Annotated in this window: 51 protein-coding genes (1 of these 51 running past the window's edge); 27 read left to right on the forward strand and 24 right to left on the reverse strand. The window is 70.0% G+C overall.

The window, feature by feature from the left end:
* The 8 genes from HALOF300_RS01340 to HALOF300_RS01375 form a co-directional block, all read left to right on the forward strand.
* The coding region (locus tag HALOF300_RS01340) for a hypothetical protein (protein WP_231954947.1) at positions 1–271 on the forward strand (271 nt) is incomplete at its 5' end.
* A 13-nt stretch (positions 272–284) separates the two neighbouring features.
* A complete protein-coding gene (locus HALOF300_RS01345) occupies positions 285–722 on the forward strand; it encodes a phage tail protein (RefSeq protein WP_154796413.1) in 438 nt (145 codons plus the stop codon).
* Between the two features lie 7 nt (positions 723–729).
* A complete protein-coding gene (locus HALOF300_RS01350; protein WP_156738859.1) occupies positions 730–1,527 on the forward strand; it encodes a CIS tube protein in 798 nt (265 codons plus the stop codon).
* The gene (locus tag HALOF300_RS01355) at positions 1,514–3,349 is read left to right on the forward strand and encodes a VgrG-related protein (RefSeq protein ID WP_197522215.1); all 1,836 of its coding nucleotides are present in this window, start codon (positions 1,514–1,516) and stop codon (positions 3,347–3,349) included. Before HALOF300_RS01350 ends, HALOF300_RS01355 begins: the two co-directional genes overlap by 14 nt.
* Before the next feature lie 13 nt (positions 3,350–3,362).
* Positions 3,363–3,773 (forward strand): GPW/gp25 family protein, encoded by a 411-nt coding sequence (locus tag HALOF300_RS01360; protein WP_156738861.1) that lies wholly within the window; start codon positions 3,363–3,365, stop codon positions 3,771–3,773.
* A 1-nt stretch (position 3,774) separates the two neighbouring features.
* Entirely contained in the window at positions 3,775–5,724 is a 1,950-nt protein-coding gene (locus HALOF300_RS01365) for a putative baseplate assembly protein (protein WP_156738862.1), read from the forward strand.
* 10 nt (positions 5,725–5,734) lie between these two features.
* Positions 5,735–6,268, forward strand: a complete 534-nt coding sequence (locus HALOF300_RS01370) for a phage tail protein I (protein WP_231954948.1) — start codon at positions 5,735–5,737, stop codon at positions 6,266–6,268.
* Positions 6,268–7,884 carry a zinc ribbon domain-containing protein gene (locus HALOF300_RS01375; RefSeq protein WP_156738864.1) on the forward strand — a complete coding sequence of 539 codons (1,617 nt, stop codon included), beginning with the start codon at positions 6,268–6,270 and terminating at the stop codon, positions 7,882–7,884. Before HALOF300_RS01370 ends, HALOF300_RS01375 begins: the two co-directional genes overlap by 1 nt.
* Here the strand turns inward: HALOF300_RS01375 and HALOF300_RS01380 are convergent.
* The gene (locus HALOF300_RS01380) at positions 7,829–10,978 is read right to left on the reverse strand and encodes a BTAD domain-containing putative transcriptional regulator (protein WP_156738865.1); all 3,150 of its coding nucleotides are present in this window, start codon (positions 10,976–10,978) and stop codon (positions 7,829–7,831) included. The genes HALOF300_RS01375 and HALOF300_RS01380 overlap by 56 nt on opposite strands.
* A 177-nt stretch (positions 10,979–11,155) precedes the next feature.
* On the reverse strand, positions 11,156–12,502 hold the full coding sequence (locus tag HALOF300_RS01385) for an MATE family efflux transporter (RefSeq protein ID WP_156738866.1): 1,347 nt from the start codon (positions 12,500–12,502) through the stop codon (positions 11,156–11,158).
* A gap of 398 nt (positions 12,503–12,900) precedes the next feature.
* Between HALOF300_RS01385 and dnaB the strand changes: the two genes are divergently transcribed.
* Positions 12,901–15,477: a replicative DNA helicase gene (dnaB, locus tag HALOF300_RS01390; protein ID WP_156739062.1), complete on the forward strand. Its 2,577-nt coding sequence runs from the start codon at positions 12,901–12,903 to the stop codon at positions 15,475–15,477.
* 196 nt (positions 15,478–15,673) lie between these two features.
* The gene (gene mraY / locus HALOF300_RS01395) at positions 15,674–16,771 is read left to right on the forward strand and encodes a phospho-N-acetylmuramoyl-pentapeptide-transferase (protein WP_156738867.1); all 1,098 of its coding nucleotides are present in this window, start codon (positions 15,674–15,676) and stop codon (positions 16,769–16,771) included.
* Positions 16,772–16,847: 76 nt separating this feature from the next.
* Here mraY and HALOF300_RS01400 read toward each other — a convergent pair whose 3' ends face one another.
* Positions 16,848–17,432 (reverse strand): class I SAM-dependent methyltransferase, encoded by a 585-nt coding sequence (locus tag HALOF300_RS01400; RefSeq protein ID WP_197522216.1) that lies wholly within the window; start codon positions 17,430–17,432, stop codon positions 16,848–16,850.
* Between the two features lie 121 nt (positions 17,433–17,553).
* Between HALOF300_RS01400 and HALOF300_RS01405 the strand changes: the two genes are divergently transcribed.
* Entirely contained in the window at positions 17,554–18,069 is a 516-nt protein-coding gene (locus HALOF300_RS01405) for a DinB family protein (protein ID WP_156738869.1), read from the forward strand.
* Between the two features lie 147 nt (positions 18,070–18,216).
* Positions 18,217–19,059, forward strand: coding sequence for a phosphotransferase enzyme family protein (locus tag HALOF300_RS01410; RefSeq protein WP_156738870.1), 843 nt, complete (start codon positions 18,217–18,219; stop codon positions 19,057–19,059).
* A gap of 164 nt (positions 19,060–19,223) precedes the next feature.
* Here HALOF300_RS01410 and HALOF300_RS01415 read toward each other — a convergent pair whose 3' ends face one another.
* Entirely contained in the window at positions 19,224–20,090 is an 867-nt protein-coding gene (locus tag HALOF300_RS01415) for an AAA family ATPase (protein ID WP_156738871.1), read from the reverse strand.
* Between the two features lie 230 nt (positions 20,091–20,320).
* On the opposite strand from HALOF300_RS01415, the gene HALOF300_RS01420 reads away from it, so the two are divergent.
* Complete coding sequence (locus HALOF300_RS01420) at positions 20,321–20,824, forward strand: GNAT family N-acetyltransferase (protein ID WP_197522217.1); 504 nt, start codon at positions 20,321–20,323, stop codon at positions 20,822–20,824.
* A 54-nt stretch (positions 20,825–20,878) separates the two neighbouring features.
* Here the strand turns inward: HALOF300_RS01420 and HALOF300_RS01425 are convergent, their stop codons facing one another.
* Positions 20,879–21,727, reverse strand: a complete 849-nt coding sequence (locus HALOF300_RS01425; RefSeq protein ID WP_156738873.1) for an alpha/beta hydrolase — start codon at positions 21,725–21,727, stop codon at positions 20,879–20,881.
* 6 nt (positions 21,728–21,733) lie between these two features.
* Positions 21,734–22,366, reverse strand: a complete 633-nt coding sequence (locus HALOF300_RS01430; RefSeq protein ID WP_156738874.1) for a DUF402 domain-containing protein — start codon at positions 22,364–22,366, stop codon at positions 21,734–21,736.
* Positions 22,367–22,419: 53 nt separating this feature from the next.
* On the opposite strand from HALOF300_RS01430, the gene HALOF300_RS01435 reads away from it, so the two are divergent.
* On the forward strand, positions 22,420–23,148 hold the full coding sequence (locus tag HALOF300_RS01435) for a nucleotidyltransferase domain-containing protein (RefSeq protein WP_156738875.1): 729 nt from the start codon (positions 22,420–22,422) through the stop codon (positions 23,146–23,148).
* A 19-nt stretch (positions 23,149–23,167) separates the two neighbouring features.
* On the opposite strand, the gene HALOF300_RS01440 is transcribed toward HALOF300_RS01435, so the two are convergent.
* On the reverse strand, positions 23,168–24,106 hold the full coding sequence (locus HALOF300_RS01440) for an SDR family oxidoreductase (protein ID WP_156738876.1): 939 nt from the start codon (positions 24,104–24,106) through the stop codon (positions 23,168–23,170).
* A gap of 132 nt (positions 24,107–24,238) precedes the next feature.
* Here HALOF300_RS01440 and HALOF300_RS01445 point away from each other — a divergent pair, with 132 nt between their 5' ends.
* Positions 24,239–25,078, forward strand: coding sequence for a helix-turn-helix transcriptional regulator (locus HALOF300_RS01445; RefSeq protein ID WP_197522218.1), 840 nt, complete (start codon positions 24,239–24,241; stop codon positions 25,076–25,078).
* Between the two features lie 9 nt (positions 25,079–25,087).
* Here the strand turns inward: HALOF300_RS01445 and HALOF300_RS01450 are convergent, their stop codons facing one another.
* Positions 25,088–25,630 (reverse strand): P-loop NTPase family protein, encoded by a 543-nt coding sequence (locus HALOF300_RS01450; protein ID WP_156738878.1) that lies wholly within the window; start codon positions 25,628–25,630, stop codon positions 25,088–25,090.
* 126 nt (positions 25,631–25,756) lie between these two features.
* Between HALOF300_RS01450 and HALOF300_RS01455 the strand changes: the two genes are divergently transcribed.
* Entirely contained in the window at positions 25,757–26,398 is a 642-nt protein-coding gene (locus HALOF300_RS01455; RefSeq protein ID WP_156738879.1) for a dihydrofolate reductase family protein, read from the forward strand.
* Here the strand turns inward: HALOF300_RS01455 and HALOF300_RS01460 are convergent.
* The gene (locus HALOF300_RS01460; RefSeq protein ID WP_197522219.1) at positions 26,395–26,883 is read right to left on the reverse strand and encodes a phosphotransferase; all 489 of its coding nucleotides are present in this window, start codon (positions 26,881–26,883) and stop codon (positions 26,395–26,397) included. The two genes, HALOF300_RS01455 and HALOF300_RS01460, sit on opposite strands and share 4 nt — an antisense overlap.
* Before the next feature lie 413 nt (positions 26,884–27,296).
* Here HALOF300_RS01460 and HALOF300_RS01465 point away from each other — a divergent pair, with 413 nt between their 5' ends.
* Positions 27,297–27,920: a histidine phosphatase family protein gene (locus HALOF300_RS01465; RefSeq protein WP_197522220.1), complete on the forward strand. Its 624-nt coding sequence runs from the start codon at positions 27,297–27,299 to the stop codon at positions 27,918–27,920.
* Between the two features lie 36 nt (positions 27,921–27,956).
* Here the strand turns inward: HALOF300_RS01465 and HALOF300_RS01470 are convergent, their stop codons facing one another.
* Positions 27,957–28,142 (reverse strand): hypothetical protein, encoded by a 186-nt coding sequence (locus tag HALOF300_RS01470; RefSeq protein WP_156738882.1) that lies wholly within the window; start codon positions 28,140–28,142, stop codon positions 27,957–27,959.
* Between the two features lie 160 nt (positions 28,143–28,302).
* Between HALOF300_RS01470 and HALOF300_RS01475 the strand changes: the two genes are divergently transcribed.
* On the forward strand, positions 28,303–29,532 hold the full coding sequence (locus HALOF300_RS01475; protein ID WP_156738883.1) for a nucleotide disphospho-sugar-binding domain-containing protein: 1,230 nt from the start codon (positions 28,303–28,305) through the stop codon (positions 29,530–29,532).
* Here HALOF300_RS01475 and HALOF300_RS01480 read toward each other — a convergent pair.
* The 4 genes from HALOF300_RS01480 to HALOF300_RS01495 are packed head-to-tail and all read right to left on the reverse strand — an operon-like array spanning position 29,525 to position 31,840.
* Positions 29,525–30,289: an ABC transporter permease gene (locus tag HALOF300_RS01480; RefSeq protein WP_156738884.1), complete on the reverse strand. Its 765-nt coding sequence runs from the start codon at positions 30,287–30,289 to the stop codon at positions 29,525–29,527. The genes HALOF300_RS01475 and HALOF300_RS01480 overlap by 8 nt on opposite strands.
* Positions 30,286–31,116 carry an ABC transporter ATP-binding protein gene (locus tag HALOF300_RS01485; protein WP_156738885.1) on the reverse strand — a complete coding sequence of 277 codons (831 nt, stop codon included), beginning with the start codon at positions 31,114–31,116 and terminating at the stop codon, positions 30,286–30,288. Before HALOF300_RS01485 ends, HALOF300_RS01480 begins: the two co-directional genes overlap by 4 nt.
* A gap of 2 nt (positions 31,117–31,118) precedes the next feature.
* A complete protein-coding gene (locus tag HALOF300_RS01490) occupies positions 31,119–31,487 on the reverse strand; it encodes a DUF1048 domain-containing protein (RefSeq protein WP_154796384.1) in 369 nt (122 codons plus the stop codon).
* A gap of 2 nt (positions 31,488–31,489) precedes the next feature.
* Positions 31,490–31,840: a PadR family transcriptional regulator gene (locus tag HALOF300_RS01495; protein WP_156738886.1), complete on the reverse strand. Its 351-nt coding sequence runs from the start codon at positions 31,838–31,840 to the stop codon at positions 31,490–31,492.
* Between the two features lie 146 nt (positions 31,841–31,986).
* Between HALOF300_RS01495 and HALOF300_RS01500 the strand changes: the two genes are divergently transcribed.
* The 4 genes from HALOF300_RS01500 (at position 31,987) to HALOF300_RS01515 (ending at position 43,857) form a co-directional block, all read left to right on the forward strand.
* Positions 31,987–32,637, forward strand: a complete 651-nt coding sequence (locus tag HALOF300_RS01500) for an ATP-binding protein (RefSeq protein ID WP_156738887.1) — start codon at positions 31,987–31,989, stop codon at positions 32,635–32,637.
* A 57-nt stretch (positions 32,638–32,694) separates the two neighbouring features.
* Entirely contained in the window at positions 32,695–33,684 is a 990-nt protein-coding gene (locus HALOF300_RS01505; protein ID WP_156738888.1) for an AraC family transcriptional regulator, read from the forward strand.
* Positions 33,685–33,863: 179 nt separating this feature from the next.
* Positions 33,864–41,156, forward strand: a complete 7,293-nt coding sequence (locus HALOF300_RS01510) for a DUF5979 domain-containing protein (protein ID WP_197522221.1) — start codon at positions 33,864–33,866, stop codon at positions 41,154–41,156.
* Between the two features lie 166 nt (positions 41,157–41,322).
* Complete coding sequence (locus HALOF300_RS01515; protein ID WP_156738890.1) at positions 41,323–43,857, forward strand: polysaccharide lyase family 8 super-sandwich domain-containing protein; 2,535 nt, start codon at positions 41,323–41,325, stop codon at positions 43,855–43,857.
* 30 nt (positions 43,858–43,887) lie between these two features.
* On the opposite strand, the gene HALOF300_RS01520 is transcribed toward HALOF300_RS01515, so the two are convergent.
* Complete coding sequence (locus tag HALOF300_RS01520) at positions 43,888–44,277, reverse strand: hypothetical protein (protein ID WP_231954949.1); 390 nt, start codon at positions 44,275–44,277, stop codon at positions 43,888–43,890.
* Between the two features lie 208 nt (positions 44,278–44,485).
* Between HALOF300_RS01520 and HALOF300_RS01525 the strand changes: the two genes are divergently transcribed.
* Positions 44,486–44,815 carry a carboxymuconolactone decarboxylase family protein gene (locus HALOF300_RS01525; protein ID WP_231954950.1) on the forward strand — a complete coding sequence of 110 codons (330 nt, stop codon included), beginning with the start codon at positions 44,486–44,488 and terminating at the stop codon, positions 44,813–44,815.
* 2 nt (positions 44,816–44,817) lie between these two features.
* Here HALOF300_RS01525 and HALOF300_RS01530 read toward each other — a convergent pair whose 3' ends face one another.
* The 3 genes from HALOF300_RS01530 to HALOF300_RS01540 all read right to left on the reverse strand — a co-directional run bounded on the left by HALOF300_RS01530 (position 44,818) and on the right by HALOF300_RS01540 (position 48,012).
* Positions 44,818–47,073 (reverse strand): LuxR C-terminal-related transcriptional regulator, encoded by a 2,256-nt coding sequence (locus HALOF300_RS01530; protein ID WP_156738891.1) that lies wholly within the window; start codon positions 47,071–47,073, stop codon positions 44,818–44,820.
* Positions 47,074–47,210: 137 nt separating this feature from the next.
* Complete coding sequence (locus tag HALOF300_RS01535) at positions 47,211–47,696, reverse strand: SRPBCC family protein (RefSeq protein ID WP_156738892.1); 486 nt, start codon at positions 47,694–47,696, stop codon at positions 47,211–47,213.
* A 1-nt stretch (position 47,697) separates the two neighbouring features.
* Positions 47,698–48,012, reverse strand: a complete 315-nt coding sequence (locus HALOF300_RS01540; RefSeq protein ID WP_156739065.1) for an ArsR/SmtB family transcription factor — start codon at positions 48,010–48,012, stop codon at positions 47,698–47,700.
* Between the two features lie 234 nt (positions 48,013–48,246).
* Between HALOF300_RS01540 and HALOF300_RS01545 the strand changes: the two genes are divergently transcribed.
* The 4 genes from HALOF300_RS01545 to HALOF300_RS01560 all read left to right on the forward strand — a co-directional run bounded on the left by HALOF300_RS01545 (position 48,247) and on the right by HALOF300_RS01560 (position 51,947).
* On the forward strand, positions 48,247–49,656 hold the full coding sequence (locus HALOF300_RS01545) for a hypothetical protein (protein ID WP_156738893.1): 1,410 nt from the start codon (positions 48,247–48,249) through the stop codon (positions 49,654–49,656).
* Positions 49,637–50,269 carry a potassium channel family protein gene (locus tag HALOF300_RS01550; RefSeq protein WP_156738894.1) on the forward strand — a complete coding sequence of 211 codons (633 nt, stop codon included), beginning with the start codon at positions 49,637–49,639 and terminating at the stop codon, positions 50,267–50,269. Before HALOF300_RS01545 ends, HALOF300_RS01550 begins: the two co-directional genes overlap by 20 nt.
* Positions 50,270–50,286: 17 nt before the next feature.
* Positions 50,287–51,222, forward strand: a complete 936-nt coding sequence (locus HALOF300_RS01555) for a phosphotransferase enzyme family protein (protein WP_156738895.1) — start codon at positions 50,287–50,289, stop codon at positions 51,220–51,222.
* A 164-nt stretch (positions 51,223–51,386) separates the two neighbouring features.
* Entirely contained in the window at positions 51,387–51,947 is a 561-nt protein-coding gene (locus HALOF300_RS01560) for a hypothetical protein (RefSeq protein ID WP_156738896.1), read from the forward strand.
* A 39-nt stretch (positions 51,948–51,986) separates the two neighbouring features.
* Here the strand turns inward: HALOF300_RS01560 and HALOF300_RS01565 are convergent, their stop codons facing one another.
* The 6 genes from HALOF300_RS01565 to HALOF300_RS01590 form a co-directional block, all read right to left on the reverse strand.
* The gene (locus tag HALOF300_RS01565) at positions 51,987–52,577 is read right to left on the reverse strand and encodes a TetR/AcrR family transcriptional regulator (protein ID WP_156738897.1); all 591 of its coding nucleotides are present in this window, start codon (positions 52,575–52,577) and stop codon (positions 51,987–51,989) included.
* 151 nt (positions 52,578–52,728) lie between these two features.
* On the reverse strand, positions 52,729–53,439 hold the full coding sequence (locus HALOF300_RS01570) for a DUF624 domain-containing protein (RefSeq protein ID WP_156738898.1): 711 nt from the start codon (positions 53,437–53,439) through the stop codon (positions 52,729–52,731).
* Positions 53,440–53,444: 5 nt separating this feature from the next.
* Positions 53,445–54,332, reverse strand: coding sequence for a carbohydrate ABC transporter permease (locus HALOF300_RS01575; RefSeq protein ID WP_156738899.1), 888 nt, complete (start codon positions 54,330–54,332; stop codon positions 53,445–53,447).
* Positions 54,332–55,261, reverse strand: coding sequence for a carbohydrate ABC transporter permease (locus HALOF300_RS01580; RefSeq protein ID WP_156738900.1), 930 nt, complete (start codon positions 55,259–55,261; stop codon positions 54,332–54,334). Before HALOF300_RS01580 ends, HALOF300_RS01575 begins: the two co-directional genes overlap by 1 nt.
* Before the next feature lie 71 nt (positions 55,262–55,332).
* Positions 55,333–56,637, reverse strand: coding sequence for an ABC transporter substrate-binding protein (locus tag HALOF300_RS01585; protein ID WP_156738901.1), 1,305 nt, complete (start codon positions 56,635–56,637; stop codon positions 55,333–55,335).
* 83 nt (positions 56,638–56,720) lie between these two features.
* Positions 56,721–57,329: the 3' portion of a hydroxyacid dehydrogenase gene (locus HALOF300_RS01590; protein ID WP_231954971.1), read on the reverse strand. 396 nt of this gene lie beyond the right edge of the window; the window shows 609 of its 1,005 coding nt (coding positions 397–1,005); the start codon falls outside the window, past its right edge — the gene reads right to left on this strand; the stop codon is at positions 56,721–56,723.

Raw genomic sequence — 57,329 nt, forward strand, 5'->3', positions numbered from 1 at the left:
CGGCCGCGGTGGCGCTGCGGGGCTCGGCATGGCCAGGACCGTCCCGCCCGCCGGCGCACCGGAGCGGACCGTGCCGGAGGCGACAGCCCGGGCGACCACGGTCTCCCGCTCGGACCCACCGCCCGACGGCGGGTCGGCGGGCCTGCGCGACCTGTCCGCCGGCGCCGTCGACGAACTGGCAGATCGGTTGGCCGGCCCGATCCTGCGACGGCTTCGGACGCAACTGCTCGTGGACCGCGAACGCCGCGGCATGCGCACGGACCTGCGGTAGGGAGAGGACGAACATGCTTGAAGACATCGAGACCGGCATCGGGGTGCAGTACACCGTCAAGCTCGACGGAGTCGACCTCGGCTCGTTCAGCTCGTGCAGCGGCCTGGGCTGCGAGGTCGTGATCGAGGTGCGCGAGGAGGGCGGCAACAACGGCAACCCATGGCAGCTGCCGACCCGCCTGAAGTATCCGAACATCACCCTGTCCCGTCCGCTCGGCAAGGACACCACGAAGGTCGCCGAGTGGTTCTCCTCCATCGCCAAGGGGTACAAGCGCCGCACCGGCGCCATCGAGGCGAAGACCGTCGACGGGCGGGTGATCGCCAGCTGGGGGCTCATGGACATCGTTCCGGTCCGCTGGTCGGGCCCCACGTTCAACCCCGACTCCCCGGCCGTGCTGACCGAGTCGGTGGAGATCGCCCACCACGGGTTCCTCGCCCCTGGATCGAAGTGAGGACGTCATGCCCCCCGCACCCGTAGCGTTCGAGGCCGCCGGGGCCGGTGGTGCCGGCTCCCCCGCGCGGCTCGAGCACGCCTACCTGCAACTGCACGAGCCCTCCTTGGACGGCTCGCTGTCCAAGCCGGGACCGAAGCTGGACCGCATCGACTTCCAGTTCAACCCCAAGGAGCTGAGTCTGTCGAAGCGAGCCGTGTGGAAGGAGAGCCCGGCCACCGGCAACAAGAGGGCCGGACCCCCGCAGTACACCGGGCCGCAGCCGACCTCGCTCACGCTGGAGATGTTCTTCGACGCCTCGGACACGCTGGACTCCTCGGTGGTGAAGAAGGTCGAGCGGTTGTTCACCTGCTGCGTGCCGACATCGGCGTCGTTCGGGCAGAAGAAGGCCTCCCCTCCGTGGGTGCTGTTCCGGTGGGGCGCCCTGACCGGGTTCCTCGCCTACATCGAATCCGTCACGGCGACCTACACCCTGTTCACGTCCGCCGGGTTGCCGGTGCGGGCCACGTGCACGGTGACCCTGAACGAGATCGCCGGGGAGCAACCGGGGCAGAACCCCACGTCGGGCGGGCTCGTGCCGCGCCGGGAGCACGTGCTCCGGGCGGGGGACACGCTCGCCGGCATCGCCTACGCCGAGTACGGGGACCCGTCGCTCTGGCGCGCGGTGGCCGAGCTCAATGGGGTGGACGACCCGGTCCGGCTCAGGCCCGGGCGCCGGCTCCTGTTGCCCGCGGCCGACGAACTGCCGCGCGTGGCCCTGCCTCGCGGTGAGCGAGCGCGGGAGGTGGCCCGTGCCGGCGACTGAGACCTTCACGTCGAGCCTGATCGTGACCGTGGACGGGTCGCCACTGTCCCCGCTCCTCGCGGCCGCGCTGGTGTCGGGGCACATCGAGGACGCGATCCGCCTGCCGGCCGTGTTCTCGCTGCGCTTCGCCGACCCACAGGCCGACCTGATCGAGAAGGCCGGCCTGAAGATCGGGTCAAAGATCGCCCTGAAGGTGCAGACCAGCGGTCCCGGCGGACCCACGGAACTGCTCACCGGTGACGTCACCGCCCTCGAGACGGAGCTCGGGCCGACCGGCATGTTCGCGATCGTGCGTGGGCTGGACGCCTCCCACAAGCTCCAGCACGGCACCCGGATCAAGGCCTACCTGAACGTCGGTCCCGGTGACATCGTCTCCACCATCGCCGGGGCGCACGGGCTGAGGGTGGGAAAGATCGACGTGCGTAAGCCGATCTTCACGCACATCACCCAGGACGGGATCAGCGACTGGGACTTCCTCGCCAGGATCGGGGACCGGGTCGGCGCCCGGGCGAAGGTGCGTGACGGCGGGCTCGACTTCGTCGCCCCGACCGACTCCTCGTCCGCGCCCGCGCCCGGTGGGCGCGACAACCCGCTGGTCATCGAGCGGGGTGTCGACCTCGAGTGGGTGAGGGCCACGGTGACCTCCGCCGGTCAGGTACCCAAGGTCGAGGTCCGCGGCTGGGACCCCAGCCAGAAGCGCGAACTCGTCGGGCTGGCCACCGCGCAGACCCGGGTGGCCACGCTCGCCGGAGCGGACGGCCCGGCCAAGCTCGCGTCGACGGTCGGTGCCGCCAGCCACGTGGTCTCCCGCGCCGCGCTGAGCACCCAGGCGGAGTGCGACGGAGAGGCGGCGGCGCTCACCGAGCGGATCAGCGGCGGGTTCGCCGAGATCGAGGGCGGCGGGTTCGGCAACCCGGCGCTCGCGGCCGGCGTCGCCGTGCGCGTGGTCGGGGTGGGGAAGACCTTCGAGGGGACCTACACGCTCACCCAGGTCCGGCACGAGTTCACGGCTGAGGGGTTCCGGACGTCGTTCACCGCGTCCGGTGCCTCCGAGCGGTCCCTGTTCGGGATCACCCGCGGTGAGGACCGCTCGGCGGTCCGGTCGGGCGTGATCCCGGCGATCGTCACGAACCTCAAGGACCCGGACGGCCTGGGTCGGGTGAAGATCAAGCTCCCGACCTACTCGGGCGACTATGAGAGCGAGTGGGCCCGCCTGGTGCAGGTGGGCGCGGGTGCGGCGCGCGGCACGGTGGTGCTGCCGGAGGTCGGCGACGAGGTGCTGGTCGCGTTCGCCGAGGGGGAGTTCGGCTCCCCGTACATCCTCGGCGGTCTGTACAACGGCCCGGACCGTCCGGACAAGGCCTGGTCGGCGCACGTCGGCAGCGACGGCAAGGTCACCCGGCGGGCCTTCGTCTCGCGCACCGGGATGCTCGTGGAGTTCCTCGAGGCGCCGGCCGGGGAGTCCCTCGTGATCAGCACGAACGCCGGCCAACAGCGCATCACCCTCACCCAGAAGCAGCAGGCCGGCATCGAGATCTTCTCCGAGGGGCCGGTGAGCATCAAGGCGAAGCAGGCCATCACGGTCGAGGCGCAGAACAACATCTCACTGAAGAGCCTCGGCGGTGACATCGCGATGGAGGCGATCAACATCAAGCTCAAGGCCAGCGCCGGATTCGAGGCCGGGGGCGCCACCGTGAAGGTCGCCGGCCAGGCAACGGCGGAGCTGACTGCAGCCAACGTGAAGGTGAACGGTCAAGCCTCCGCAGAGCTCTCCGCGGGCGCCATGGCGACCATCCGGGGCGCCCTCGTGAAGATCAACTAGGCGGGAGGCGGGAATGGGTCAGGAGTTCGTTGGAGCAGGCTGGTCCTTCCCGCTGCGGTTCGACCGGACCGGCCGGGTCGCGCTGGTCCGCGAGACCCGGGAGATCGAGGAGGCCATCCGGCTCATCCTGGCGACCTCGCCGGGCGAGCGGCCGATGCGCCCGGAGTTCGGGTGCGCCATCCACGACTACGTCTTCGCACCGGCGAACGCCGCGACGGCGGGCGACATCGCCTACGTCGTGCGAGTCGCGCTCGAACGGTGGGAGCCCCGCATCGACCTCGAGGACGTCGTGGTGCGGTTCGACGCCGTCGACGACGGCGTCCTGTACGTCGACGTCGTCTATTCCGTCCGCGGCACCAACGAGCCGCGCAACCTGGTCTTCCCGTTCTACGTGATCCCCACCCATGACGAGGCCGGAGCCTGACATGCTGCCTACCCCGAACCTCGACGACCGCCGCTTCCAGGACCTCGTCGACGACGCCAAGCGGATGGTCCAACGGCACAACCCGGAGTGGACGGACCACAACGTGTCCGACCCCGGGGTGACGCTGATCGAGACGGTCGCGTTCATGACCGACGAGCTGTTCTACCGGCTCAACCGGGTCCCGGACCGCCTCTACCTCACGTTCCTGGACCTGCTCGGGATGAGCCTGCTCCCACCCACGGCGGCCACGGCGGACGCCACGTTCTGGCTCTCCGCCGAGCAGCCGGAGACGGTCGGGGTGCCGGAGGGGTTCGAGGTCTCGACGCTGCGCACCGAGGACGACCCGGCCACGAGATTCGCGACCGTCCGCCCGCTGGAGGTGCCGCCGCGCCGTCTCGCGCACGTGCTGACCCACGGCGCCGACGACGAACCGCTGTCCCGCGACGACGACCTGCTCGGCGGGGACGGGTTCGACGTCTTCTCCGGGACGCCGGTCGAGGACGATGTGCTGCTCCTCGGCCTCGACGAGCCGGCGCCGTCGTGCGCGGTCGTGCTGCGCTTCGAGTGCGACGTGCAGGGCGTGGGCGTCGACCCGCGGAACCCTCCCCTTGTCTGGGAGGCCTGGGACGGACGGCGCTGGGTCGGGTGCGACCTGGACAGTGACGGGACCGGCGGGCTGAACCGGGCCGGGGACGTCGTGGTGCATGTCCCCGAGACCCACACCGCCTCGGTCATCGGGCGGATCCGCGCCGGCTGGCTGCGATGCCGGGTGATCCCGGCGGACGAGGGCTACCCGTTCTACAGCGCCTCCCCGACCATGAGCGCCGCGAGCGCCTTCACCATCGGCGGCACGGTGGCGGTGGTTCACGCGGAGACCATCGAAGAGGAGGTGCTCGGCCTGTCCGAGGGCACGCCCGCGCAGGTGTTCCCGCTCGAGCACCGCCCGGTCGTGGCGGGCGGCCCGCCGATCGAGCTCGATGTGGCCGACGGCGGTGGCTGGCAGCGCTGGACGGAGGTGGACTCGTTCGCCGGTGCCGGTCCCGATGACCACGTCTTCTGGGTCGACCGGGCGCAGGGGGCGGTGCACCTCGGTCCGGCGGTGCGTCAGGTGGACGGCTCGCTACGCGGGTACGGCGCCGTGCCGCCCAAGGGCGCGCCGCTGCGGGTGCGCAGCTACCGCACCGGGGGCGGCCCGGCCGGCAACGTCGGCGCCCGGACGATCAGCGTGATGCGTGCCACGGTCCCGTTCGTGGACCGGGTCGAGAACCGGCGCCCCGCACTCGGCGGCGTGGCCGCGGAGTCGGTTGCCGAGGCGCGCCTGCGCGGACCGTTGGCGCTGCGGACCCGGGACCGGGCGATCACGGCCGAGGACTACGAACAGCTAGCCCGCGCGGCGGCGCCCGGCATCGCGAGGGTCCGGTGCGTGCCCGCCGTGGGGGACGACGACGCCGGCGGCGTGCGGGTGCTCGTGGTCCCGTCGGCAGTCCCCGACGACGAGGGCCAGCTGCGGTTCGAGGACATGGTGCCCTCCACCGATGACCTCGCCGCCGTGGCCGCCTACCTCGACGACCGGCGGCCCGTGGGCGTGCGCGTGCTCGTGGAGCCGCCGTTCTATCAGGGGGTCACCGTGGTCGCCCGGCTGAGTCCGCGACCACGGACGACGGCGCACGTGCTCGAGCGGGACGCCGTCCGAGCCCTGAACGCCTACTTCGACCCACTCACCGGAGGGCTCGACGGCGAGGGGTGGCCGTTCGGAAGGCCGGTCCAGGCGGGCGAGGTGTACGCCGTGCTGCAGCGGCTGCCCGGCACGGAGCTGGTCGAGGACGTCAAGCTGTTCGCGGCGGACCCGATCACATCCCGCCGCGGCGAGCCGGTGCAGCGGATCGAGCTGGACCAGCACGCGTTGGCGTTCTCCTACCGCCACCAGGTCCGTGTCACGGCGGGGGACTGAGATGCGCGGCATGATCCCAGGGCTCGTCCCGGTGGTCCCGGTGGCCTCCCGGTTGCCCGGTGTGTACGGCGATGACGAGATGATGCAGCTGTTCACCCAGGCGCTGGACGAGGTGCTCGCGCCGACGTTCACCACGCTGGACTCGCTGTGGACCTACATCGACCCGCACCTGGCGCCGGAGGACTTCCTGGACTGGCTGGCGGACTGGGTGGGGGTGGAGGTGGACGACTCCTGGTCGGTCGAGCGCAAGCGCGAGATCGTGGCGCAGGCCGCTCAGATCCACCGCCGTCGCGGCACGGTGGCCGGGGTGGAGCTGGCCGTGCGGCTGGTCACCGGTGGCGAGGTCACCGTGACCGACTCCGGCGGCACCATCTGGTCGCGAACCCCGGGTGCGGACCTGCCGGGGCGCTCGCCCGCGGAGCTGACAGTGACGGTGGAGGTGCCCGACGTCGACGCCGTCGACCTGCGCCGGGTGGATCGCGTGGTGCGTGACGTCAAACCGGCGCACGTGCCACACGTCGTTGAGATCGTGGAGGTGGCCTGATGGTGATCTGTCCCGAATGCGGCACCCGCAACGAGGTCGGGGAGCAGTTCTGTGGTGGCTGCGGCACCTACCTGGAGTGGGAGGATCCCGCGGCCGACGAGCATGGACTCGAACCTGAGCCCGGGCTCGAGGAGGAACCTGAGCCCGAACTCGAGCAGGAACCCGCTCCCGGGCCCGTGCCCGTGCCCGTACCCGTGCCGGAACCGGAGCCCGTGCCCGAACCGGTGCCGGAGCCCGAGCCCGAGCCGGCGCCTGCTCCTCCGCCGGCTCCCGACCCGGCGCCGGTTCCTGAGCCCGCACCCCGGGCAGAGCAGCGCACGACCGCCGAACCGGTGCCCGGGACCGGGCAGGACGCCGCGGCGACCGCCGCCGCCACGGCTGCCAGCGCTGGGAACGCGCCGGTGCCGCGACCGGCCGCCGACGCCACGGCCGACCCGGCGGAGACGCTGCCGCCGGGCACGAACGAGACGACCCCGTCGAGAATTGGCGAGGATGCGCCGTCGGGCACGAACGCGGCTGTGCCATCCGGCACTGGCGAGGCTGCGCCGTCGGGCGTCGAGGACAGCCCGGCCCGCCGGGCCGACCAGCCCCACTCGAACGGCACCCCGACCCGGGAGACCATCGAGCAGGCGAAGCCGGCGGCGGCGATCGCTCCCGCGCTCGTCGCGCCGCCGGTGCAGCGCAGGCGCCGAACCACCCGGAGCACCGCCGAACCCACCGCCTCCTCCGGCGGGCAACTCCCCGGCGCACCCCGCCCGGGCGGCGCGGACGAGCCTGCCGCGAGAGCACCAGGCGCACCGATGGCGGTGCGGCCGGGCGCGGCCAAGCCCCGCCCGGCGCCGCGACCGGTCCCCGCGGACGAGCCGCCGCCCGCGCCCGGCGATCTCATCTGCGGCAGCTGCGGCACCGGGAACGTGCCCACCCGCAAGTTCTGCCGCCGGTGCGGCACCAGCCTCGCCGAGGCGAAGGTGCAGCCGAGCCGGTCCTGGTGGCGGCGACTCCTGCGCCCCGACGCCAAGCCCGGGCCGGTCGCCGGCACCCGGCCCAAGACCCGGCGACGCCGGTTCCCCACGAAGCTCGTCAGCACCGTCGTCATCCTCGGCCTGCTCACCGCTGTCGGGCTCTACTTCCGGCCCGAGCTCGAGCGGGCCTACGAGGCCGTACTGGACCGCGCCCAGGGCAATACCGCCGTGAATCCGACCGGATTCACAGCCTCGACTCAGGGGGCCGAGACACCCGTGACGAACATCGGCGACGGCACCTTCGACCGGGCCTGGACACCGGCGGCGCCGGGACCCGGGGTGGGCGAGTGGGTGGACATGACGTTCGCCCAGCCGTTCCGGATGGTCCGGATCCTGATCACGCCGGGCCAGTCCACCGTGCAGGAGGACTTCCTGGCTGCGGACCGGCCGCAGACGCTGACCGTCACGACGACCACGTCCACCGGAGCTCAGGAGAGCGAGGAGATCGTGCTCGAGGACCGAGCCGGGGCGCAGAGCGTCGAGCTCGTGATCGAGAACGTGGTCGCCGTGCGGCTGACCATCGTCGACACCTTCGCGCCTAGCCCCGAGTCGTTCGTGGCACTGGCAGAGGTAGAGTTCCGAGGACGCGAGTAGTGTCCGCGGGCACGCCGAGGGTGGCGAGCATCCGTGCGTAGCCACGTTGCGCGCGCTCGGCCTCCGCGGCCGCGCCAGACCGGTGCAGCGCGTCGATCAGCAGTTGCCAGGACGCGTCGCGGAAGGTGTTGAGCTCGATGCTGCGGTTGGCCGCGGAGGTCGCCGCCTCGAGGTTGCCGTCGGCGAGCTCAAGCGTGCCGAGCGCCGCGGCGGCCTCGGCGGCCTGGCTGCGGTAGCGATCCCTCGGGCCGGTCACCCACTCGGCCGGGCCGTCCTCCGGGAGCAGGTCCGCGGCATACAGGTCGAGGGCCCGCCGCAGCGCCGCGGCGTGCGCAACCGGGTCGGTCCTCCGGGTCTTGTTCGCGGTCCGGAGCGCGGCCTCGAACTCGACGACATCGCATCGTGAGGAACTGCGCAGGCGGAGCGTGTAGGCCTCCCCGTCCCGCACCAGCAGGGTGCTGCTACGGGCCGGGCGACCCGGTTCCAGGCACCGCCGGATCGTGGAGACGCTGACTTGGAGGTTGTGCATCGCCGCGGCCGGGTCGAGGTCGCGCCACAGCGCCTCGGCCAGTCGTTCCCGGTGCACCGGCCGGCCGGCACTGAGGGCGAGGATGCGCAGCACGGCGCGGGCCCGGGGACGCATCTGGCCAAGGTCGATGGCGCGGCCCCGCACCGTGATCGAGAACGCGCCGAAACAGTGCACGTCCAGTTCCGCGACCACGTGGGACGGCGGTGCGGACCGGTCCGGAGGACCGGCGGATACAACGGCGCCCGGCGCGCCGACGACCGGCGCAGGCTCGGCGGCACGGCCATGCATCGACTCGACGCGGTCGGCGCCGTGGGCCTCGACGGCGGTGGAGGACAACCACTCCCACGGCCGGGCGAGCAATCCTTCTGCCTCGGCCGTCGACGTCGCCAGGTGCATCATCTCGGCGGCGTTAACACTGTCGGGCGCGCCGCTGCGGGCCAGCGTCGCGTACGCGATGGCAAGGGCGCCGGGCACCGCGAGGGTGCGAGCGAAGGATTCTGCCGCCACCGCGTCGGCCGTCGCATCCGGGAGCCTGGCGGCGGTGGCGGTGAGCGCGTACAGGGACCGTGCCCACGACTCGAGCGACGTGGCACCGAGGGTCCGGAAGCGTAGACCGAGATCGTCCCACTCCTGCGGATGCACGCCGCCGGCGCGTAGGCAGGACAGCGCCAGTGACCAGGCGATGATCGCCGCTCCCCACGCGTCGCCGATCCGGTCGCAGTGGCGGATAAGCTGCTGGGCGCGGCGATGGGACCGCTCATCGCCGTCGAAACTGACGATCGCGCCGTGCGCGAGCCGGGCCAGCCAAGTGTGCCCCGCCTGTTCGGCGGCCACGTACACCCGATCGATCGCGGCGAGGGTGGGCAGCGTCGGGCGGGTGGAGGCCATTGAAACCTCCGCCAGCCGCGCGGCGAGCGCCATCTCATCCGGGGCCTCGGGGTCGGACGCGCACCGGTGCAGAACCTCGGTCGCCGTGCGTTGATCGCCGGCGATCAACAGGCTGATGCCCTCCGCGAGGGTGGCACCCGGACCTCGCTGCCGGGCCGCTCGCCGGGCTGCCTGCAGCGGGTCGCGTCTGCTCGCCTCGCGGACGCAGTGCTCCCACCCGTCGGCGTGATCGCGGGCCGGCGTCGTCGACCAGACCCCCGCGCCCGACGAGATCAGCCGTGTCGCGGCACGCTCCGCAGGGCTCGTGGAGTCGCTCAGGTCGTTCAGGAGGTTGCGCACCCGGTCGAACTGTCCCTCGAGGTGCGCGGCGCGGGCGCGCGCGATGGTGCGCCAGGGTGGGGGACCGATCCGGTCCACGGGCAGCGGGTCGGTCCACAGCCGACCCTGGATGTCGACGGATCCGGGCCCGACGTCCTCGAGGAGGTCTGTCAGGTGCCGCCAGTCCTCGGCCAGGCAGAGCGCGCGCAGGGCCTCGTGGGTGGCGCCCTCGGTGCGCAGGATCGTGGCGGCACCGGAGAACCAGGATGAGGTCCGCACCGGACCGAGTTCGGCACGGGCGGCCGAGATCAGGTGACGGCGCAGCACGCGGTGCATACGGAAGCGGTCGTTGCCCACATCGATCAGCAGCGGCAGGGAACGAGCCACGGCCCGAAGGTCCTCATGCCCGGTGCTGGTTCCGCGGTGGGCGTCCACGCGGGCGGCGCTGAGGTTCTCGAACACGGCCACGTCCGACAGGAAGTCGCGCTGGTGCGGGGGGAGCCCACGGAGCACGGTCGCGTCCAGGTAGCCGGCGGCGTAGTCGGCATGCATCGCCAGGGCGTGCACGGCGCGCCGGCGCTCAGCGGGGAGGCGGCCCTCGATGGAACGCTGGAACAGGCGCACTGCAGCGGCCCAGCCCTCCGTCTCCCTGGTGATCACGACCAGGTCGTCGAGCGGGAGCGGCTCGTCCCCGGCCGAGCGCATCAGGGCGTCGGTGTCCCAGATGCGGAACCGCAGATCGCGTCCGGTGAGCACGACCGGCGGCGGGATCTCCGAGCGGGTCAGGTTCAACGTGGGCATCGTCCGGGACCCGAGCAGGATCCTCAGACGGTCACCGGTGCCGAGGATGAGGGTCTCCAGCTCGGCCTCGGCCGGGGTACCGACGAGGTGGTGGACGTCGTCGAGGACGAGGAGCAGGGGCGCCGGGAGCAGGTCGACGAGGCGGAGCACGTCGTGGGCGCTGGTCGGCTCGACGGCGGGGTGTCCGCCGGTGACTTCGCCCGGCCGGTTCGTGGGTCCGGCCGCCGTGCCCGGCTCGGGTGCGGCCAATGCGCTGGACACGGCTGCGCCGGTCCCCCCGGCGGTGCGGACGGCGACCGCGAGGGTACGGATCAGTGCGCGCTGGTCCGCATCGGCGAGGGTCAGCCGGCACCAGGCCACGAGTCCATCCTGGCCGCGAGCCCAGCGCGCCATCAGGGTGGTCTTGCCGGTCCCCGGCCACGCCACGACGAGCCCGAGGCGCGTCGCCCTGATCCCGTCGAGGGCACGCAGCAGTGCCGGTCGGGGCACTCCGCCCGCCGTGGGCACGCGCGACAGCGAGGCCGGTGCCACGCCATCGAGTCGGACGCCTTCGGCCACGGGGAGCCTCCCGGTCGGAACGTTTCTGAGCATAGGCCGGTCGGGCCCGCCGGGGTGCCCGTTCGTGCGCCCCGTCTCACCCTGAAGAGAGGCCGAAGCGGCTGTCGTGATACCCGAGGTCGTGCTGGGTACCGAGCACGACCTGCTCGGTGTCCTGACCGAGCTTCGGCCGAGGCGCTATGCGCCCAGCACCATCCAGGCGGTCCCCCGCGCTCGCAGACCCGTGGTGATGGCACGCGCCCCGATGAACCCACCCGCGAAGGCGACCCACAACCACGCGAGGCCCGCTGCGCCGTCGGGCGCCCAGAGCCAGACCGCTCCGACCATCGGGAGGTACGCCACCAGGGTGATCACACCGGCCCATGCGAGGAACCGGCCGTCGCCGGCGCCCATCAGCACGCCGTCGAGCACGAACGGCCATGCGGCCAGCGGCAGCAGCAGACCGATCACCACCAGCGAGATGGCCGCGGCTCGCTGCACCTGCGGGTCGGAGGTGAACAGCGGCGTCACGAACCACCCCAGGCCGGCGATGGCGATGCCGATGACGGCTCCAGCGCCCATGCCCCACTGCAGGCAACGCCGGGTGACCGCGCGGACCTGGCGGACGTCACGGGCGCCGAGTCCGTGCCCGACCAATGCCTGGGCGGCGATCGCGAGGGCGTCCAGGGCGAACGCGGTCAGACCCCAGACCGCATTCACGATCTGGTGTGCGGCCAGCGTGGCGTCGCCGAGCTTCGTGGCGGTGGCCACGGTGAGCAGGATCGCCGCGCGCAGCGTGAGTGTCCGGATCAGCAGCGGAGTGCCCGCGCGGGCGTTCGCCATGATCCCGGCCGGGTGGGGCCGCAGCCCCACGCCGCGAGCCCGGGCGCCCCGGAGCACGATCGCGGCGAGGACCACCCCCATGCCGATCTGGGTGAGCGCCGTCGCCAGTCCGGACCCGGCGATGCCCATGTTGAAGCCGTAGACGAGCGTGATCGACCCGATCGTGTTGACGACCGCGCCGACCACCGCGACGACGAGCGGGGTCCGGGTGTCCTGGAGGCCGCGCAGAGCCCCGGTCGCGGCCAGGACCACCAGCATCCCGGGAATCCCAGGCGCCGACGCGCGCAGGTACGCGACGGCGTGGGGCGTGACGTCCGCCGAGGCGCCCAGTGCCGTGACGATCGGCTCGGCGACTCCGATCGCGACGGCGCAGGTCAGGACACCGAGCCCGAGCGCCAGCCAGATCCCGTCCAGCCCGACGGCGAGGGCGCCTCTGGTGTCGCCAGCACCGAGGCGCCGGGCGACGGCGCCTGTGGTGGCGTAGGCGAGGAAGACGAAGATCGAGACGATCGTGACCAGAACCGTCGAGGCGATCGTCAGCCCGGCGAGCTCGGCGGTGCCCAAGCGGCCGACGACGGCGGAGTCGATGAGCACGAACAGCGGCTCGGCGACGAGGGCGCCGAGCGCGGGGACCGCGAGGGAGAGGATGCGCCGATCGAGGGCCCGCCGCTCATCGGCGTGTACACCCGGCGTGTCGTCCACCGATCCTCCGAGTAATTGTTATGCACACCTTGGGTACAGCGAATCCGTTGCCATCCCGCCGATCTCAGATGTTATCCACACCAGTGGATGGAGCCTGTGCACAACCTTTTCCGCGGTGATCCACATGCTATCCACAGCCTAGGGGGTCTTCGTCCCCAGGCTGGCGCACCATCGAGTTGTGGGGGGCATGGTGGGAGGCATACGGTCACGCGGGTGTGCCGGAGTAGCCATCGCCGCGGGCGGTGAGGCAGGCGTTGTCGGTGGTCGCCGATACACATGTTCGACGGGGCTCGCAGAGCCGGTATTGAAGAGGCAGGGGAGGCGGTCCACACGATGGTCTTGGCACCGTTCGACGGAACTGACCAGGTTCGGGCGGTGGCGCGGTGAGCGTCGCCGAGATGTCGCCGGCGCGGGAGAGTTTCGAGCGCACGCCGCCGCAGGACGTGGCCGCCGAGCAGAGCGTGATCGGCGGCATGCTGCTGTCCAAGGACGCCATCGCCGACGTCGTCGAGGTGCTCCGCGGCACCGACTTCTACCGTCCCGCGCACGAGGTCATCTACGACGCGATCCTCGACCTGTACGGCCGCGGCGAGCCGGCCGACGCCGTCACCGTCTCCGCCGAACTGACCAAGCGCGGCGAGCTCACCCGCATCGGTGGCGCCCCCTACCTGCACACGCTGCTGTCCTCGGTGCCGACGGCCGCGAACGCCGGCTACTACGCCCGGATCGTCCGCGAACGCGCGGTGCTGCGGCGCCTGGTCGACGCCGGAACCCGGATCGTGCAGTTGGGCTACGCCACCGACGGCGGGGACGTCGACGAACTCGTGAACACCGCACAGGCCGAGGTGTACGCCGTCACCGAGCGGCGCACCGCCGAGGACTACGTCCCGCTCAAGGACGTCATCAACTCCACCATGGAGGAGATCGACGCCGCCTCCCACCGTGGCGAGGGGATGGTCGGGGTGCCCACCGGTTTCGCCGATCTGGACGCACTCACCAACGGTCTGCACCCCGGGCAGATGATCGTGCTGGCGGCCAGGCCGGCCGTGGGCAAGGCCCTCGCCCTGGACACCCCGCTGCCCACGCCGACCGGGTGGACCACGATGGGCGACGTCTCGGTCGGTGACCTGCTGATCGCTGCCGACGGCACACCCACCGAGGTGGTTGCCGCCACCGACGTGATGACTGACCGGCCGTGCTACGAGGTGACCTTCGACGATGGCACCACGATCGTCGCGGACGCCCAGCACCAGTGGCTCACCGAGACTCGGGCCTCGCGTAAGTCGGCGCAAGCAGCGGCGGCCCGTTACAACGGGTACCGCAACCAGCGGACGTTCGCCCAGGTGCGCACTACGGACGAGATTGCGGACTCGGTCCGGTGCCTGACAGCAGACGCGAGACTGAACCACAGTGTCACGAACGGCCGTCCCCTTGAACTGCCGAAGGCCGACCTAGCCATCGAACCGTACGTGCTCGGCGTCTGGCTGGGTGACGGTCACAGTGCGAGCGCGCGGTACACCTCTGCGGACCCAGAGATCGCAATGCGAATAGAGGGCCTGGGGTACGAGGTGCACCCCGGCTCTGGACTGACGTACTCCGTCATGCTCCCGAAATCCTCCGTCCAGTCACGCGAATGTGTGGTCTGTGGGGACGAGTTCGTGCCCCGCACCAGTCAGGCGAAGACATGTGGCCGGTCGTGCGGAGGACGGGCCAGGGGCATCGAGGGGATGAACGCAGGTCCCGTCTGCCCCGATTGTGGGCGTCCCAGTTCGGGTATGCGGCGCTGCCAGGTATGTCATAACGAGCACGGCACGGTCCATGGGTTGCTCCGAGCCATCGGCGTACTTGGAAACAAGCACATCCCGACCGACTACCTACGCTCGAGCGAATCGCAACGGCGCGAACTCCTCGCCGGCCTTCTCGACACCGACGGGACCGTGAGTCCGACAGGCGCCGTGCAGTTCACGGTGGTGTCCGAACGACTCGCGACGGACGTGCGAGAACTCGTGCACAGCCTCGGCTATCGGACAGGCTTCACCCGCAAGGCCGTCCCCGGCCGGAAGCTGGAAACCAGCACCGCCTACACGATCACCTTCACCACCGCTGATGAAGTCTTCGGCCTGACGCGGAAGCAGGTCGCCCACAAAGAGAGGGCGACTCGTGCCACCCCGCGGCGGCTGTCACGCTTCATCACTCAGGTCCGACGCGTGGGCTCGGTTCCCGTTCGCTGCGTCGAGATTGCCCACCCGAGCCACTTGTACATGGCTTCTCGCGCCATGATCCCGACGCACAACTCGACGATGGGACTGGACGTGGCCCGCGCCGCGTCCATCAAGAACGGGCAGACGTCCGTCATCTTCTCGCTGGAGATGAGCCGCAACGAGATCGCGATGCGGATGCTCTCCGCGGAGTCGCAGGTGCCGCTGCAGAACATGCGCAAGGGCAACATGCGCGACGAGGACTGGACCCGGATGGCGCGTGCGATGGGGCGTGTGTCCGAGGCGCCGCTGTTCATCGACGACTCTCCGAACATGTCGCTGATGGAGATCCGGGCGAAGTGTCGCCGACTCAAGCAGCGCCACGACCTCAAGCTCGTCGTCATCGACTACCTCCAGCTGATGAGCTCCGGGAAGCGCGTGGAGTCCCGGCAGCAGGAGGTCTCGGAGTTCTCCCGGGCGCTGAAGTTGCTGGCGAAGGAGCTTGAGGTCCCGGTGATCGCGATCTCGCAGCTCAACCGTGGTTCCGAACAGCGCACCGACAAGAAGCCGCAGATGAGCGACCTTCGCGAATCGGGCAGCATCGAGCAAGATGCCGACGTCATCATCCTGCTGCACCGCGAGGACATGTACGAGAAGGAGTCCCCGCGTGCCGGAGAGGCCGACATGATCGTCGCCAAGCACCGTAACGGCCCCACGGACACGATCGTCGTGGCCTTCCAGGGGCACTACGCGCGGTTCGTCGACATGGCGCAGTAGTCTGCCGCAGGAGTCGGCCAGGGTCAGTTCGCGGGGTGTCTGTGCTGGACCGGACCGTGCTTTCGCCTACCCTTGCTTGCGGCGGTTGGGCGCGCGACCGCGCAAGGTACCGGCGAGAGGGAGACCAGAGGACGATGTGCTGGGACCCGTGGCCCCACCTCACGAGTAGGTCGACGACCTGTCGGGCCTTCCGCCCGTGAGGCTGGTCGTCATCGGCGCCTTCGTGGCGTTCTTGATCGGACTCTTGGGCACCCGTTCCTACATCACGCTCGCGACACGCCGCGGATGGGCCCAGTTCATCCGCGAAGACGGACCGACCAGCCACCACAGTAAACGCGGCACCCCTCAGATGGGCGGGCTCGTCATCATCGGCGGCTCTCTCGCCGGCTACGCGGCGGCGCACCTGCTCACGTGGACACCGCCGACCGTCTCGGGCCTTCTCGTCCTGTTCCTGATGGTCGGTGTCGGATTCGTCGGGTTCCTGGACGACTGGACCAAGATCAGGCGCGAACGTTCGCTGGGGCTTCGGTCGTGGGAGAAGCTGATCGGACAGACCGTCGTCGCGGTCGTCTTCGCCGTCCTTGCCTCCAGGTTCGCGCGTGACGGTGTCACGCCCGCCAGCTACAACATCTCTTTCGTCCGCGACACTGCGGTCGACCTCGCACACTTCGGTCCGCTCATCGGTGTGGTCCTGTTCGTCGTCTGGGCGAACCTCATGATCGCCGGAGCGAGCAACGGCGTGAACCTCACGGATGGGCTCGATGGTCTGGCGGCCGGCGCCTCGGCCATGGTGTTCGGCGCCTACTCGTTGATCGCGATCTGGCAGTACAACCAGAGCTGTCGACAGGACCCGTCCGCTCAGTGTTACGAGGTCCGCGACCCGCTCGACCTCGCTGTCGTAGCCGCATGCGTCATGGGCGTTTGCTTCGGCTTCCTGTGGTGGAACGCGTCGCCGGCTCGTCTGTTCATGGGTGACACCGGCTCTCTCGGCCTCGGAGCCGCGCTGGCCGGGTTGGCCATCATGACCCGCACCGAGCTGCTCCTCGTCATCCTCGGCGGCCTGTTCGTCATCCAGACGACTGCCGTGATGCTCCAGGTGAGCTACTTCAAGCTCACCAAGCGCAGCAACGGCGGCGTAGGCAAGCGACTCTTCCGGATGACACCGATCCACCACCACTTCGAGCTGCTCGGCTGGGAACAGATCACCATCACGATCCGCTTCTGGATCATCTGCGGCCTGTGCGTAGCAACCGGACTCGGGATCTTCTACGCAGAATGGCTCATCGTCAGTTGAGCCCTCGAGACATCCCTGGGTGCCGTTCGCGGTGACCGGGACGTAGTGCCGACAGGCTCCGGATCCGGGTCAAGACTCACCAGGGTGCCACCCACGATGCCGTGTAGCGCCAGAAAAGGCGGCGCCGCATCCGAACACCCGGTAGCACCTGGCTGGCGACGGCGCGGATGTCATCGAACGACTCAGTCGCCTCGACCGTGGGTGCACGCATGCTCGCGGGAGGCTGCGCGGCGCGCGTGGGGTGACGGATCAAGCCGACGAGGGGGTTGAGCGCGAGAGACGTCAGGGATCGCAACCTGTCGGCTGGACTCTCCCTCGCGACTCCCACGATGAGGATCCTCCCGCCGGGTCGCAGTGCCGTTCGGGCCTGGCGAAGTGTTGCTCCGAGCGGCATGTGATGGAGCGATGCGACGAACAGGATCAGGTCGTACTGCTGGTGTGACTCTTCGCCGAATCGGCGCTGAACGATCCGAACGGTGTTCGAGTCGCGGAATCTGCGGGCGGCGATCGCGCGAGTCTCGGCGTCAGGTTCGACTCCGACCACGTTGGGAAACACTCCGGCGAGACGCTCCACCATGTTGCCGGTGCCGCATCCCACGTCCACGGCGGTGGTACCGCGTCGGCTGCGAGCAGCGCGCGCATGCTTCAGCACGAAGCCCACGAATGCGTCGTTGTGCGACCAGGGATGAGCTGCGTTGAAGTCGTTGAGGGCAGTCAGCAGTCGCATCGCAACAGGGTAGGGAACCCAGCCCGCGGACCCGCGGCCCTGTAATCATGGCATCATGGCCGACGTCGACGAGGTGAAGTCCGCGCTGCATGACGAGCTGCGGTGGGCGCGGGAGGCGATGGTCGGAAAACTGGAGGGTCTGAGCGAGTACGACGTGCGTCGCCCGATGACTGGGACGGGCACCAACCTCCTTGGGTTGATCAAGCACCTGTCGATGGGCGAGTCGAAGTACCTGGGGGAGGTCTTCGGCCGGCCGTTCCCGGAGCACCTGCCGTGGTGGGACGCGGATGCCGAGCCAGATGTGGACAAGTGGGCAACCGCCGAGGAGTCTCGCGCGCAGATCGTGCGGCGCTATGAGCGCGTGTGCGCTCATGCGGACGCGACCATCGATTCGCTTGAGCTTGATTCGCCGGGTCACGTGGCGTGGTGGCCACGACCGCAGGTGAAACTGGTCAATGTCGTGGCCCATGTTCTGTCGGAGACGAACCGTCATGCCGGGCACGCCGACATCCTGCGAGAGCAACTCGACGGCGTCACGGGCGATTGCCGGCGCTCGTCCGTCGCTGCATGATGCCGAGTGGTGGCGAGCCCACGTCGCCACTGTCGAGGCCGCAGCACGGAAGGCGAGTTCAACCGCGGCGGTTGCCGACTGACAGTGGAAGCAGGGAGATCGGCAAGTCCGCTCACGGTCACGGTCGGACTCTCCTAGATTGACCGCATGCCTCTCGAGCGGACTCAGCAGCAGGCGGTCGACCGGTGGTTCCCTGGTGCCGAAGTCGTTGCGGATATGAGTTGGGGCCTGGTGGACACGGTCGTCCTGCACCTGAAGACCCAGGCCGGTGACGTGGTGGTCAAGGCGGGCGGACCGGGCAACCGCCACATCGGCCGCGAGATCAGCGGGCACCGCGACTGGACCGGGCCGTGGCTGGACGGCGGCCACGTCAACCGCCTCCTGCGCGCCGACCATGACCGCAATCTCCTGGCCCTCAGCTATCTTCCTGGCACGCTGGTCCAGGGCACTCCCGCTGCAGGTGACCCGAAGACGTACCGGCAAGCAGGCGAGCTGCTCGCGGCCTTCCATGGGCAAGCCTCGACGGTGAGCGAGGACTACGAGGCCGGGATGGACGCCCAGGCGCTCCGCTGGCTCGACGGGGAGCATCGCATCGGCGCCGATACCGAGCGCGACTTGCGGAGCATCATCGCCACTCACGAACATGCGCCCGCCGTACTCGTGCCGACACATGGCGACTGGCAGCCACGCAACTGGCTGGTGGACGACGAAGGGCGCGTCCGCGTCATCGACCTCGGGCGAGCGGCGTGGCGCCCAGCCCTGACTGACCTTGGCAGACTCGCACGACAGGAGTGGGAGGGGCGGCCAGATCTTGAGGCTGCCTTCCTGGACGGCTATGGCAGCGACCCCAGGGAGCAAGGGGCGTGGCAACGCACTCTCGTTCGTGAGGCCATCGGCACGGCCGCCTGGGCCTACCAGGTGGGCGACGAGCCCTTCGAGCAGCAGGGGCACCGCATGATCCAGCAGTGTCTCGAGGTCACCAACGCCTGAACGATGCAGGCCGAGCGTGCAGGCACGGACCTGTCGCATGCTCTCTCGATGCCGTCCGCCTCCCACCAATGGGGATCTCCGTCGAATAGGGCATCCCAAGACGGTAGTTATCGGGTTGCCCATCGAGGCACCCTGACTACAGGTCCTGCGGGGTGCGTCAGGCCTTACGTCAGGTGCCCGGAGTCCCGAAGACGACGGAGTGTTTCGGCAACTGCCCGGTCAAAAGCCTGCTCGGCACCGTAGGTCCGCAGCAGGGCGAACGTGTTGTGGACAAGGTCTTCGACCTCGTCAGCGAGCTGCTGCACATCGGGTTCTCCGTGCTTGGCGACCTTCGCGCCGTGCCGTTCGAGGTGCGCGACTGCGGAAGCGACCTCGCCGAGGTCCTCAGTCAAGCGAGCCAGGATCCGCAACGGGTCGTCGCCATCGGGAAACGCTGCTGCGCATCCCTCGGCGATCCTCAGATAGTCCGCCCCCGTGGTCCTGACGCACGCCGAGCGTGACTGGACACGGCCCTCGGCGTTGTCGATCCCGGCTATGACGTCGTCGAGTTCAACGGGACCGGAGGTGGTCACCAGAATGGTCGGGCAAAGGCCTAATGGTCGGGCCTGTTCGGCCCACACGTCCCAAGCGCCGGCGAGTCGTTCATGGTCGCCGTGTAGGGCGTGCCGCTGACGGCTCGCGTAGCGCGCACGTGCGAGTTCGACGGACGCGTCGCACCAGACCTCGACGACCTTGTCGGCCCCGACCCGCTCCAGCCCGGCACGGACATGGTCGGTGTCGCGCGGTGCGAACCACCACGACTCGACGATGACTGCGCCCGGGATCGCCGAGGCGAGTGCCCAGGCCATCTCCATGGCCGCAGCCCCCAGGTGTGAGCCCGTGACGCCCTCGAGCCCGACGGCGTCGGCGACTGTCTCCTTGATCGTGTCCTTAGAGATCACGACGGCGCCCAGTTCGTTTCCGAGTTGGTGCGCCAGGGTCGTCTTCCCTGCGCCCGGAAGTCCGTTCACGAGGATCAACAGACGTGTCACGGTTCAGCACGGTAAGGGAGCGCGGCGTCGATGTCGACGCCGCAGCGGGACGAGCATGGACCTACGCAGACGCCGTGCGGTACGCCGCGTCCGAATCGGGACTCGGCGTCGGATCGGTCCACCACCAGGCCACGTCGCATTTCGAAGGAATGCTGTTGCTCGCCCGGCGCCATAGGGGCTAGCGTCCGCAACCATCTCGTTGTGAGAGAAGGGCCGACTCCTTGCGTGTCTTGACGACGACCCATCAAGAACTGACGCTCACCCCGCTGGCGGCATCCGACGCCGAGGCTGTGCATGAATTGCTCCAAGCCAACCGCGAGCACCTGATGCGATGGAGCGACTACTCCGGAGAACTCGATACATCGGTGCAGCAGTGGCGTGATGAACTCGGCGACGGGAGCGATCTCGACTTCGGGCTCAGACTCGACGGCACTCTTGCGGGCCGGGTGCGTCTCATCGACCACCACCCCCGGTACGGGTTGGGCTACTGGGTGGCCCAGGCGCACACGGGCAGGGGGTTGGCGGCTGCGGGAGTGCGGGCAGTGATCGTCCATGCGCGCGACGCGTTGGGCGGCAGCGACATCCTCGCCGGCGTCTCGCTGGGCAACGCCGCGAGCGCGCGGGTGCTGCGGCGCAATGAGTTCAGGTCAGTCGCGGTGTTCGATACCTACGAGCGCTTCCACCTGCCGCTCAACGACCTCGGACTGAGCTCCGTCGCCGCGGCACGGCTTTGAAGGTCGAGACCGTTCGTGCGATCGCGACCGGTTCAGTCGGCCGGGGGTCGGACCCTAATTGCGCCAGACCCAGCGCAGCGCGTCCGGGAGGAGCACGCCGCCGTGATTCGGGTTGTGCCCGCCGTCGCCGACGACCAGGCGGTGGTCATAGCCTGCCTCGTCCAAGGCCGCTGAGACCCGGAGGTTCTCGGCGTACCAGTTTCGGTGCTTCTGGTGGTGCCCGAGGTCGTACCGCGCGGCGTGCATGAAGACGCGCAGCGGCTTCCGTGGCGCGTTCGAGATGAGATCGGGGTAGGGGTTGCCACCCGGCATCTGAGCGAAACTCGACAGGTAGGCGATCACCCGGCGGAACCGGTCCGGTCGGTTCCACGCTGTGGTGAGCGCGCAGTTGCCACCGCTACTGCCGCCGCAGAGGCCCCACCCGTCGGGCCCGTCGATGATGCGGACATGCTGGCGGACGAGCGGTGCGATCTCCTCGATCAGGAACGTCGCGTAGCGATCATCGAACGCGTCGTACTCGACGTTCCGATTCCTGCGAAGTCGGGGATCGGCGACGTCGGCCCGGAGCCCTGGGTCGACGAAGACACCGACGGTCGGTCGGATGGCTCCGGCACTGGTGAGGTTGTCCAGGACGATGCCGGCCCGGACCTGGCCGGCGGGGTCGAGGTACCACCAGCCGTCCTGGAAGAACATCACCGCCGACGGCTCGGTCGCCGTGCATGCCGCGGGGATGTGAATCCACACCGACCGGACGGTGCCCGGGTAGACGTCGCTGGAACGATGCGTGAGTTCGATCGTGCGTCCGGGCAGGACTGCGGGTCGAGGGACCGAGTCGGGCCCGTGCTCGTACACGAGCCCGTCGACATCATCCGGCAGCGAGGAGTACGGCACGGCGCTGGTCATCGCGAGCTACAACGACGCGCAGCCGGGCGGGAGCGTCGGCAGTTGCCACGACGGGTCGGGACGCCACGTCTCCCATGCCTCCGTGAAGGGCTCGACGCCCCGTTCAGCGCCGGCAGCCACACGGGTACCCGTGTCACGCACGATCTTGGCAAGGTCGGGTTCGATGATGCCGGCCGCGCATGCCGTCTCGAACTCGGCCTCGTCCTTCCAACTCCACGACCGCCGGTCCGGCGTCACGATGACGTCGAGGATCAGATCCTCCAGATCGAACCCGAACGGCGAGCGCCGCAGCGGCGTATGCAGGTTGACGTACCAGTGGTCCAGCGATCGGTCCGTGCCGGCGTCGGTCCAGGATGCGCGCACCGAATGCCAGCCACCCTGCGGCCAGACGAACACCGGGCCACCCCACGAGTTCCAGGACACCTCGGTCAATCGGTCCACCCGTTCGGTCTTCACGGGTTGACCGTCGACATCTCCGGGCAGCAACAGCGGGCTGCCGAGGGGGATCCACGTGACCAGGCGCTCAGGTGAGTGTTCGACCACGACCGCTGTCGACACTGCGCGCACCAGGCCGCCTCGGACGTCCCGCAACACCACCGAATCGCCTGGTGCGAAGCTCTCTGTCTCCTCGACCCGCATCCCAGCACCGTAGCCCGGACGGCGCTAGTTGCTCGCTCCATTACGGTCAGCAGATGAGTGTCCCGATCTCGGAGCCGTGGCGCGCGCAGGCCGACGCGATCAGCGACCTGCTCACCGCGCAGCTGACCTCTGTGGTTGGGGTCTACCTGCACGGGTCTGCTGCATTGGGCGGCTTCGGTCCGACCTCGGACCTCGACGTGCTGGTCGTTGTCCGCGATGAACCTGAGGCCGACTGGGACTCGGTGGGAGGTGCGCTGCTGCGGGCGGCCGAGGGCGGACGTGCACTCGAACTCTCAGTGGTGCGGTCGAGCGAGGCTGCGGCGCCGGCGCCGCCATGGCCGTTCGTGCTCCATGTGAACAGCGGTGCGCACCGCTACGTCCTCGGTGGAGACGGCGGTGACCCGGACCTGATCGCTCACTACGCCGTCGTGCGCGCCGCCGGTCTGCCGCTCTACGGGCCCGACCCCTCTGCCGTCGTGGGTGGCATCGAACGCGACGTCCTCATCGGCTACCTCACCGGGGAGTTGGAGTGGGGGCGCGACGAAGCGGATCAGCGGTACGCGATGCTCAACGCGTGCCGTGCGGTCGCGTACGCGGATCACGGGGCGCTGCTGTCCAAGATCGACGGCGGGCGGTGGTGGCTCGAGCGGTTCGGCCCGGCTCCCCTCGTGACCTCGGCCCTGGAGGCGCAGGCGGCCGGCGCGGACCTCGGGCCGTGCTCGGCGAGCGCTCGCGCGTTCGTCGGGGCGGCGATCGCGCGACTCGACTCACGCCGGTCGTGAAGGGCTCGAGCCCTCGGCCTCACTCGTAGGCGACTCCGGTCAGTTGCTCCGAGACCGTCCAGATGCGTGACGCGTTCTCGGTGCTGTGCAGCGGCGCCCAGAGCTTCTGCGGACCGGGGGGACCACCGACGTTCCCGGGCCACTGGGGTCCGTAGAGCGCGCCGTCCTTGGCGTCGGGCGAGGTCGCGGCCATCATGGCGGGCAGCTTCGCGCTGTCCACGGTGCCCACGATGAGACCTCGGGCGGAAAGCCAACGGATCATCCGGACGCTGGTGGTGTCCTCGGTCCGACCCACCTCCGACCGTGCTGCGAGCAGGCTGGTCGGGGCGACACCGGGATGAGAGATGTTGCTCGTGACGCCCCAGCCGGCGGCGCCGCTGCGACGACCGAGCTCGAGTCCGAACAGCCCGAACGCGATCTTGGACTGCCGGTAGGCACGCATGCCGTCGTACTCACGTTCCCAGTTCAGGTCGTCCCAGTTGATCGCGCCGCTGCGCGCGGCCACGCTCACCTGCGAGGTGACCCGTGCGCGGCCGGCCTTGAGCAGCGGCAGGAGCCGGCCGGTGAGAGCGAAATGGCCCAGGTGGTTCGTGCCGAACTGCAGCTCGAACCCGTCGGCGGTCCTCTGCCGGTCGGGCGGGGTCATGACGCCCGCGTTGTTGATGAGGAAGTGGATCGGAGCCCCATCGGCGCACAACTTCTCGCCGAGAGCTGCGACGGACGAGAGCGAGGACAGATCAAGCTCCTCCAGCGAGAGCTTCGCCTCGGGATGTTGCTCGCGGATCCTCGCCACCGCCGCCGCACCCTTGTGTGGGTTCCGGACCGGCATGACCACGTCGGCGCCCGCGGCTGCGAGCCTGGTTGCGATGCCGAGCCCGACGCCGTCGCTTGCGCCGGTGACCACCGCTCGCCTTCCGGAGAGGGTGGGGACGGAGATGTCGAACTGCCTGCGTGGCATGGTGTTACTCCTACGTCGTCTGGTGTCTGCACCGGTTCCGGGTGCTGACCAACAGACTTCCCTGAGTCGAGGACGTTAGCCACGGCCTGATGATCCGTGGCTGAGCGATCCGATGCGGGGGAGGATGCTCACATGATCGATCGAGCCGGGCTGGCCGAGTTCCTTCGCCGTCGCCGGGAGGCGTTGCAGCCGGAGGATGTCGGGCTTCCCCGTGGGCAGCGCCGCCGGACCAGCGGACTGCGACGGGAGGAGGTCGCGGCGCTCAGCCACATGTCGACGGACTACTACTCGCGCCTGGAGCGGGAGCGCGGCCCGCAGCCCTCGCAGCAGATGATCGCCTCGATCGCCCAGGGCCTGCACCTCTCCCGCCACGAGCGCGACCACCTCTTCCGGCTCGCCGGGCACGAGCCGCCTTCGCACGGTTCGGGAAGCGACCACGTCAGCCCAGGGATGCTCCGGATCTTCGACCGGCTCACCGACACCCCGGCCGAGATCGTCACCGAACTCGGTGAGACACTCCGGCAGACTCCGCTCGGGGTCGCGCTCGTCGGGGACCTGACTCGCTACACCGGGCCGTCGCGCAGCATCGGGTACCGATGGTTCACCGACCCGGCGGCCCGCGAGCTGCACCCGCCCGAGGACCACGAGTTCTACTCGCGGATGTATGCCTCAGGGCTGCGGGGGGTGCTGACCCTGCGTGGCCCCGACTCGAAGGCCGCCCAACTCGCCGAGCTGCTCACCGCGAAGAGCGAGGAGTTCCGCAAGGTGTGGCAGGAGCACGAGGTCGGCATCAGGCCGCGAGCCATCAAGCGATACCAGCACCCCGCCGTCGGGCATATGGAACTGAACTGTCAGATCATGCTGGACCCCGAGCAGGCGCATACCCTGCTCGTCTACACGGCGGTGCCGGGGAGCGAGAGCTACGAGAAGCTGCGGCTGCTGGACGTGGTCGGTGCGCCGTCGTCGGCGTGAGTGTGCACGTCATGGGCCAGCGTCTGGATCTTCGAATGGCCACCCAGCATCGACGAGCACCATGTCCAGCGCGGACCGGAGCGAGACCGTGGCGCCGAGACTCGTCTCGTCGAGACCGTGGACCGGATCCGCCGCTCGGTACCAGGAGCGGACGGAGTCCTCGGTGACCTCGGCCGCCAGTGGCTTGGTGCGGTGGCGGCGCAGCGTCTCATCCAGGTCGAGGTCGTAGCGGTAGCAGCGGGTCACGCCCCGGTGATCCGCACGCAGGCTGGTCAGCATCGGGCCGTAGCTTTCGGAGTGCAGGATCCCCTCGATGACCACATGCAAGCCGTGGTCGAGGGCGAACCGTGCGGACAGGTCGAGGTAGGGCACGCTCAGCGCGCCCGGGTGGTCACGGACGTGGAGGATCTGCCGCCGCAGTACGTCGTGCCCCACGATCGCGATGCCGCGCGGGCGAGCGTCGCGGATCGCCTGGGCCAGATGGGACTTCCCGCTGCTGGAGTTGCCCCGGATCACAATGAGTCGAGAGTCCGTCGATCCCGTCCGGGCCATGCGTTGAACCTTCCGACGGTGCGCGTGGGCCTCTGACCGTACCCGGGCCGATGAGTTTCGCCGTCGCCGCGGGTCGGACGTGTCGGAACCTATTCAGCGGGAGCCACGAATCGAGGAGTACCCGAAATGTCTCTCACCCGGATCCACAATATGTCGATCTCCCTCGACGGCTTCGCCACCGGCGAGCCACAGTCCGCCGATGCCCCGTTCGGCCATGCTGGCGAGCGGCTGCACGAGTGGATGTTCGCGACCCGGTTCTGGGGCGCCGGCGGAACCGAAGGCGTCGACGACGCCTTCGCCGCGCGCCACAATATCGGCTGCGGCGCCGAGATCATGGGCGCCAACAAGTTCGGTCCGCCCGGCTGGCAGGACGACTCGGACTGGAAGGGCTGGTGGGGCCCGAACCCGCCGTTCCACACGCCGACCTTCGTGCTCACCCACCACCCGCGGCCACCCATCGAGATGGCAGGCGGCACCACCTTCCACTTCCTCCAGGCCAGTCCGGCCGAAGCACTGGCCACCGCCGCCGAGGCAGCCGGAGGCTTGGACGTTCGCATCGGCGGCGGCGCCACCGTCGTCCGGGACTTCGTCGCAGCCGGGCTCGTCGACCACATGCACCTGGTCCAGGTCCCCATCGTGCTCGGCCGAGGTGTCCGCGTCTGGGATGGGCTGGAGGCCCTTGAGGACAGTTACGACATCGAGGCGGTCTCATCCCCGAGCGGGGTCACGCATCTGACCTTCACGCGCAGGGTCGGAGACGGCGCCTAACGGCCGGTTCGCCCGAGCACCAGTTCGGTCAGCGAAGGATCGACCGGCCGCTGCTGGCCGAGCGCCCAGTGCACGCGGCTCGCGTGGGTCAGTGTGAGGGCGATCTCGTACCCCCGGCGGATCGATCCGGTGGCGAAGGCATTCTCGATTCCGGTCAGGTAGTCGTCGAGCAGCCAGACACCGGTGCTGAGCGTCAGGGCGGAGAGATCGGCCCCGACGGGTCCGATTCCGAACGTGGCCCAGTCGACAGCCACAGTGGTGTCGGGGTCCGCCGCGCGCAGGTTCCCCGTCGAGTAGTCGCCGTGCACCACGGTGGACGGCAGCGTGGCGAGTTCGGCGAGGAGCTCCTCGCGGTGTTCCCACAGGTCCGCCAGCCGAGGGTCGGCGTCAACGTCCTCCCAGCTGAGATCGGTGGCGGCGATCCGCTGGGCGAGTTGGTTCTGGGCGAGCCAGGGCGCGTTCGGGACCGGCCGGAAGCGTGCCACCGGCGTAGGCGAGCGCCTCGCGACGCCAGTACGCCCAGTGGTCGGTGCTCCGGGAAGCGAGCGCGTGCCGACCGCTGGTGAGGGGCTGGAGGGCCTTGCGGACGACGCGATGGGTGCTCACGGTTCCGGCCGCGTCTCGGATCCGTGGTGCGAGCCGCTCCACCGCAGCGGTCGCGGCACCGGTGCTGCCGGTCAGTGGGGTCCGCACCTGGTCCACGAGTTCCGATCCGCCGCCTCCCAGGACAGCGATCACGGTCGGCGGTACTGCGTTCGCCCTCGAGGAACTCGTCATCCGGGCAGAGTATGAGCATCGGCGACGCGGACCGAAGAGATTTCCCGAGCGGCCGTCCCACACCGCTCCGAAGTGCTCGGAGCGGTCGACACCCGTAGCGAGGGCACGGAAGGCTGTGGCCGTGAGCATCTATGTGGTGACGCACCCGCAGGCGACACATCACGTCGACGGACTGGTCGGCGGGTGGTTCGACTCCGACCTGACCGAGCTGGGTCGGCGGCACGCCGAGGCGATCGCCGCCGTGCTCTCGCAAGAGATCGCCGGGGAGTCCGTCGACCTCGTGTGCTCCGACCTGCGCCGCGCGAGCCGGACTGCGCGGATCATCGCAGTCAGGGTCGGCACCGAACCGAGGCCTGATGCCGACCTCCGTGAGAAGTCCTACGGGGAGGCGGAGGGCCGTCCGCAGTCCTGGCTGCGTGAGCGTCAGATCCCACTGCCGCCCGTCGGGGACCGACTGCGGCACGACGAAGGCGTCGCGGGCGCCGAGACACGATGGCAACTGGCCGAGCGGGCGTACGCGGCCATGCACAGGATCGAGACCTCGAGCGCAGCCAACACGATCGTCGTCACCCATGGCGGGGCCGCGACCCTGCTGCTGGCCGCGTGGATCGGCATGCCGATCGAGGCCTCGGGTCAGGTCCAGTTCGGCCTGACCTCGGGCGGAATCACGAAGCTCCACCTCGACGCGCGAAACCACAGCCACGTCATCGCCTACCTGAACCGGACCACCCACCTCACGGCGTAGCGTCGGCACGCGTTGTCCGGCGCACTGCGTCGGGCATCAGAGTTCGACGATCTGGACGCCCTCGTCCGGTGACGGCTCCTCCATCAGCACGGCGAGGTGCTCGTTGCCCTCGGCGGTCGTCGGGTGCGCGTACGCCTGGCCCGCCCGCGTCCGCGCAAGGGCTCGGGCCGAGGCGACCTCCGCCGGGGTGGTGAGCTTGTGCAGAACGACTCGGGCTCCCACGCGGCGCGCGCGCTCCACCGGCCAGCCCGTAGAGCAGGTGAACCCGCGGAATCGTCACTCGGTCACGCTAGCCGCATCGCGCCGAACGCCCGACGGCGGAGCCCAGGTGGGCTCGTCGGTCCCGTCCTCCTTCGGTACAGGTCGTAGGCTCGAGAGTGACATGGCGACCGTCATCTTCTGCCCGATCACGTTCAACCTCGCTGAGGTGACCCGGATGATCGAGGTTGCCCGTGCGCTGGACCCGCGGCACACGCCCGTCTTCATGGGCTACGAGACCGACTTCGCCGACCTCATCACCGACGCCGGTTTCGACTACCGGGCCAGCGAGCCCGCCTTCACGCGGGCCGAGCGTGATCAGGCCCTGCGCTTCGACCAGGGCCGCACGCTGCGCTCTCCCTTCAGCTACGGCCTCGTGTCCGAGCGAGTGCGCGCCGAACGCGAGCTCATCCGCGCGACGGGAGCGGCCGCGGTCGTCATCGGGACGAACCCGACCTCGATGATCTCCGCACGCGCCGAGCGGGTGCCGCTGCTCTACCCGGTGCCGTTCGCGCTGACCCGGCCGCAGGTGGAGCAGACTCGGCGGCTCGGGCTCGTGCGGGGGACCGGTCGGTCCGCGCGGGCGAGGGACGCGGTCGCGTCGACGCTGTTGCGGTGGGCCTACAACCACGCCCCGCTGGCGCCGCGGGCGTTCACGCGCGTTGCCCGCGAGAACGGGGTTGCGCCGCTGCGCAACGTGGTGTCCCTGATCGAGGCCGACCTGAACCTGCTCACGGTGATGCCGGCCGAGCTCGACGGGTACACGCTGCCGCCCGGCTACGAGCGGGTCGGTCCGATCTTCGCCCGTCTGGACACGCCGCTGCCCGATGTGGTGGAACGGCTCGCGGCTGCCGCCGAACCGCTGGTCTACCTGGGACTCGGCTCCTCGGCGAACCGTGAGCTCGCGCTCGCCGCCGCGCGCCGGCTGGGGTCGCTGCCGGTCAACGTGATCGCCCCCATCAAGCACTACGTCGCCGATGGCGACCGGCTGCCGGCCAACGTGCACGTGACCGGTCTGATCCCCGCGCACCGGCTCGGCGGACTCGTCGACGCGGCGGTGCTCCACGGCGGGCAGGGCACCGTCCAGACCGCCTGCTCGGCCGGGATCCCGTTCGTCGGCATGGGACTACAGCCGGAGCAGGTCTGGAACGTGGACGTCTGCGTCCGCCAGGGCAATGCCCTCTCCCTGGCTCCGAAACAGGCGGACACCGCGGAGCTCGCTCGCGCGGTGACCCGGCTGCTCGAAGAGCCCGCGTTCCGGGAGGCGGCCGAACGTGTCCGGTTGGCGTTCGCCGACGAGGACGGTGCCCGCGCGTGTGCACGGGTCATCGACCGGACGGTCGGCGTCAGCTGATCCTGCGCCGGTACCTGGCGATCGCGAGGGCGTAGGCGACGACGAGGATGCCGACGAGCCAGGCGAGGGCGATCCAGATGTCAGTGCCGACCGGCTCCTGCGCGAACAGGGCGCGCAGGCTGTTCACGATGGAGGTCACCGGCTGGTTCTCGGCGAACCACGCGACGGGGCCCGGCATCGACTCGGTGGGCACGAACGCCGAACTGATGAAGGGCAGGAAGATCAGCGGGTAGCTGAACGCGCTCGCGCCGTCGACGGTCTTCGCCGACAGCCCGGCGACCACGGCGAGCCAGGTCAGGGCGAGGGTGAACATGATCAGGATGCCGATCACGGCGAGCCAGGCCGCCACAGACGCTCCGGTGCGGAAGCCCATGATCAGCGCGACGCCGATGACGATCGCGACCGAGACCAGGTTCGCGACCAGGGAGGTGAGCACGTGTGCCCAGAGCACGCTGGATCTCGCGATCGGCATGGACTGGAAGCGCTCGAAGATGCCGTCCGACATGTCCAGGAACAGCCGGTACGCGGTGTACGCGATGCCGGACGCGATCGTGATGAGCAGGATGCCGGGGAGCATGTAGTCGATGTAGGACTGGTCGGACCCGGTCTCGATCGCACCGCCCAGGACGTACACGAACAGCAGCATCAGCGCGATCGGTGTGATGGCGGTGGTGATGATCGTGTCCGGGCTGCGGAGGATGTGGCGCAGCGAGCGGCCGGTGAGGACGCCGGTGTCGCCGAGGACGTGCGCGGTCATCGGGGTTCCTTTCCTGCTGGGGCGGTGTCGGCGGTCCGATCTGAGGCGTCGCCGGCTGTGGTGGCACTGTCTGCCTCGCCGGTGTCGCCGACGAGTGCGAGGAACACGTCCTCGAGGGAGGGCTGCTTCTGCACGTACTCGACCTCGGCCGCCGGCAGGAGTTGCTTGAGCTCGGCCAGGGTGCCGTTCTGGATGATCGTGCCCTTGTGCAGGATCGCGATCCGGTCGGCGAGCTGCTCGGCCTCGTCGAGGTACTGCGTCGTCAGCAGTACCGTCGTGCCGCCGTCGGCCAACTGCTTGATCGTCTGCCACACCTCGATCCGTGCCTGCGGGTCGAGCCCGGTCGTCGGCTCGTCGAGGAAGATGATCGGCGGGTCGCCGATCAGGCTCATCGCGATGTCGAGCCGGCGGCGCATGCCGCCGGAGTAGGTGGCCGCCGCACGACTGCCCGCGTCGGTGAGCGAGAACCGGGCGAGCAACTCGTCGGCGATCGCACCCGGGTTGCTCAGGTGCCGCAGCCTGGCGATCAAGACCAGGTTCTCCCGGCCGGTGAGCACACCGTCGACCGCAGCGAACTGGCCGGTCAGGCTGATCGAGGCGCGCACCTCCCCGGACCTCTCGGCGACGTCGAGCCCGTTGACCGTCGCGGCGCCCGCATCGGCCTTCAGCAGTGTCGACAGGATCCGCACGAGGGTGGTCTTGCCTGCGCCGTTGGAGCCGAGCAGCGCGAAGATGCTGCCCGCCTTCACGTCGAAATCGACGCCCCGCAGCACGTGCAGGTCCTTGAACGACTTCTGGATGCCCTGCACCCTGATGGCTGATTCCATGGTCAACCCTGTTCCTTTCGCTCGGCGTCCTCGATCGCCTTCGTCAGGCGCGAACGCTCCTTGTCGATCCACCGCTGACCGGCGTATGACTGCGCGAAGGTCTCGGCGAACTCGACCGGGTCGTCACCGACGATCTCCCGCACCGGCGTCCCGTCGACGGCGGCGCGCTCCCACAGGTCCGCCAGGTCGCCGAACATCGTCATGAGGGTGTCGCCGTCGGTGACGCCCCCGTAGTACATGAAGTAGCGGTGCATCGCCTTCGCTGCGGTTGCGTACGGTTCGGGGAGCGCCTCGATCCGGGCCTTGTCCTGCTTGTACTGCTTCTTCTGCTCGAGCGACCCCGTGAGGGCCTCGATCCATTTGGCGACCATGATCATTCTCCTTCTGGGTGTGGTTGTTCGGTCTGGTGGTGGAGCGCTTCGATCCGTTCTGCGAGGAAGTTCCAGGTCCTCCAGAACTCCTCGAGGTATTCGCTGCCCTGCGCGTTCAGCGAGTAGACCTTGCGTGGCGGGCCCTTCTCGGACGGGACCTTCACCACGTCGACGAGGCCGCGCTGCTCGAGCCGGACCAGCAGTGCGTAGACGGTGCCCTCGACGATGTCGGAGAAGCCCTGCTCCCGCAGTCGCGCCGTGATCTCGTATCCGTACGCCGGCTGCGCGGCCAGGATTCCGAGGACGATGCCCTCGAGCGTGCCCTTCAGCATCTCGGTCATCTGTCTGCCCATGACGTTCCTCCCTTCGCTACTCAGTGGTGCTGACTACCGGTAGATAGTAGCACTCAGTAGCGGCTGCGCAAGGGGCAGATAGGGTCGGGTTCCACAGTCGCCGAACGGCCCGGTGGCGTGGGTACGAGTCACCGAAAGGGGTCCGCATGAACGAACGCCCGGAGCAGTGGAAGGTCACGACGCACGACTGGTCGGTCGCCGTCGACCGCGCCCACCTGGCCACGATCCGGGCGAACGCCCGGACCTACCTTGCGGGTGGCCCGCAGCACTGCGTGCTGGAGGTGCTCGCCTATGCGGACGAGGAGGCGCAGGCCCTCGGCCGCGCCGGAGCTGCGGTGATCACCCGCCACCGGGACGGGTCGGTCTCCGTGGCCGACGACGGACGTGGCACCGACACCCGCCGGGACGACCGCGGCCGGGTGATCCGCAAGCCCGTCATGGCGACCGAGGACGTCCGGTTCTTCGACGCGGCGGAGCCGCCGCTCCTGCCCGACGGACTGCCCCGTCGCGGCATGTCCACCGTCGCGGCCCTGAGCCGGTGGCTCGAGCACACGAACCGTCGCAGCGCGGGGTCCTGGACCCAGCGCTACCACAACGGCATCCCGTCGAGCGACCTGGTCGAGCTGCCGCCCGAGGCCGGCACGGGGACCACCGTGCGCTTCCTGCTGGACCCGAGGCTGGGCGCGCTGGTCGGTCTTGACGCCGAACTGCTCCGTGGCTACGCACACCTCACCGTGGAGTTCCGGGATGAGCCCGGTGCGGTGGACGGGGGACCGGCGGCCGCTGGCCCGGTGTGAGCGGGGTCATACCCGATCCTGCCCACCGGCGGGTGACGGATCGGTAGCGTCCCTCGCATGTGCGCTTGGGCAGGGCGTGCCGTGCCGTCGTGCACGGCCGACATCGTCGAGGTCGGTGCCGCGGTCCGCTGGTACGAGACCTGCCACTGCAGGGGCACCGACCCCTGCCCGGACTGGCTGAACGTCTCCATGCGTGCGCTGCATCCGATGGACGGGTGGGCCGTCGAGATGCACGAGCCCGACGGCGCGGAGGTGGCCGGGCGGCATCTGCGCGGCTATCGCTCGGCGCAGCTGCTCGTCGCCCGGTACTCCGGCGATCCGGTCACTCTCACCATGTACCCGACGAAGGGTCCGCACCGACAGGTCGCCATGACGGTCTACCTCGCCGAGGGTAGCGCGCGGGTGGTCGGTGATGGTGGGGCTGCGGACCTGCACCCCGGGGATCTCGTGGTGGTACCTCCGGACGGCTTCTGCGCGATCCACTTCAACGAGGTCAGCAGCGTCCTGTTGATCGGACTTCCGCACCCGGAGCCGGACCTCGTCCGTCCGGGTCTGCATCGGCTGGTGCCGCTGGCGGACGCCGGCCGCGCCCTGGCCGATGCCCTCGTCGAACCACCGGTGCAGCCCTTCGACGTCGTTGCCGCCGGTTGGGCCGAGGGTGCACTGCGCGAGCTCGTGATGGGTGTCATGGCGGTCGACGCCGCGCCCGCCGACCGTCGCGCCGAGGTGCGTGCCCGGGCTCGGGCTCACGTCGACGTCCACTTCGCCGATCCGACCCTGAGTGCGCCGGATGTCGCGCTTGGACTAGGGATGAGCGTCAGGTCGCTGCACGAGGCGTTCGCTGGGTCCGATGAGACCGTGGCGCGGATCATCCGGGCGCGACGGGTGATAGGCGCAAAGGCGCTGCTCGCCGCCCGGCCGAACCTGAACCTCGCGGGAGTCGCCCGTCGCAGCGGGTTCGGCGGCCCGGACCAGTTCCGGCGCGTCTTCCGCGCCGAGGTCGGCTGCCTGCCCGGCGAGTACCGCGCCGGGACGCTCGCTCCCTAGCCGCGCGCCCGCGGCGGCGACTCTGCGCGCGCGGGTCGGCGACATTTCGCGCGGATCCGGCCGGTGCGCCGTTGTTCCGGCCGAGACTCGCCTTGGACCTGGTCCCTGTCGTGCCATCGCGCCGTGGGGCCCATCGGCAGGGGGCCCGCCTCGCGGGCATGAGCAGGAGCGAGATAATCATGCAGGGATACCGTTCGCGCGCCGTCATCAGGTGGCGTCTGCTCTGGGCCGCGGTGCTTGCCGTCGTGCTCGCCGCACCGCTGGCCGGCCTCGGCATGGGAGCCGCGCTCGCGGCCCCGGGGGATCCGCAGTACCTGACCGTAAACAAGACGGTCGCGCCGGAGGTGGTCTCCCCGGGCCAGACCTTCACGTACACGATCAGCGTGAACTGCTCCGAGGCGTCCTGCCTGGACGCCCAGCTCACGGACTCGTTGCCGCCCGAGCTGGCCGGCTACACCGTGCAGGACGTCGCGATCGCGCCGAACGAGAGTTCCATCCCGCGCGAGGTCACCTGGACGGTCGACGGGGCTGCGAGTTCCGTGGCGCCCGCCGAGGTCACCGCCGACACCCACCTTCGGGTGGACTTCACCGGCCCCGTCGTCAGCCCGGTCGGGACAGGGCTGGAGAACGGCCTGACCCTGTCCGTCACGATCACCCTGCAGGTGCCCACCACCGTCGGTCCGGGTGACCACGTCGTCACCAACACCGCGAACACCGAGGCCACGAACTCCAACCCGGACACCGACGACGCGACCGTGACGATCCGGGTGCCTGAGATCATCGACGTCGATGTCACGAAGGCGTGGAGCCCGTCCGAGCAGACCTTCCAGCCCGGGGCGCCCTCGACGATCGACCTGAGCATCACGAACACCTCGAACGGCCCGGTCGAGACCCTCGTGCTCACCGAGCCTGCCGCCGCTGTCGACGGCGCGGCCGCCCTCGACCCGAGCAACCCGTTCACCGTCACCGACTTCACCGGGTTCACCGGCGCGACCCTGCCCGCAGGCGCCGACGCCGTGCAGGTCGACGTCTATGTGCAGCAGCCGGATGGCACCTGGGCGTGGCAGCTCGGCACCCCGGCCGGCACCGCCGAACTGCCCGACGGCGTGGAGCCGGCCGATGTCGGTGGCGTCCGGCTGACCTATGTCGGAGTCGCCATCGAGGAGGCCGCGGTCGCCACGGTCGGGCTCGGGCTGGCCCAGCGCGCGACCGACCGCAACAGCGACGACGACCTGTCCACGGCCACGCACACGGTGACCAACGTGGTCGGCGCCGAGGCCGTCGTCGAAGGCCGGGACCCGGCAACCGACACGGCGAACGCCGACTACGTCGTGCGGCCCCTCCAGCTCGGTGTGAGCACCACGAAGGACATCAGCCCGAACCGGATCGCCGCGGGCGATGAGGCCACGGCCACGATCGGCGTCACGAACGAGTCCGCCGGCGGCGTCAACGAGCTGCGTGTCTCCGACCTCGGTTACTTCACGGACACGATCTCCTTCGCTGGCTTCGTCACCGCGCCCACCTGGCCGGCCGGTGCCACGTCCGCTCAGGTCATCTACCACCCGCTCGACGGCGGCGACCCCGAGACGATCACGTTCGCCGAGGGCGCCGTGCCGACGGGACCGAGTGGCCCGATCTCCGGGTTCGAGGTCGTCTTCTCCGCCGAGGCCGGCGGCATCGCCTCCGGCGCGACCAGCGTGTTCGACGTCCTCATCCAGACCACCGAGGACGCGGTCGCCGTGGGCGAGAGCCTCGCCACCACGAACACCGTCGACGCCCAGGTCGTCGCGCCGAACGGCCTCACCGAGACCGACTCCGACTCCTCGGTGCTGACCCTGGTCTACCCGGCGATCGACATCACCCTGGCGAAGTCCGTGCGGCCCTCGACCAGCGTGCAGCCCGGCGAGAGCGTCGTCACCGCACTCGAGGCGAACCTGACGACCACCTCGGACTACGTGACCGCGACCCGGATCGTGGTCGAGGACGCCGCCACCGGCGCCGACGGCGACTTCTGGGACGCGTTCGACCTCTCGTCCGTCGCACCGACGCAGGTGCCGGGCAACACCTCCCTGACCATCGAGGTACAGGACGCGAACGGGGGCTGGGTCGAGCTCCAGGTCTTGGCGGCCCAGGACGGACCGTTCCTCGCTTCGATGACGACCGCCGAGATCCAAGCCGCGCTGCCGGCCGGGACGGACATCACGGACCTGACCGGGATCCGGTTCACCTTCGACAACGCGACCGGCTTCGCGTCCGACACGACGGTGACGCCGTACTTCTCCGCGCAGGCACGGGACACACTGCGTTCCGGCGGGGACATCCCCGACCTCGCGACCGACTACGCGAACGTCGCGACGGCGGACGGTTCGGGTCGTACGGAGGTCGGCACCGAGATCTCCGACTCCGAGATCGGCGAGGGACTCGCGACCGTCGAGCCGGACCCTGGCACCGGACCCGTGGGGATCGAGAAGGCGTGGAACCTGGACTCGGTGCCCGCGCAGTCCAGTGAGCAACGCTCCACCGCCCTGTCCTGGTCCGTGGGCAGCGGCTACGAGACGGTCCAGATCAGCGACCCGACCAACCCCGCCGAGCCGGCCGACTCGGTGTTCGAGGCGTTCGACCTCGTGCGGGTCGAGGGCATCGGGGCCAGCAGTGCCCCCTACAGCAACGGCTGGCAGCTGCGCTACGACCTGATCACCGACGTCGAGCTGTACCGCGCCGGCGCCTGGGTGAGCGTTCCCGCGCCGGGCAGTGGCTGGATCCAGAACGGCGCGTTCGTCGGTCACACGCTCAGCGACGCCGAGCGCGCCGACGCCACCGGGGTCCGGTTGACCCTCACTGAGAACGGCCCCGCCCGGGCCGCGGCGGGCCAGGCCGGCCCGGCCTACGACCCATACGCCCCCGCCGTCGGCTCCGGGGTCGGCTTCGCCGGACCCGACCGCGTGTTCGTGATGGCCTGGCAGGTCCGCGACCAGATGCGCCCGGGTGGTGAGTGGGTCACCGGCGAGGCGACCTACAACACCCCCGACACCGGCGTCGTGAACAACACCGCTCTGCTGGCCGCCACGCCGGTCGGCGGCGGCACCGCGGCCACGGACACCGCCGACGACGCGATCGTCGTGGTCGACTACGGCCCGGGTGTGGCCGTGGCGAAGACGGCGACGCCCACCACGAACCTGTACGTGCCGGTCGCCGGCACCCCGGCGGGCAGTTACCCCGCGACGACGTTCACGATCACCGCGAACAGCGACTCGGTGGCGCGCGCCTCCTACGTGCGTGTCACGGACCCGCCCGCCTGCACCGACGCCGACGAGGTGTCCGTGTGTCAGAGCCCGGGCACCGCGGCCGGCGCCACGATGGACCCGTTCACGGCCGACGTCGACTGGCTCGGCGAAACCGGGATCGGCAACCCGTTCGACCGGTTCGACCTGACCGCGGTCCGCATCGGGGCCTCCCTGCCGGACCAGACCGACCTGTCCGCCAGCGTCGTCTGGCTGCTGCGCTACGACGGTGCCGACTACGCGAGCGAGCAGAGCACAGCCGCCGCGGTGAACGCGATGACTGCCGCGGACCTCGCGGACGTCGTCGGCATCTCGGTGACCTTCCAGGGCACCGATCCCGCCTCGACCGGTGGCACGATCACCGCAGCGAACCGGCTCACGGTGACCATGGACGCGCAGGCGCGCACCACCCTGCGCAGCACCGGGGCCGACCAGGTGGTCGCCGCCGGCGAACGGGTGGACGTGCCGAACCGTGTGTTCGCGCAGTCCTACGACCCGATCCTGGCCGACGGCGTCCGCACCGGCGACCAGGCCGTCGCCCCTGTGCAGCTCACCGGCGGTGACATCAACGTGGGTCCGACGAAGGCCGTCGCCCCGGCGGCCCTCACCGAACCCACGCGCGACACCCCGGTCACCGTGACCCTCGGCGCGAACCAGGGCGTGGACCCGGTCAGCACCCTCTCCCCGGCGCAGGTCACCGTGACCGATGACGTGACCACGTCGCCGGAGTTCTGGAGCGCCTTCGCCTTCACCGGGCTCGGCGACGTCGTCCCTCCGACCGGTGCCGACCGATTGCGCGTGGATGCCTATGGCCCGTTCGGGCCGGACGGCGAGAACACCTGGATCGAGGGCGAACCCGCCGCGGTCGAGGAGGCGGCCCTGCCGACCGGGGCCGACGCCCACGCGGCCGTGCAGGGGATCCGGTTCGTCTTCTCCCGGGCCGACGGCTCGTTCTTCTCCGATCAGCTCCCGGCACCGCAGTGGTCCGCGACCGCCGCGTTCACGGTCCAGCTGCGCGAGAACCACTACGGCACCGAGGATCCGGTGCTGTTGGAGGGCACCATCACGAACACGGTGACCGCCGTCAGCGACCGCCTGAACGGTGAGGCGTCCCCGGAACGGACCACCGACGCCGTCATCTCACTGTCGGCCGGTGTCCACCAGATCGCCGTCAACAAGCTGGCCAACGACGGCGTCCGGTTCGCCAGCCCGGGCGCGCTCGTGCCGTGGGACCTGACCTTCACCAACACCGGCACCGGCTACCTGACCGTCACCCAGCTCCGAGACGCGCTGCCCTCGTCCTTGCTGTACCTCGGCGACGAGCCGGTCTACACGCCGGACCCGGACGGCCTGCTCTCCGGTGACGTGAGCGTCACCCAGGACGGACACGAGCTGATCTTCACCTGGCCGGACGGCGGCAACCGGATGACGCCGGGTGAGACGTTCACGATCAGGCTGCTGCTCGAGCTCCAGCCCGGCCTGTCCGCCGGCCAGCGAGCCGAGAACACGATGACCGTGCAGACCGCCGAGGAGCTGGCCTCGTGCGCGAACATGATGGCGGGCGTGCCGATCACGGACGCCTGGGCGCAGGACGGCACCACCTGCGGCACCACGGACTACGTGTCCCCGGCGCCGGGGCCCAACCTCTTCACGGTCAAGGGCGTGCGCGGCGAGCTCGCCGGAGCGATCAACCCGCTCAACCCGAGCGCCGTGTGCAGCCAGAATCTGAGCGCCACCGGCGGGGACTACTTCCGTACCCCGTGCGCGGCGAACAGCATGATCGGCGGCACCGACGAATGGGTGCTGCGCACGCTCAACGCCGGCACCGTCACGGTCGAGGAGCTCACGATCTTCGAGCAGCTGCCGAACGTGGGCGACCAGCAGTTGATCTCGGGCTCGTCCCGCGGCTCCGTCTACCGTCCCGAGCTCCTCGACGACCTGCTGGTCACCGCACCGGAGGGAGCCACCACCACCGTGGAGGTCACCACCAGCGCCGGAGTCTGCGCGGGGACCTGGGCGAACCTGGCGAACCAGGACGTGTGCGAGCAGAACGGTGAGGAGTGGACCCCCGCCGCCGACGGCACCGACTGGGCCGCGGTCACCGGCCTACGGATCGTCGTGGACTTCTCGACCACGGCCGCCGGGGTGTTCAGCCCGGGTCAGTTCGTGGACGTCACCTACTCCTCGGTGAACGTGCCCGCCTCGGCGACCAACGCCGACGGCGCACCGTCGGACGTTCCCGCCGCGGACTCCTTCGCGTGGAACCAGTTCGGCGTGAAGTTCCTCAACACCGGTGCGAGCGGCTACAGCAAGGTCGCACCGTCCCGCGTCGGGGTGCATCTGATCTTCGGCGCCATCGAGATCGACAAGGTCGTCACCGGCCCGGCCGCGGCCTACGCCCCGGACGAGTTCACCGCGGACCTGCGTTGCACCGTCGAGGGTGTCGAACTCGGTCTCGGCGAGCACGAGGTCGTCGAACTGGGCGACGCCAACGGCTACACCCAGCGGGTCGACGGCATCCCGGTCGGCGCCGAGTGCACCGTCACCGAGACCGGCGCGCTGGGCAGCTTCGGTGAGACCAGCCGCACCGGCACCCCGGTGACGCTCGACGTGAGCGCACCAACCGCCGTCGGGCAGGACGTGCCCGCCGCGCAGATCGCCACGATCACGAACGACTACGCCTTCACCGGCCTGTCCGTGACGAAGCTGGTCGAGACCGAGGCGACCGAGGGCGACTTCGGGCCCTTCGAGTTCACCCTCACCTGTGAGAGTGCGCTCGGCACCCCGGTCACCTTCGCCCCCGGCGTCACCGAGGCGGCGTTCGCGCTGGCCGCCGGTGAGACCTACGTGGCCCCGGCGAACACGATCCCGGCCGGCGCGCTCTGCGTCGTCACCGAGGTCGGCAGCTCGCTCGCGGACGACATCGTCATTGTCGGCACCGGCGTCACCGACAACGGTGACGGCAGCGGCGCGGTCCAGGTCGGTGCCACGCCTGGTGAGGTCACGTTCACCAACGGCTACGACGCGGGCATCCTGCGCGTGGTCAAGGTGGTCGACGGCGACGGGGCGGACGCCTATGGCGCCGGACCGTTCACCTTCACGGCCGTGTGCACCTACGCAGGCGACCAGGTCCTGCTGGACACCGAGTTCCAGCTCGACGCGAACACCGACCGCACGTTCGGGACCTACCCGGCGGGCACGGAGTGCGTGGTCACCGAGACCGCGACCGGCGGCGCGAACGCGAGCGTCATCGACCCGGCCGGCGGCGTCACCACGATCACCGCGGGTGACGACGACGGCACGGGTGAGGTCGTGGTGACCGCCACAAACACGTTCCTGCTCGGCGCGCTCGAGATCGTCAAGGTCGTCGAGGGTGACGGGGCCGAGCTCTGGGGTGGCGGACCGTTCACCGCTCAGGCCACCTGCACGTGGGAGCGGGACGGTGAACGGGTCACGATGGACCTCCCGAACGATGGCATCGTGACCCTGAGTGCGGCGAACGGGTACTCGGCGACCGTCGAGAACCTGCTGGTCGGAAGCGAGTGCGTGGTCACCGAGACCGCCACCGGCGGCGCGACCAGTTCCACGATCGCCCCGGTGGATGGGCTCGTCACGATCCTCGACCCGGGCGATGGCGACGAGGCCGAGGTCGCCACGGTCACCCTGACCAACGTCTTCGACGGGACCTCCCTGGAGGTCGTCAAGGAGATCGAAGGCGACTGGGCCGCAAACGGCTCCGACGGCCGGTTCGAGGTGGCTCTGCAGTGCACCTGGATGGTCGACGGCGTCGCGACCGCGATCGAGGTTCCCGGCGGTTCGGTGCGGGTGCTGCAGGCACCCGACGCCCTGACCGCGACCTACGCCGACCTCCCGGTCGGCGCCGACTGTGAGCTCACCGAGACGGTGACCGGCGGTGCCGATGGCACCTCGATCACGGTCGCGGTCGAGGGCACCGAGACTGCTACGGCGCAGGGCGCCACCGCGGCGGTGCCGCTGGCGGGTACCACGGCGCCGGGGCAGGCATCGGTGACGGTCACGAACGTCTTCGACCCGATCCTGCCGGCGCCTGCGGATGAGCAGGGCCAGATCCCGGTCACCGGCTCCGACGCGGGCCTGCTTGCCGGGGCGGCGCTCCTACTGCTCGGAGCGGGCGCGTTCCTGGTGACGCGCCGTCGCCGCCAGATGCTCTGACGAAGGCCAGGTAGGGCCGCAGCGTCCCGTTCGGTTGCCCAAGGGCCGCCGAGCGGGGGCGCTGTGGGTTGTGCACGGGTGAGGCGTTCCGTGCGATGCCCTCTCGACGCATGCGGCCGATCCTGGTTGACTGCTCGGACGACTCTATGTCTGGAGCAGACCCGTTATGCCTGAGTTGTCCCGCCGCCATGTCCTTGCCCTGATCCCGGCCACCGGCCTGCTGACCGTCGGCCTGCCGCTGCGTGCACTCGCCGACGAGGCCACGGACCACGCCCGGTTGCTCGCCAACACGGTCGCGATCCTCGCCGGCACGGCGGAGGTGAACGCCCGCCCGGAGGCCGCGGTGAAACTCGCCGCGATCCACACCACGGCGCGGACCTACCTCACCCAGTTGGACCAGGCCGGTCCGGACGAACTGTTCGCCGGCGTGCCGCTCGGTGAGAACGACGCCAACATCACGCAGTCCTACAACCGATTGCTCCAGATCGCAGTGGCCACCCGGACCGACGGCGTCGATTCGGACCTGGTCGGCAACGTCGAGGTGCAGCGCCGCGTCATCGACGGGCTCGAGTGGCTGCACGCGAACTACGTCGGGGACCAGTCGGCCGGCTACTACGGCAACTGGCACAACTGGGAGATCGGCTTTCCTTCCCACGCGACCCGGACGTTCGTGCTGCTCGCCGAGCAGGTCGCTGGCTACCGCCCGGATCTCGTCGAGACGTACGTCGCCACCATGGACGCCTACCTGCGCAACGGCGTCGACGGCGACGTGGACCTGGACTCCCGGTTCCACACCGGCGCGAACCTGGCCGACATAACCACCAACCGCTTCCTGCAGGGCGCTCTGCTCGGCGACGACGCCCGGATCGGCAAGGCCATCGCCGATCAGTCGACGGTCTTCGCGACCATCGACCCGTACCACCTCCAGCACGGCAACACGGACGGCTATTACGCCGACGGGTCCTTCATCCAGCATCACTCGGTCGCCTACACCGGGTCCTACGGCAAGGTCCTGCTCGGCCGGATCGCCCAGACGATCAAGATGCTCGACGGCGCAACCTCCGCGGGCGGCACCGATCTGGTCGCCGTGGTGCAGGCCTGGGTGACGAACGGCTTCGCGCCGCTGATCTTCGAGGGCTGGATGATGGAGGTCGTCAAGGGTCGAGCGGTCTCCCGGACCACAACCGGCTACGTCGACGTACGCGCCGTCGCCGAGGCTGTCGTCGACCTCGCCGGGTATGCCGTCGGCGGCGACGCGGCTGCCCTCAAGGGCTACGTGAAGTTCCTGAACGCCTCGTCTCCGGTCTCCCTCGAGCCGAACTCGTTCGCCTCGCCCGTCAGCGTGGTCGCCTTCGCCGACATCCTCGCCGACGCGACCGTGCCGGCCGCGGACCTGAACGCCGCTGAGCGCAACGTCGCGTTCAACGCCATGGACAAGACGGTGCACCGGCGCCCCGGCTACGCCTTCGCGCTGGCGCGCTCCTCGGACCGGATCAGCAAGTACGAGTACATGAACGGCGAGAACCTGATGCCCTGGTTCCAGGGCGATGGCGCGCACTACCTGTACCTGGCCGGTCAGGACCAGACCCGTGCGTTCGGCGTCGACTACTACACCGCCGTCTCCCCGTACCGGCTCTCCGGCGTGACCGCCCCGGACGGTGAGCGCAGGACGATCCCGGACCTGTACGGGCAGTTCTGGTACGAGAATCCAGATCACCCACTCGGCTTCACGTCCTCGTCCGAGTCGCAGAACACCTACGTGTACTTCCCACGCGGGACGAACCCGCTGTCCGGGGGCGCCGGCCTAGGGGCCTACGGGACGGCCGCGATGGTCCTGTCCGACGACGTCGCCCACGTCGACAACCAGGCCGGGATCCTGCCCGACGACTTCGTCACCTACCCGAACGCGCGCGCGACGAAGTCGTGGTTCATGCTCGACGACGAGATCGTGGTACTCGCCGCGGGCATCTCCGGCCGGGCCGGGCGGTCCGCGGTGACCACGCTCGAGAGCCGGATCGCCGAGCCCGCGGACGGGGTCGCGGTCACCGGCGCGCTCGCGGACGGGACGGCGTGGACCGGCGACGGCGTGGGGCCGCTCGCGTGGGTGCGCTGGGAGAACCCGGGCGAGCAGACCGCCGTCGGGTACGTGCTGCTCGACGAGCAGGAGGTGACGGTCGACGTGGAGCGGGTGACCCGCAGCCGCCGCGTGGTGCGTGTCTCGAACCCGAACACCTCGGTGACCAAGGATGTCGTCACGGTGTCGGTGGCGCACCCGGCCGACGGCGAGCACGCGCTCGCCTACGCACTGGTACCGAACGCGCAGGCCGACCAGCTGGCCGGCTACGCCGACGGCCCGGTGCAGGTCCTCGTGAACACGACCGACGTGCAGGCGATCAAGCACGCCGACCTCGGCATCGTGGCCGCGAACACGTTCACGGACGGCCGGCATCAGGCGGAACGACTGACCATCGACGGCGCGGCCTCGGTGCTCGTTCGCCAGAGCGGTCGCCGCCTGGAGGTCGCCATCTCCGACCCGACGATGACGCGCGATCGGGTGCAGGTGGTGATCCGCGGGCGCGACCGTGGCCTGGAGAGCGCCGACGACGGCGTCACGGTGGGTCAGGTGACCGGCGGCACCTCGGTGGTCGCGGACACCCGTGAGGCATACGGGCGGACGTTCACGGCGGTCCTGCGGGTCTGAACACCCGCAGGACCCGTGCTACGGGCACGCTCAGGCGAGCGCCTTCGCCTTGAGGGCGGCGAACTCGCGTTCGTCGATCGCCCCACTGTCGAGGAGTGCCTTCGCCTCGCTGACCTGGGCGGTCGGTGAGGACGCCGGCGTGGAACTCGCCACGGTGCGGATGTACTCGTCGGTCTCGGCGCGGGCCTGGCTCACCTGCTCCGCCTGACGCTGCCCCATCCCACGTCCACGGGCGATGAGATAGATCAAGCCGGCGAGGAACGGGACGATGATCAGAAAGATCATCCAGAACCCCTTCGCCCAGCCACTGAGCTGTCGGTCCCGGAAGAGGTCCGCAATGATCTGGAACAGGACCACCAGGTACATCACGAAGGCGAACCACCAGACCATGAGCCAGAACCATTCCATGAAGCTGTTCACCGGAGTGCCTTTCGTCCGTCTTGAGGCGCGGCGACGGCCGCGTGAGCCAAGAGTCGGGCAGGCAGGGCCGGGCTGTCGTCACGCAGAACACATGAAGTTGGCCCCGGCACGGACTCGTTCATCTGATCGGCGTGATGCGGTGGCCGTCGTCGGCATGGCTGAATGCAGGCAGAGGCCGTGGAACGGAACTCGGTCCGCCATCCGAACGATGGGCAAGAAGGTGAACTACACCGAACGTTTGCGCCGCTTCGCCCTGAACGACGCGAATCTCGAGGCCGAGCTGGCGGTGCAACCGCCCACGCTGGAACCCAGGGCGGTGGCGCTGGTACGGCTGGCTGCCCTGGTCGCGATCGGTGGGGCCGAGCCGACCTACGGCAGCGAGGTCGACGATGCGGTCTCGATGGGTGTCACGACTGCTGAGATCGTCGACGTCCTCGCTGCGGTGACCCCGATCGTCGGGCTACCGGTCGCGGTGGCCGCAGCCTCGAAGCTGGCCCTGGCGCTCGGGTTCGACCCGTTGGGGATCGATCGGGACTGAGGTCATGCGCCGAGCAGTCCCCGGGCGATCGCCTGGCGCACGGCGTCGCCGCGGGAGGAGACGCCGAGCTTGCGGTAGATCGACCCGATCTCGGTACTGGCCGTGTTCCGGGAGATGAACAGCCGCTCCGCGATCTCGCGGATCGTCAGATACGTCTGCAGGTAGGGCAATACACGAAGCTCGGCCGGGGAGAGCGGTGGGATCCGGCCTCCTGACACGGCGCCGCGAGACTCTGGTTCGAAGTCCTGGCGGAACCGGTTGACCTCGTCGCCGAGGGTTCCCAGATCCGGCCGACGCAGCAGCACGTCGTCGATCTCGCGCAGCAGATGTCGCACGGCGACATTGTCCCCGAGGGCCCAGCTCGTGCGGGCAAGATTCAACCGGGCTCGCACCGCGACGGTCGGGAACGCGTAGGTGCTGAACGCTCTGGCGCGCATACCGCGCGTCAGTTCGCGTCGTGCGGTCGTCGTGTCGCCGTCGTGGACCGCGAGCCGCGCCGCGGCAGCGAACGCCGTGATGCTGGTCGGGTAGTCATCCGTCCGGTGCGCGGCGATCTCGTGGACGGCATGGGCGACTCGCGCGCGGGCGTCCTCCCACCGGCCGGCGTCCATGGCCAGTTGCGCGAGCCTGGCTTCGCTCAGCACCAGGGCGTCGGCGTTGCCCACGTCCTCGGCCGCGGCGATGGCGGACGTGAAGAGGTCGGTGGCGGCGGCGACGTCGCCGACCAGCAGTGCGGCCTCACCACCGAGCGCGAACGCGGTGTCGCGCCATACGCTCAGCGGTGGCTCGCTGTCGATCGCGAGCCGGGCGTCCGCGCGCATCTGCTCGGGGCCGTGCGGGCACCGGATGGCGCGGTACATCGCCCGGGCAGAGGCGAAGGAGGCGGATCCGTCGATGATCTCGCCGTCGAACGTCGCGCCGTCCACAACCGCCCCCCACCGCTCGGCCTCGGCGGCGTGCCCCTGGTAGAGCGCCACGTATCCGGCGAGCACGGCAAGCGGTGGATAGTCCGAGATGGCCACGGTGCCGAGTGCGCCGAGCCACCGTTCGAGCGTCGCGATCCTGCCGGACTCGAACTGCGACGTGACGATGCGCGTCACGAGCCGCACGCAGCGGTCCCGGTGCGGGGTGGGCAGTAGGACCTCCACCGCGCGCCGGGGGAGACCGTTGGCCTCGTACCAGTCGGCCGCGCGGAGCCTGAGGACGTCGCTGAGCTCGGGTTCGGCGGTCATGAGCTCACCGAGCAGGAACTCGTGGAAGAGGGCGTGGTACCGGAACCACTCACGATGCCGGTCGAGCGGGACCAGGAACAGACTGGAGCCCTCGAAGTGCCGCAGCATCCGTTGCGCGTCATGCCTGCCGAGCACGGCGTCGCACAGCGGCGCGGAGAGGTGCTCGAGCACGGCCGTCCGACGCAGGAACCGCCGGGTATCGGCCGGGAGCCGCAGATAGGCCTCGCGCTGCAGGTAGTCGGCGACGAACGGGTCGTCACCCGACACCATGGCGGCGCTGTCGCCGTCGCCGTCATGCCGTGCGATCAGAGACGCGAGGTAGATCCCGACCGGCCACCCCTCGGTCCGCTCGGTGACGGACTCCAGCACCTCCGGGGATACCTTCACCCGCGAGGTCGCGAAGATCTGCCCCGCGCCCGCGACGTCAAGGGCGAGGTCGCGGGCCAAGATCTCCACCGTCCTGGCCTCGGCGCGGAGCCTCGGCAGATGGGGCTGTTCGGACCTGCTGGCGGTGACGACCTGCGATCCGGGCGGGACGGCGTCGATCACCAGGTCCAGCACGTCGTGGCACGCCGTGGTCCGGATCTCGTGCAGATCGTCCAGGATGAGGAGGAACGGCTTCCCGCTATGCGCCAAGGCGGAGGCCAGACGCGGTGCGGCGCGCCCGAGCAGGGATGGACCGGCTCCGATCATGTCATGGACCAGGCCCGGGGGAGCACCGTCCAGCGTGGTGAACGCGGAGGCCAGGATGAAGAGGAGGCTGAGCGGATCGTCGTCCGAGTTGTCGAGGGAGACCCATGCCACAGACCGCCGGTCCCGGTGCGCCCACTCGGCCAGCAAGGTGGACTTGCCATAGCCCGCGGGCGCGGTCACGCCCACGATGCCGCGACCGCTCCCGATGGCGGCATCGATCAGTTCGGACCGGCTGACCGCCGCCACCGGCCGGCGCGGCACGTCGAACTTGGCTTCATGGAGCAGGCGTTCGAGCCCCCCATTCAGCGACGCCGTGCCTGGCACGTGGCTCACCCGTCAAAGATAGGGCGGTAGCGCGGTGCGCGTAGCGACTTTGCGGCCCGTTTCGTGCCGGACCACCACGGCCACGTCGCTCGTCGACGCACGAGGCGACCGGCCGGCGCGCGCCGACCGGTCCGGCCCTCGGGGTCTCAGGCAGCGAGCAGGTCGTCGATCTGGTTGATGGCGGAGGTCGCGCCCTCGACCACCCCCATGTCGAGTACCTGCTGCAACGCCTCCGCGGTGGCGTAGGTGGAGACGTACGTGGCCCGGGTCCCGCCGTCCGTGGCCGTGAAGGCGTAGGAGTTCTGGCTCACCGGCAGGTCGGCGGTCACGTTGAAGTCCGCATCCGAGAATGCGTCCTCGAAGGTGAAGCCGGACGGCTCCGTCACCGTCTTGATGTCCCAGATCCCCGCGTGCTTCTCACCCTCCGGGCTGGTCATGTAGTACGTCGACCTGCTGCCCGGGGTGAGCGAGTGGTCCACGAACGTGGCCGGGAACGTGGGCGGTCCGAACACGCGCTCGAGCTGGCGCGGGTCGGCGTACACGTCCCAGACGCGGGAGACGGGGGCGGCGAACTCGGCCACGATGGTCAGGGTCAGGTCGTTCATGTCGTGCTTGACGTCGGTGACAGGCATGTCACTGGTTCCTCTCGGTAGCTGTGGGTTGTGCGATCAGTTCATCGATGCGGGCGATCCGCCCGCGCCAGAGGGATTCGAGTTCGGTGAGCATCGAGCCCACCGACCGGACCGCCTCCACGTCGCCACTGGCGAGGGCCTCCCGGCCCGCGCGCCGCTTGCTGATCAAGCCGGCCCGCTCCAGTACGGCGACGTGCTTCTGTACCGCGGCGAAACTCATGTCGTACTTCGCCGCAAGGGTCGTGACCGAGTGCTCCCCGGCCAGCACCCGGCGCAGGATGTCCCGCCGGGTGCGGTCGGCCAGCGCGTGGAACATGGCATCGGCCCTGTCCTCGTCCTGGTCTTCGGTTCCGGTCACAGTGACAACTTACAACCAGATGGTTGTAGGTTGTCAAGTCCCAGGTGTCGATCGGTTTCCTCACCCACAATGGGTGGGGCTCCTCGGGGCCGTCGGAGCTAACGTCCTACCTGTAGGAACCGCCGAATCGCTGGGTCGACGCCAGCAGGCGCTCACCCGCCGGCCGCGCCGAGTTCGAGGAAGAGGGCACGGATGGACACCGACCACGAACGTTCGGCTGCCACCGGGGCAGCTCCGGATGCCGACCCGGCGGCGCTGGCTGAGCGCCTCCGGGCCCTGGAGGCCGAGAACGCGGCCCTGCGGCAGCGCCTCGAGGCGGCGGCCGCGCTGCCCGCCGCCACCACGGACGCGCCGAGGGGCTCTCGTGCGCCCGGGCGATTACGCGCCGCGGGTGCCGTCGTGCTCATCGCGCTGGGTGCCGTGCTGGCACCCGTCGCGGTCATCGCCGCCTGGGCGGAGCGGACGCTCACGGACACGGACCGGTACGTCGCCACGGTCGCCCCGCTCGCCGCCGACCCGGTGCTGCAGTCCGCACTCTCCGGCAGGTTGACCGGTCTGGTCATGGAGCAGATCGACGTGGGTGCGCTCCTCGACGAGATCTCCACGGCCATGGACGATAACGGCATCGCGCCGCGTGCGTCCGCTGCTCTCGGCGCCCTCGAGGCGCCGCTGACGAGCGGAGTCCAGAACTTCGTCCGGGAGGCGGCCGACAGAGTCGTTCAGAGCGATCAGTTCGAGGCGGTCTGGGAGCAGGCCAACCGGACGGCTCACGAGCAGATGGTCGCCGTCATGCAGGGTGCCGACGGTGCACTCCTGCAGATCGGCGACGACGGGCAGCTCTCGATCCAGCTGGGGCCGATGATCGAGCTCGTCAAGGAGCGGCTGGTCGAGGCGGGCCTCGGCATCGCGGCGAGCATCCCGCAGGTGAACGCGTCGTTCACGGTCATGCAGACCTCACAGCTGGTCGAGGTCCAGAACCGGTACGCGCAGGTCGTCGCGCTCGGGATGTGGCTGCCCTGGATCGTGCTGATCCTGCTGGCGGCCGGCGTCCTGGTGGCGAACAGGAAGATGCGTACCCTGGTCGTGGCCGGGCTCGCGCTGGCGGCCTCGATGCTCGTGCTCGGGCTCGCGCTCACCATCGCGCGTGGGCTGTACCTCGACGCCCTCAGTGGCGTCGTGCTGCGGCTGGACGCGGCCGAGGTCGTGTTCGACCAGGTCGTGTCCTTCCTCCGGGTCACGCTGCGCACCGTCGGCGTGCTCGGCATCGTCGTCGCGATCGCCGCCTATCTGGCCGGGTCGAGCAAGTCCGCACGGGCGCTGCGAGCGGGCCTGGGCCGTGGTCTCGACGGAGCCCGCGGGTTCGCCGAGGGCCGTGGCGTCTCGACCGGACCCGTCGGGCTCTGGCTCGGTCGGCACAAGGGTGTCCTGCGCGCGGTCGTCGTCATCATCGCGGCACTGGTGATCCTGCTCGCCGGCAGCCCGACACCGGCCCTCATCCTCTGGGTCGCGATCGTGGCCGGGTTGCTACTTGTGCTCCTGGAGCTGCTGAGCCGTCGGGCACCCGAGATGAGTAGCGACACGCATGCGCAGGCGTCCACCTGACGTCGGGGGCCGGGATGGCGCGGACCTGCGGGCCCGGAGCCGGTGGGCGCTGCTACGGCCGGCACTGTCGGCAGTCGCGGTGCTGGTCGTCTACTACGCACTGCCACTCGACGGGACCTCGGTGGGCACGCTGTTCGCGCTCGCGCTGGGGCTCACCGCGCTGGCTGGGATGCTCTCCTGGCAGGTCCGGGCCATCGTGCGCTCGAAACGGCCGAGGCTGCGTGCGATCGAGGCGCTCGCGACGGCGGTCCCGTTCTTCCTCGTGCTGTTCGCGGCTGTGTACGTCGGTCTGTCCCGCAGTGACGCGGCCGCGTTCACCGAGACCCTCGACCGCACCGATGCGCTCTACTTCACCGTGACGACATTCGCGACGGTCGGATTCGGTGACATCGCGCCCGTCGCCAAGGAGGCGCGCATCATCGCCATGATCCAGATGCTCGCCGGAATGGCCCTGCTCGGTGGCGGCCTGAAGCTCCTCCTCGGCGCGGTCCGGGTGGGTCTGACCCGTGAGCCCGGCCGGCCTGGACCGACCGGTACCGCCGACCCGACCGGGGGCGGCGGAGACCGGCCCTCGCCGCCCGACCTATCCGCTCGCCGGCGACCGCGGGCGTGACGTACGTTCCGAGGACGATGGACGCGCTCACGGACGACGAGCTTGCGGCCGCGCTCGGTCAGGTGTTGCCGCAGCACTGGCCGCAGCTCGGTGACGCGATCGTCGGGCCGCTCGGCGGGGGGATGAACTCGGCGACCGCGCGCGTCCGGGGGAGCGCGGGGCGATATGTGGCCAAGTGGGTGCCGGACGGCCTCGGTGCCGCGCTCCGGACCGGCGGCGAGCGGGCGCTCCACGTGCAACGCGCGACCGGTGTCCCGACCGGGCCACCGGTGCCGACCGTCGCGGGCGCAGTGGTGGCCCCGATCCACGGCGGCTGGGTCAGCCTGCTGACGGAGGTCGACGGCACTCCGCTCGACGGTGCCACAGCGGTGCAGCAGGAGCTGATGGCCAGGACTCTCGCCGCCGTGCACGGGGCCACCACGCTCGGCCGGCGCCGGGGTGGGTTCCTGCCCGAGGCACTCTGGCACGGACCCCAACTGGACGTGGAACCCTGGGTTCGCACCGCCGTCGGGCAGGTCCTGGCCGAGTACGAAACGCTCGCGCCGCAACCCTGGGCGACGCTCCACACCGACCCGGCGCCCGAGGCCTTCCTGCTCGACGGCGGCCTGCCGGCGCTCATCGACTGGACCGGCGCGACCGACGGGCCGGTGCTCTACGACGTGGCCTCCGCCGTCATGTACCTCGGCGGGCCGCACCGGGCTGATGCCTTCCTGGGTGCCTACTCCGATCGCACCGGGGTGGACCTGATCCACCTCGACGCCATGCGCCGGTACCGCCAGGCGGTGCAGGCGGCCTACTTCGCGCAGCGGCTGGCGGCCTCCGACCGGACCGGGCTCACCGAGCCGGGAGGTAACCGGAAAGGGCTGGATGACGCGCGGCGCGGACTGGTCGCGCTCGGCGTGATCGACGAGCCGCGAGCCGGCGGCCAGGGGACGCCGACCACGACAGCGTGAGCAGGATCATGGACGGCAGATCGTGCGTCCCGGTGGCACATCGAGGGCCGCGGTCCGGGGACGGCGAGGGTGCTGCCCTCGGGGCGAACCTCTCGTCATGCGTTGACCCCCGCCGATGCCGGCTGGTTCTTGAACGCGAGGAGCGACAAGCCTAGGTTCGACAGATGGGGCACTTCGACTGGGAGCCGCCGGGCGATGCCGACGCTCCGACTGCCGTCCTGCTCCCTGGTGGTCTCTACTCCGTCCAGGGTCCGCTGCTGTACTGGTGCGCCGAGTTGCTGCTGCAACGAGGGTGGCGGGTGATCGCGGTGGAGTGGCCGCCCGAGCTGTCCGCTGCGGCGGAACCTCGGCGCCAGGTCGAGGCGGAGATCGACGTTGTCACTGCGGCATTCGGATCCCCGGACCTCGTCGTCGCCAAGTCGCTGGGAAGCCACGCGCTCCCGTGGTCGATCCGTGAGGGTGTTCCTGGGGTCTGGCTGACCCCGGTCCTCACCGACCCCGCCGTGCATGATGCCCTGGCGCGTGCGGGGTCGAGCCACCTGGCGATCGGTGGCACCCTCGATCCGATGTGGGCACCCGCGGCCACCCTGACGACACGCGCCGGTATGGAGACCGTCGACGGCGCCGATCACAGCATCCTCATACCGTTCGACTGGGAGGGGTCCATGCGGGTCCAGCAGGCTCTGATGACCGTGATCGCGCAGCATGTCGACGGCACACGCTGACGGGTCGGAATCGGTCGGGCCCCTCGGTCACTCCCGGCGTCAGGGTTTGGGCCGACCCGCCCCGGGCGCGAACGCGTTGTGCAGGATCGTCAGGATGCGACTCGCGACCGCGTCGCGCTGATCCGGATCCGTTCGGGAGATCTCGGTGGCCAGCATGCCGGTCGAGATCGTGATGTCCTTCGGTTCGACGTGCTCGCCCAAGCGCCCTGCGGCCTGTTCCCGCTCGAGCAGACGCTCGACGACCTCCAGGAAGCGCGCCCCGAGCGCCTCGACCCGGGGATCGTGCCGGTCGCTCTCGATGAGCGCGATGAAACCCATCGAACTGGCGGCCTGGGTGATTGCCCGGGTGAACAGGTCGTCGAGCGTGATCCGCCCCGCCCGCGCATACGCCTCCAGGTCGGCGAGATTCTCCTCATAGACCGCGATGGCGAGCGCGGTCCGGTCCGGGAAGTGCCGGTACAGGCTGCCCTGACCCACTCCGGCACGCTTGGCGACCGCGCTGAACGGCGCGTCCGGGCCGTCGTCGGCGTAGATCTCCCGTGCCGCTGCGATCAGCGCGCGCCGGTTCTCGGGTCCGGCCGCGCGTCCCCGGTTGGTCCGGGGCGGGGCGCTCTGAGGCGGCAATGGCACAGAGGCAGTGTAGGACTACGCCATGGCGCCGTCCCGGAAACTGAGCCCCTGTGAGCCGGCGTCGAGCACAATGGCACGGGCCATCCGACTGGCTCGCAGCGCCGACCTCGTACCCCGGGCCCAGCGGGAGGCTGCGGCCCGCGGACCCGCCTCAGACCGCGACGCTGGCGCCGCGCGGCAGGACGGGGCCGAGGGTGTACCGGGAGTTCGCCCAGGCTGCGTACAGCAACGGGGTCGCGGCCAGCCCGAGTGCGAGGGCGGGGTGCAAGCTGAAGAGCCCGGCGAGCAGGCCAAGCGTGATCAGCGAGACGATCGTGAGGTACCAGCGGCGCACGCCCAGGTACAGACTCGCCTTCAGCACGTCGCGCAGGCGCGCGTCCGGCCGCTCCACGCTCGCCACCAGCGCGATCAGTGCGGTGATCAGGGCGAGCACGAACAGCACCACCAGGAGCGGAGTGAGCACGGCGCCGGGGCGCGTACCGCTGACGGCGACGACGTCCACCGCGAGCACCACCGCCGTCGAGATCAGCAGCGTTCCGACGGCGAGCGAGCGCCGCAGGTGCCGCGCCCAGGCCCGCCAGAACGTACGGACCACGCCCGCGTCACGGGCCAGGGTGTTCGCGCGGAAGACGGCGAACGCCGCCGTGACCGCGGGGGTTGCCGCCACGCCCGCGACCGCGAGCGCCGGCCAGGAGGAGACCGGATCCGTGGTGATCAGCAGGAGCACCAGCGGCAGGGCGCCGAGGACGAGCATCAGGTTCGTCATCGCGACCAGGTAGGCGACTCCGAAGACCGTCTCCCAGGTGTCCGCCGAGAGGCGAGGGAGCCGTGGCCTGTGGCCCGGGCGGGTCGGGTGAGCCATTGTCCTCAGCCCTTCAGCCCGGCAGTGGCGATGCCCTGCACGAAGTACCGCTGCCCGAGCATGAAGATGATCGCGATCGGCAGCACGGACAGCACCGACCCCGTCATGATCAGCGCGTACTCGGCGTTGTACTGGGACACGAACGTCTTGAGGCCGATCTGGATCGTCCACAGGTCCCGGTCGCGCAGGTAGATCAGCGGCCCGAGGTAGTCGTTCCAGGTGTTCACGAACGTGAGCAGGGTCAGCGTGGCCACCGCGGGACCGGAGAGCGGCAGCACGATCCGGCGCCAGATCGAGTACTCGGACAGGCCGTCGATGCGGGCCGCCTCGGAGAGCTCCTCCGGGATCGAGTCGTAGTACTGCTTCATCAGGAACACCCCGAAGGCGCCGAACGCCTGCAGCGCGATGATCGCCCAGAGCGTGTTCGAGAGGCCGAACTTCGACATCAGGATGAACTGCGGGATCATGTACGCCTGCCACGGCACCGCGATCGTGCCGATGTAGGCCAGGAACAGCACGTCCCGGCCGGGGAAGCGCATCTTCGAGAAGCCGTACGCGGCGAAGCTCCCGGTGAACACCTGCAGGAACGTCACGGCCACGGACAGGATCAGCGTGTTCCGCAGCCAGGTGCTCATGTCCGACTTGGCCCAGATGTCGACGTAGTTGCTCCAGACGACCGGGTCCGGGAACCACTGGATCGGGACCGTGAAGACCTGGTTGTTCGTCTTCAGTGAGGACGTGACCATCCAGAAGAACGGCAGCATGATCACCGCGGCCGCGGCGATCAGAACCACGTACAGCACGATCGTTCCGAGGACGCTGCGCCTCTTGCGTGCGTCCCGCTCGGGACGTGGCGTCGCCGCCGTCGGGCGGTCGAGGGTGAGCGTGGCCATCAGGCATTCCTCCGCTTGTTGACGAGGAACTGCACCACGGTCACGGTGATGCAGATCAGGAACAGGACGATCGCCACGGCGGACGCGTAGCCGAACTGCTGCTCCTCGAAGCCCTTGCGGTAGATGTACTGGGACAGGACCAGGGTGGCGGTGCCGGGCCCGCCGTCGGTCATCACCAGGATCAGGTCGAAGACCTTGAAGCTGCCGATCGTGAGCATCACGGTGACGAAGAACGTCGTCGGCCGCAGGCTCGGGATCGTCACGTTCCAGAACCGCTGGATCTTGTTCGCGCCGTCCACCCGGGCCGCCTCGTAGAGCTCACCCGGAATCGCCTGCAGTCCGGCGAGGAACAGCAGCATGTAGTAGCCCATGTCCCGCCAGGTGCTGACCAGCGCGACGGCGGGCATGGCCCAGGTGGTCGAGGTGGTCCAGCCGGGCGGGTTGTCGATACCGAGCGCCATCAGGAACTGGTTGACCGGCCCGGACTCGGGCGAGAACAGCATGTTCCAGACCACCGCGATCGCCACGATCGAGGTGATGTAAGGGAAGAACGCGACCGTGCGGAAGAACGCGACGCCTCGCAGCTTGGTGTTCAGCAGCAGGGCCAGGCCGAGGGACACCGCGAGCGTCAGCGGGATGTGCAGGAGCGCGTAGTAGCCGGTGTTGAGCAGCGCGGTGTGGAAGGTGCGGTCGGAGATGAGATCCCGGAAGTTCTCCAGACCGACCCAGTCCGCGGCGCCGAAGACGTTCCAGGACGTGAACGCCATGTAGAACAGGATCACCACCGGCACCAGCGTGAGCACGGCGAAGCCGATGAAGTTCGGCAGGATGAACGTCCAGCCGATGAAAGTGTTCCGGAGTTTCAGGCGGCTGCCCGGTGGGCGCTGCCGCGGTACCCGCGTGGGCGCCGGCGCGACGGTGGTCGCCATGGGGTTCTCCTCATCGGTTTCGGGCCCGGTGCCGCCCGTGCGGGCGGCACCGGGCCGGGGTGCGGGTCGGGTCAGCCGAGCTCGGCTGCGGCGCGGTCCATCGCCTCGGCGATGCCGTCCGCCGGGGAGACGCTCCCGGACATGATCGCGGTGTGGGCGTCGCCGAGGATGTTCTGCAGGACGACGGTGTTGGCGTCCACCGGGTTCTCCGGGCGCACGTCGTGGTTGGCGAACGTGAACTGGGAGAGTTCGTCGGTGGGCACGCCCTCGATGCCGAAGAAGGTCTCGGCGACGGCGTCGTTGGTGATCGCGGGCGTGATGCCGATCTCGGCCAGCGCGGACGCCGCCTCCTCGCTGCCCACGAACGTCAGGAACTCCATCGCGGCCGCGGCCACGTTGTCGTCGACGGCGGGGTTGATGCCGATGCCGGTCGGGTCGGCGAACGTGACCGGCTCGTCGGCCGTGGAGTCGTCGAGCTGCGGGGCCGGGGCGAAGCCCCAGTTGAACGTGTCCGCCTCGCCCGACGCCTGCTGCGCGAGCAGAGTCGCGACGTACCAGGAGCCCATCGGCATCATCGCGGCCAGCTGCGTGCCGAACTGCGACTGGTAGGTCAGTGAGTTGGTGGTCAGCGTGCCGAAGTCCACCTGCGCACCGGCGTCCTGGAGCGCGACCGCACGCTCGTAGTAGGGCACCAGGTACTCCCACTCGCCCGAGAGCAGGTCGGCGCCGTCGGCCTGGGCGTTCGCGAAGCCCTGCACCACCGACTGCCAGCCGTGCTGGTAGGTGCCGGTGGCGTCGCTGCCGGCTGCGCTCAGCCCGGCCGCGAGGTCCTCGGCGGCCGTGGCGTAGTCGTCCCAGGTCCACGAGCCGTCCGGGTGGGCGACCCCGGCCGCGTCGAACAGGTCCTTGTTGTAGTAGAGGTACCAGGCGTCCTGGCGGTAGGGGATCGCGTAGGTGACGTCGTCGACCGTGTAGGCCTCGACGCCGTCGACGTCGTCGCCGAGTTCGGCGGCCACGCTGGAGACGTCCAGCAGCTGGCCTCCGTCCTGGTAGGTGACGAAGTTCTTGAGGTTCTTCTGCACGTACATGTCCGGCGCGGTGCCCGCGGCGAGGTCCGCGATCATCTGGGTGTCGTACTCGGTGGCGTCGTACTCGAGGACCTCGACCGTGATGTTCGGGTTCTGCTCGTGGAAGGCGTCCGCGAGGATCTGGAACTCGGGCGTGGTGCTCAGGCTCCACCCGGCCAGGGTGATGGTGACCTCGCCGGTGACCTCGCCGTCACCGCCGGAATCGTTGTCCGTGCCGCTGCTGCAGCCGGCCAGGACCAGCGTCGCGGCGGCCACTGCCGCCGCGCTCATCATGATGGTGCGCTTCATTGCGTTCTCCCTCTCGAGGGTTGTGCCCGATGGGCTCGGTTTGTCTGGTTCTCGGGTGCCGTCGATGGGCGACGGCGGTGGGTTCAGGCGCTCAGTTCGCTCGCCTCCGGGGTCACGGCGCCCGGCAGCGGCTCGCCCGCGACGTAGGCGGCGAGTCCGTCGAGGGCGAAGTGGGACAGCCGGCGCGTCTCGGATCCGAGCGAGCCGGCCAGATGGGGGGTGACCGTGACATTCGGCAGCGCCAGCAGGGGATGGCCCGCGGGCAGCGGCTCGGGGTCGGTGACGTCGAGGATCGCGTCCAGGCGGCCGCTCGCGCACTCGGCGAGGAGCGCCGCGGAGTCGACGATGCCACCCCGCGCGGTGTTGATGAGCGTGGCGCCGTCGGGCAGCAGCGCCAGCTCGGCGCCGCCGATCAGGTGATGCGTGCTGGGCAGCAGCGGCGCGTGCAGCGAGAGGATCTCGGCCCGGCCGAGCACCTCCGGCAGCGGGAGCAGTTCCGCGCCGGCGGCCCGGACCAGGTCGGGATCGGCGAACGGGTCGGCGACCAGAACCGAGCCGGTGTCCAGGACCCGGAGGAGGTCGAGCACCTTGCGCCCGATGGTCGAGAAACCGACGATGCCGATCGTGCGGCCGAGGTTGGAGAGGGTGCGGGTCGCGAACGAGTTCTGCCAGCCCACGGGCTGCTCGCGGCC

It is taken from the genome of Occultella aeris (assembly GCF_902703175.1).
Lineage (GTDB): Bacteria > Actinomycetota > Actinomycetes > Actinomycetales > Beutenbergiaceae > Occultella > Occultella aeris.

Excerpts from the sequence above, each read along its gene's own strand:
- HALOF300_RS01345 (WP_154796413.1), top strand. The coding sequence starts at position 285 with ATGCTTGAAGACATCGAGACCGGCATCGGGGTGCAGTACACCGTCAAG.
- HALOF300_RS01350 (WP_156738859.1), top strand. The coding sequence starts at position 730 with ATGCCCCCCGCACCCGTAGCGTTCGAGGCCGCCGGGGCCGGTGGTGCC.
- HALOF300_RS01360 (WP_156738861.1), top strand. The coding sequence starts at position 3,363 with ATGGGTCAGGAGTTCGTTGGAGCAGGCTGGTCCTTCCCGCTGCGGTTC.
- HALOF300_RS01365 (WP_156738862.1), top strand. The coding sequence starts at position 3,775 with ATGCTGCCTACCCCGAACCTCGACGACCGCCGCTTCCAGGACCTCGTC.
- HALOF300_RS01370 (WP_231954948.1), top strand. The coding sequence starts at position 5,735 with ATGATCCCAGGGCTCGTCCCGGTGGTCCCGGTGGCCTCCCGGTTGCCC.
- HALOF300_RS01375 (WP_156738864.1), top strand. The coding sequence starts at position 6,268 with ATGGTGATCTGTCCCGAATGCGGCACCCGCAACGAGGTCGGGGAGCAG.
- dnaB (WP_156739062.1), top strand. The coding sequence starts at position 12,901 with ATGTCGCCGGCGCGGGAGAGTTTCGAGCGCACGCCGCCGCAGGACGTG.
- HALOF300_RS01405 (WP_156738869.1), top strand. The coding sequence starts at position 17,554 with ATGGCCGACGTCGACGAGGTGAAGTCCGCGCTGCATGACGAGCTGCGG.
- HALOF300_RS01410 (WP_156738870.1), top strand. The coding sequence starts at position 18,217 with ATGCCTCTCGAGCGGACTCAGCAGCAGGCGGTCGACCGGTGGTTCCCT.
- HALOF300_RS01425 (WP_156738873.1), bottom strand. The coding sequence starts at position 21,727 with ATGACCAGCGCCGTGCCGTACTCCTCGCTGCCGGATGATGTCGACGGG.
- HALOF300_RS01430 (WP_156738874.1), bottom strand. The coding sequence starts at position 22,366 with ATGCGGGTCGAGGAGACAGAGAGCTTCGCACCAGGCGATTCGGTGGTG.
- HALOF300_RS01435 (WP_156738875.1), top strand. The coding sequence starts at position 22,420 with ATGAGTGTCCCGATCTCGGAGCCGTGGCGCGCGCAGGCCGACGCGATC.
- HALOF300_RS01440 (WP_156738876.1), bottom strand. The coding sequence starts at position 24,106 with ATGCCACGCAGGCAGTTCGACATCTCCGTCCCCACCCTCTCCGGAAGG.
- HALOF300_RS01445 (WP_197522218.1), top strand. The coding sequence starts at position 24,239 with ATGATCGATCGAGCCGGGCTGGCCGAGTTCCTTCGCCGTCGCCGGGAG.
- HALOF300_RS01450 (WP_156738878.1), bottom strand. The coding sequence starts at position 25,630 with ATGGCCCGGACGGGATCGACGGACTCTCGACTCATTGTGATCCGGGGC.
- HALOF300_RS01455 (WP_156738879.1), top strand. The coding sequence starts at position 25,757 with ATGTCTCTCACCCGGATCCACAATATGTCGATCTCCCTCGACGGCTTC.
- HALOF300_RS01475 (WP_156738883.1), top strand. The coding sequence starts at position 28,303 with ATGGCGACCGTCATCTTCTGCCCGATCACGTTCAACCTCGCTGAGGTG.
- HALOF300_RS01480 (WP_156738884.1), bottom strand. The coding sequence starts at position 30,289 with ATGACCGCGCACGTCCTCGGCGACACCGGCGTCCTCACCGGCCGCTCG.
- HALOF300_RS01485 (WP_156738885.1), bottom strand. The coding sequence starts at position 31,116 with ATGGAATCAGCCATCAGGGTGCAGGGCATCCAGAAGTCGTTCAAGGAC.
- HALOF300_RS01490 (WP_154796384.1), bottom strand. The coding sequence starts at position 31,487 with ATGGTCGCCAAATGGATCGAGGCCCTCACGGGGTCGCTCGAGCAGAAG.
- HALOF300_RS01495 (WP_156738886.1), bottom strand. The coding sequence starts at position 31,840 with ATGGGCAGACAGATGACCGAGATGCTGAAGGGCACGCTCGAGGGCATC.
- HALOF300_RS01500 (WP_156738887.1), top strand. The coding sequence starts at position 31,987 with ATGAACGAACGCCCGGAGCAGTGGAAGGTCACGACGCACGACTGGTCG.
- HALOF300_RS01505 (WP_156738888.1), top strand. The coding sequence starts at position 32,695 with ATGTGCGCTTGGGCAGGGCGTGCCGTGCCGTCGTGCACGGCCGACATC.
- HALOF300_RS01510 (WP_197522221.1), top strand. The coding sequence starts at position 33,864 with ATGCAGGGATACCGTTCGCGCGCCGTCATCAGGTGGCGTCTGCTCTGG.
- HALOF300_RS01515 (WP_156738890.1), top strand. The coding sequence starts at position 41,323 with ATGCCTGAGTTGTCCCGCCGCCATGTCCTTGCCCTGATCCCGGCCACC.
- HALOF300_RS01525 (WP_231954950.1), top strand. The coding sequence starts at position 44,486 with ATGGGCAAGAAGGTGAACTACACCGAACGTTTGCGCCGCTTCGCCCTG.
- HALOF300_RS01535 (WP_156738892.1), bottom strand. The coding sequence starts at position 47,696 with ATGCCTGTCACCGACGTCAAGCACGACATGAACGACCTGACCCTGACC.
- HALOF300_RS01540 (WP_156739065.1), bottom strand. The coding sequence starts at position 48,012 with ATGTTCCACGCGCTGGCCGACCGCACCCGGCGGGACATCCTGCGCCGG.
- HALOF300_RS01545 (WP_156738893.1), top strand. The coding sequence starts at position 48,247 with ATGGACACCGACCACGAACGTTCGGCTGCCACCGGGGCAGCTCCGGAT.
- HALOF300_RS01550 (WP_156738894.1), top strand. The coding sequence starts at position 49,637 with ATGCGCAGGCGTCCACCTGACGTCGGGGGCCGGGATGGCGCGGACCTG.
- HALOF300_RS01555 (WP_156738895.1), top strand. The coding sequence starts at position 50,287 with ATGGACGCGCTCACGGACGACGAGCTTGCGGCCGCGCTCGGTCAGGTG.
- HALOF300_RS01560 (WP_156738896.1), top strand. The coding sequence starts at position 51,387 with ATGGGGCACTTCGACTGGGAGCCGCCGGGCGATGCCGACGCTCCGACT.
- HALOF300_RS01570 (WP_156738898.1), bottom strand. The coding sequence starts at position 53,439 with ATGGCTCACCCGACCCGCCCGGGCCACAGGCCACGGCTCCCTCGCCTC.
- HALOF300_RS01575 (WP_156738899.1), bottom strand. The coding sequence starts at position 54,332 with ATGGCCACGCTCACCCTCGACCGCCCGACGGCGGCGACGCCACGTCCC.
- HALOF300_RS01580 (WP_156738900.1), bottom strand. The coding sequence starts at position 55,261 with ATGGCGACCACCGTCGCGCCGGCGCCCACGCGGGTACCGCGGCAGCGC.
- HALOF300_RS01585 (WP_156738901.1), bottom strand. The coding sequence starts at position 56,637 with ATGAAGCGCACCATCATGATGAGCGCGGCGGCAGTGGCCGCCGCGACG.